This window comes from Acinetobacter sp. ANC_7503 (assembly GCF_056780035.1).
Genome location: NZ_JBWYJA010000009.1, coordinates 115,344 through 161,526, shown reverse-complemented (window position 1 = coordinate 161,526; position 46,183 = coordinate 115,344). Strand labels below are relative to the sequence as shown.

The following is a 46,183-nucleotide window of genomic DNA, read 5'->3' as shown; positions in this document are numbered from 1 at the left end:
TTGCTGCGAAAACAGAAGCACAAACAAAAGTGACAGCGTTACCTGAGGCAGTACAAGCAGAAAAAGATGCGCTACAAGGTCGTTTAAATGATCTGGTTGATATCACTTTACCAACAGTAAATGATCAAAATGAAAATGATATTTCTGATGATATTGATACTTTACTAGCGGGGGTCGAAGCTTTAATAGAAAGTGCTGAAGAAGCTTATACAACGGCTGAAGAGGATTTAGCTGACGCCTTGCAAGACGGTACTGTAACACAGGCAGAGGCTGATAAATTGCAAGAGTCCCTAGAAGCTGCTCAGGCAGCAAAAACTCTTGCACAACAAGCATTAGACAATATTGATCAAACTTCAGACGCGATTGAAGCTGCAAAAGCTCTATTGCAAGAAAGAATAGATGATCTCGTAGATATTGAGGTACCTGAGCCATTTGCAACAGCGAATAATGATGTGCAATTGGTATTGGATATCACACCGACTGTAGATGTTAATGAAACACCAACAGAGCTTAACTCAACAGGATTTACAGTGGGTTCTGTTGGCTTAGGTCCAGTGTTAAATGCAAGTGTGCTTGAAAGCGTATTTAGCTCTTCAGTTTCCCTTTCAGTCGAAGAAGGCACCGAAAGAGATATTAGTTTCTATGCTGATGCTGGTGGTCTTACAGCAGGGACGATGAACTTATTTATGTATAAGTTAAATGAGTCAACTGGTGAATATGAATTAAAAGAAAAAATTGATAATTGGTATCTCGTTGTATTAGGTGGTGTGTCAGAAACGATAAGTCGTTCTTTAGATGAAGGAGAGTGGCTCATTGTATTAGGTAACGGCCAAGGGTTGTCAGCTGCTACGGGGTATACATTAAGATTTGAATCAGATGCTGTACGTGATTTTAATAATCCAGAAGCTGTGACAGGAACAATAAATGGTAATGTGATTACGGATCAGGATTATCAAAATGGTACAGATGTCGTCCCAGAGGGTAGTAAAATCAGCGGAGTTATTCATGGTGAAGATACCATTAATCAATTTACAGATGGTATTGCAACAATTAAAGGGGAGTATGGCACTTTAACTATCTCTGAAAATGGACAATATACATATACAGTAGATCCATTATTTAGAGATTACGGTGAAGTTGATCGTTTTGTATATGAGGTAACGGCACCAAATGGTGAAAAACGCACAGCTGAATTAAATATTGAATTAGTGCGTGTTGCCACAGATGAAAATGCCATCATTGATAATACAGTATTACTTGATGTTACTCCTGATTTAACTGAAACCACAGGCGAAGAATTAGGTATTTCAAATGCAGTCGCATTGAATTTACTTGATCTAGGTATTGCTGGTGATGTGTTGTCTGCAAGTGTAATTGGTACGGAAGGTGTCATGGACTTCACTGTTGAAGACGGTACTTTCCAAGAAATGACCTTTACCGGTTCCGCGGGCGGGGTAACGATACTTTCAACATTTAATTTTGTTATCTATCGTTTAGATGAGAATACTCAACAGTTGGTTCAAGTACACGAAATTCCAAATTTTGTTCAAGTGCTCATTGGCGGTGGTGTTTCAACCCCGGTAACATTGAGTTTTGGTGAGGGTACTTACGTTGGTATTATCAAGCAAACTAGTGGTGTAAACGTAATTGGAGGAGCTTCAGCTCAAGTTACAGATGTCAATATTTACGATTATGCAAACCCAGAAACGATAACTGGATCAGTTCAAGGTGATGCGACTCAGATTACGACAGATAAATTAATATTGGTAAATAACACTGATGTGGTTGAAGGTGAAGCTTTAGTTGTACAGGGTCAATATGGCTCACTCAATATTAATACTGACGGTACTTATACCTACAATGTTACAGTTCCACAAAGCACAGTGGGTTGGACTCCACCATATGGTGAGATTGATCGTTTTGAGGTTGTAGTGGAACGAGCAGATGGTACAACTTACATTGAAGTTCTCAATATTAAGATTGATACCAATACAGTAGCTAACGATGCAGAAGTTGTAGACGTTCAAGCTGCAAACTATTCAACGCTCAATGAATCTGTAGAGTCTGGAATTATTGGATCTGCAAGTCGTACATTAGAATTTAAAGTTGAAGAAGGATCTTATATTAGTAGCTTAGATCTCCAAGGGAATATCACTCGTACTTTAACTAATGATAATCCTTCAATGAGTGTTGTGATTAATAAGGTGACTACTCAGCTTGTCAACGGCGTTGAACAACAAGTGCTTGAACAAGTTTATACCGGAAATGTTAGTATTACATGGCCAGCTGGAACAACATTTAATCCTTCGACATCAACGACTTATGCTTCAGAAATTATTTTAGATGATGGCAAAGTGCTCGATGCAGGTGATTATGTTATTTCAATTAACACAACGAGTGGTACATTTAATTCAGTGAATGTATCTAGTGCATCAATTACTGGAATAATGATCAATAATATTACTCCAACTGATACACCATTGCTTGAGGGTGATTTATTTGAAAATGATACAGCTATCGACCAAATTGATATTCTGAAAATTGGATCTAAAGAGCTTTATGTAAATGATCCAGCTAAAGGTGGTCAAGAGTTCACAGTTCAAGGTAAGCACGGTGTCCTTACTGTGTTCAAAGATGGCACCTATGAGTATCAACCATCAGGTTTAAGTGGAGGTCTTGAAACATTCACCTATACAACAGTTTCTAAAGCGGGAACATCACAATCTGCAACACTTGAAATTAATGTTTCGATGACGCTAACTGGAAGTGAGGAGGCAGATACCGTACAAGCATCTGCTTCAATCGATACTTTTACTCTTGGTGAAGGCGCAGATACAGTCCTTTATGATGTGCTCAATCAAGCTCAACATAACGAAAGTCCAGATATTTGGACTGACTTTAATCAAGCTGAAGGTGATCGAGTTGATATTTCTGCTTTATTAAAAGATCAGAATGTTACATCGTCTAACATTGGTGAATTTGTAACGATCAAACAAGATGGTGCAAATACGGTGATTAGTGTTGATACTGATGGGGCTAAAACGAAATATAACCCAACTGAGCTCATTGTTCTGCAAAATACAGATAGCAGTCTTTATGCGATCGATGATCTGTTAAAATATAATCAAATTTAATTAAACAAATGAAAAGAGGTCTTTCGAGACCTCTTTTTATTTTTAAAAAATGTGAAATCAAAAGTAATTGGTATGAAAAAAATAAAATACTAATAATTTGAATAAATTAATTTTTGAAGAACAAAAAATTGTATTTGTTATTTCGTCATTTGAAAAATATTCTAATAAAAAAATTCATTATGGAGACGAGATTGCAACAAAAAAATCATATCTAAGCACCATTTTATAGAGCTTTATGTGTTAGTCATCAGGGGTAGACTTAATCATAAAAAATGTTGTTTAGGATTTATTGATAATAAAAAATGGTAATGATTCAAAAAATTAAATTCCTACTCCAAAGAGATTTTCATCTCTATATTTAGACCTGTTTTTGAACGTTATTAAATAGAATATAGAAACAAACACTCGCTCCGTTAAAAAAAGTTAACCTTGCTCATTTTTATTTGTGTTTTCAGGTGGCTAGTATGGGGGGAGTAGTAATGTCTAATTTTATAACTCGATATGTGTTGCAGAATTAGGTTATAGAGATCATTTTGCCTGAGTTTGAAGAATAATCCGCTCATTACTCATTATTCACATTGGATTTAAAGGAATGCTTGCATAATTCGATATTCTTAAATTGGTTGAAAACTCAGTGCTTTAACTTTGATTGATTTTGATGCTTAAATAAACATGTGAATATGAAAATTTTAATCTGAAAATTTAACACTGCTATTTGTTTTTATTCTTGAACCATACTAAACCTGCTTGAGTATAAAAAATAAAAGAGCCATATAAGGCTCTTTTATTTTTAGATACAATAGCTTGATCGTCACGCGACACATAAGTTGTCATTTCTCTTTTAATAAATTCAAAAGCTTCGTAATATTTGCGACACATAATGACAATTTTAGCGACACAACCTATGTCATTTTTTGGGATATAGCGACACAACCTGTGTCATTTTACGAAAATAGTTCTTAGACTAAGAAAACTATAACAATTACTTTAATCTATTCATATATCAGGCATTAAGTTAACTACAAAGCTTCCTATAAATATTTTTTATTTCTCGATCATCTATAAAATATGAATTCGAGCATTAAGGAGATACATCTCGTGCATTATTCTCATGGTCAGCTTAGTTATCCAGTCTATGCTTATGCACAGTCGTATGCTCATGGTTATGTAGAAGGGACTCATCAACATGACAGAATCCAGTTACTACATACTCTTTCTGGAGTCATTCATGTACGAACGTCAGAAGGAATATGGGTCATCCCTCCATCTAAAGGTATTTGGATACCTGAAAACAAAAAACATTCAATCAAGATATTTGGTAATGTGGAAGCCCGAGGAATATTTGTTGATCCCTTTGCCCGTGCTGATTTCAATACGCAATGTAGTGTTGTTGCTATTCCAAAACTTCTGTCAGAACTTATTAATCAGGCTGTACAGATAAAAGAAGAAATCTTACCTCATACTAGAAACGAACGGCTTTTGGAACTCATATTAGATGAGTTACGCTTTTTAGAAGAAATTCCATTTCAGTTGCCAGAAGCAAAGTCAGAGATACTCAAAGAAATTTGTGAAAATATCAAAGCAGATCTCTCTGGAACCAACCATTTAGAGATGGTTGCCGAACAGCATGCTTTTAGCTCTAAAACACTTTCAAGACTTTTCCAGAAAGAACTCAATATGAATTTTAGTGTATGGCTGAAGCAAGCAAAATTGCTGCAAGCCTTGACTGATTTGGAAATGAGAAAGCCAATACTCAATATCGCTTTAGATTTAGGCTATGAGAGTCCTAGTGCTTTCTCCTATATGTTTAAAAGACAAATGGGAATGACGCCTACAGAATATATAAAGAAAAAATCAGATTAGATTTTGTCTTTTTCTAGATGGTATTTGTCTTTAAATCGAAAGAAAGACAAAAAATGATGATTCATGATGATGTGATTAAAGTCATAGGATCACATCATGTTAACTCATCCTCAAAATAAATATCGTCCATTCGATTTTTCCGATTTTACTGATAGAACATGGCCAAGTAAAAAAATTACTCACCCTCCTGTTTGGTGTTCAACCGATTTAAGAGACGGTAATCAGGCATTGGCCAATCCTATGGATCACGATAGGAAACTTAAATTTTTCCAAATGCTTGTTGAATGTGGATTCAAGCAAATTGAGGTTGCGTTCCCTGCGGCATCAGAAACTGATTTTAATTTTGTTCGTTACCTCATCGAACATGATCAGATTCCAAATGATGTTTGTATCCAGGTTATGACTCAAGCCCGACCAGACCTAATTGAAAGAACCTTTGAGTCTCTGATGGGAGCAAAGCAAGCGATTGTTCATGTTTACAATGCCACGGCAGAAGTATTCCGCAGAATTGTCTTTCAAAAGTCTAAACAGGAAATTATTGAACTAGCCGTTGCTTCAACACAACAGGTGAAATCTCTATGTAAGCAATATCCAGCAACTAAATGGACTTATGAATATTCTCCGGAGACTTTTTGCTTTACCGAAATTGAGTTTGCGCTAGAAATTTGTGAAGCCGTAGCTGAAGTTTGGGCTCCAAGTCCTAAAAATCCAATGATTATTAATTTGCCCACTACCGTTGAAGTCAGTACACCTAATATTTTCGCCGATCAGATTGAATTTTTTTGTAAAAATTTTACTAAACGAGAACAGGTTTGTATCAGTGTGCACCCTCATAATGATAGGGGAACAGGCGTTGCAACTGCTGAATTAGCATTACTTGCAGGTGCAGACCGTGTTGAGGGCTGTCTATTTGGTAATGGTGAACGTACAGGGAACGTTGATCTTGTGAATATTGCTTTGAATATGTACACACAAGGCATTTATCCTGAACTTGATTTTTCTGACATCAAGAAAGTGGCAGAGATCGTGAAAGAATGTAATGAACTTCCGATTCACCCAAGGCATCCTTATGTAGGTGAATTAGTATTTACAGCTTTTTCAGGTAGTCATCAGGATGCAATTAAAAAGGGTTTTAAAGCGAGAAATGTTCAAGATCATTCATTTTGGGAAGTTCCATATCTGCCTATAGATCCAGCTGATTTAGGGTGCAGTTATGAGGCTGTAATTCGTGTAAATAGTCAATCTGGTAAAAGTGGTGCCGCTTGGATATTGCAGCAAAATCATGGCATAGATTTACCACTAAAGTTACAAAAAGATTTTAGCCAAATCGTGCAAAAGATGACGGATAACAATAAGAAAGAGTTATCTCATGCTGAAATTTGGACAGTATTTAGAACGGAATATGGTATAAACGCTAATGAAGATAATTTTGAACTTGTAAGTTATCAATCGGATAAAAAAGATGATGTTTATGAAGTCAAACTATCTATTGAGTTACATGGTGAGATTATCAATCTAGTAGGTTGTGGAAATGGATTATTATCTGCCTCAGTCAATGCTTTAAATAAGAAATGGCCTTGTAAAATAACGATTGCTGAGTATTCAGAACATACTTTAGGGAAGCAGAGTAGTAGCCGGTCTATTAGTTATATTCGTTGTATAGACTACAGTGGAAATACGTATTGGGGAATTGCAATTGATACTGATATTGCTTCCGCATCTATCCAAGCACTATTGAATGCATTTTCTAGGTCGTATAAGTTGAATTATTTAGAAAAATTACAATTAATATGACTACAGTGATTAGGCAGGTGACTATATAGTGTTATTTTTTAAAGCAGAGATTTATATTTCTAATCGGTATGTGGTACTAAGGAAAAAAAACATTCACAATAAAATTTTTGAATGATTAAGTTATTGGAAGGAAGTAAGATGATTTAGCATTTTGCTTCCGACCATCCAAAGTCAAAATTGCTTCATGAACTATACTCATCTTACCTAAGAAGAAAGATATCAGATTTATATATTATTACGTGAAGGTTTTTTTAAACATTATATCGCTTGGAGACTCAATCGGTCACCTTCAACTATTTCTAGAGAAATTAAACGTAATCGAGCGAGAAATGGTTACTTCCCTACACATGCTAATACACTCGCTCGAAGACGCCATTGTTCCAATTCTAAAATAATCCCTTGTGAAATATAGGCACAAGTTATCTCTTATCTTCTATGGAGTCCTGAACAGATCGCTTCTCGTGTTTCAGTCAGTTTGCATTCAATTTATCGCTTCATTCGGCAGGATAGAAATAAGGGTGGCACACTCTTTCACAACCTACGTTTCAGAAATCAAAGGAAACGAAAGTACGGCTTTCATGAAACCCGTAGATGCATTCATAATAGACCTATTGAGATTGAGCATCGGACTCGCTTTGGTGATCTGGAAATAAACACGATTGTAGGTAAGAACTATCAGCAATCCTTGGTCTCGATTGTAGATCGCAAGACAGGTTATCTATGGCTCAAAAAGTGTAGCTCACGAAAGGCAGAAGAAGTTTGCCAAACAACTATCCGTCTATTTGAGCCGATCAAAGATCATCTCAAAACAATCAACGCAAATAATGGTAAGGAGTTCAGCCTGCATGAGTATACTGCTCAAGAATTAGACATAGACTGGTGTTTTGCTGATCTTTATAATGCTTGGCAACGAGGCACAAATGAAAATACCAATGGTCTAATCAGGCAATACATTAAAAAAGGGAGTGATTTAAATATCTATACGGATGAATACATCTCAGAAATCACTCAACGTTTGAATCATCGGCTAAGAAAAGACTCGGCTTTAAAAGTCCGAGTCAAGTATCATGGCAACAACATGGTGTTGCCCTTCAAATGTTAATCTAAGAATCTTAAAACTTAACCCTGCTATTTATTTTTTTTATTCTTGAACATACTAAACCTGCTTGAGTATAAAGAATAAAAGAGCCATATAAGGCTCTTTTATTTTTAGATACAATAGCGTGATGCATTACCAGCTTAACGCACCACCAGTTTGATAGTCTGTTACGCGAGTTTCGAAGAAATTCTTCTCTTTACGTAAGTCCATCATTTCTGACATCCACTGGAATGGATTGTTCACACCAGCAAATTGCTCAGGTAAACCTAATTGAGCTAAACGACGGTTTGCGATGAACTTCAAGTATTCTTCCATCATTGCAGCATTCATACCCAATACACCGCGTGGCATTGTGTCACGTGCATATTCGATTTCAAGCATCGTACCTTCAAGAATCATTTGAATGATTTCTTCTTGGAACTCAGCAGTCCACAAATGTGGGTTCTCAATCTTGATTTGGTTAATCATATCGATACCAAAGTTCAAGTGCATTGACTCATCACGTAAGATGTACTGGAATTGCTCAGCAACACCATTCATCTTGTTACGACGACCCATTGACAAGATTTGAGAGAAACCACAGTAGAAGAAAATACCTTCAAGAACACAGTAGAATGCGATCAAGTTGCGAAGCAAGATTTGATCTGTTTCAGGTGTGCCTGTTTTGAATGTTGGATCACTTAATTCTTGAGTGTACTTCAAGCCCCATGCCGCTTTACGCGCAACTGATGGAACTTCGCGGTACATGTTGAAGACTTCGCCTTCATCCATACCTAAAGATTCGATGCAGTATTGGTAAGCATGCGTGTGAATCGCTTCTTCAAATGATTGACGCAAGATGTACTGACGGCATTCTGGGTTAGTAATGTGTCGGTAAATCGCAAGAACCAAATTATTCGCAACCAACGAATCGGCAGTAGAGAAGAAGCCTAAAGAACGCATCACGATGGTACGCTCATCTTCAGTTAAGCCATCTTCTGACTTCCAAAGTGCGATATCGTGGTTCATGTTAACTTCTTGTGGCATCCAGTGGTTTGCACAACCATCTAGATATTTTTGCCAAGCCCATTCATATTTGAATGGAACAAGTTGGTTCAAGTCAGCGCGACAGTTGATCATTGCTTTATCATCAACTTGAACACGTTGAGCGCCCATTTCTAACTCTTCAAGACCTGGAGCAACGTCCAAATGTTCTAAGGCGTTAGATGCTCTTGCCAACGGATCGGCTGAATTTGTTGTTCCGTTTGAACTGGTTCGAGCGGGTTGTGCAGCTGCCACACGCGTCGGTTCGTTGCGTGCATCAGATACCACTTGTGGATTAGGCGCTTTTTGCGGTTCGATGGGCGCAGACTGCTGTGCTTGTGCAGTTTGTTTCGGTTCATCATCTTCGAAATCGTCCCAACTGAGGATAGACATATCAATTCTCTCTACGTTGCTTATATCTTTTTATTCAGACATCTCAACGTGAGACATCCTACTATACGCTTATATTGTGTAAGCAAAATTAAGTTTTGCCGATGAATGTACTCAATTTGTTCATTTGAGTAGATTGAGTTTCCGCACTACTTATTTTGCTTACGCTTCTGTTGTTTGCGAATGGCTAAAAATGCGTAGACCATCGGCGTGTAAAAGAAAATAAAGGCAAAGACCAATACCGCAAGTCCTAACATATAGTTATGAGTCATATGGTGCATGGTGGTTTCCTTTATTTTTAAATCTGAGAGACACAAGGTCTCTCAAAATTTCCTAATTACTTAGGATAGCTTCGAGTATGTGCAGACACTCGTTCAAAGCGATTAAATCGACGTCGAACGTATGAACGAACAGGGACTCTAGGACAAGTATTTTTCCTCATCTTCTTGCTCCTTGTAAAAAAAGGTGCTTTCAGAGGAGTGACTCACACTCTAAAGTTTGCTAAAGTATTCTTTGTTAAGTCCGTAAAAATTTAACGCTGAATACCTAGGTACTTTCTAGAGTTTTTATCAAATCTCTGAAAGCTTAGGTTTCTAATGGCTTGTTTATAGTTTCTATAGACAGGCCATTTTTATTTCCGTCTATAAAACTCATATTTAATTTCCTCCTGTTTTGTTCATCAAGTTTAAGAAATCCCCCTAAGTCCCCCTTTTGCAAAGGGGGACTTGCATCCCGCCATTTGCTTCGAGGAATCCCCCTCCTTTATTAACGGTGAGAAGCAAAGCTTCACAAGGGGGAGGATTTAAAACCTGTCAGATTATTGACAAGCCTCGCAATCAGGATTGTCAATTGAACATGCCATTGGCACTGGCGCTGCTTGTTCGAAGCCTTCTTCTGACGCTGCTGCTTCAGGTTTAGCTTCTTGAGCAACCGCTGCCACTGGCGCTGCAACTGTCGCAGGTTTAACTGCGTTTAATGCACCTGTGTTAATCGTAGATTTCTCAGCAGATGTCGCACCTAATGCACGAAGGTAATAAGTCGTCTTAAGACCACGTAACCATGCCATCTTATACGTGATGTCCAATTTCTTACCGTTTGCACCAGAGATGTAAAGGTTAAGAGATTGTGCTTGGTCGATCCATTTTTGACGACGTGATGCAGCATCAACAATCCAACGTGCTTCAACTTCAAATGCTGTCGCGAAAATTGCTTTTAACTCTTCAGGAATACGCGCAATTTTTTGTACTGAACCTTCGAAATGTTTCAGGTCATTGACCATCACAGAATCCCAAAGACCACGTTCTTTTAATGCACGAACGAGGTAAGGGTTGATGACAGTGAACTCGCCAGACAAGTTCGATTTCACATACAAGTTTTGGAATGTTGGCTCAATAGATTGAGATACACCACAAATATTTGAAATGGTTGCAGTCGGTGCAATTGCCATCACGTTCGAGTTACGCATACCATCTTTTTGGACTTTGGCACGTAACGTGTCCCAATCCAAACGTTGTGTGCGATCGACTTCAAACATGCGTTCTGGGCGAGATTTCGCAACCAGCTCAAGAGAGTCAATTGGTAAAATACCTTGATCCCACAATGAGCCTTTAAATGTTTCATACGTACCACGTTCAACCGCCAAATCGCTTGAAGTTTGAATCGCGTAGTAAGAAATCACTTCCATAGACTCATCTGCAAACTCAACCGCTGCATCAGAACCGTAAGCAATCTTCATTTCGTATAGTGCATCTTGGAAGCCCATGATACCCATACCCACTGGACGGTGTTTCAAGTTTGAATTACGCGCTTGTGGTACTGCATAGTAGTTAATGTCGATGACGTTATCGAGCATACGAACCGCAGTTTTAATCGTGCGAGCAAGTTTCTCACGGTCTAATTGACCACCTTGAACGTGTTGAACAAGGTTGATTGAACCCAAGTTACATACCGCAATTTCATCTTTGCTTGTGTTCAATGTAATTTCAGTACACAAGTTAGAAGAGTGCACCACACCTACGTGTTGTTGCGGTGAACGTAAGTTACATACGTCTTTGAATGTGATCCACGGGTGACCTGTTTCAAATAACATTGATAACATTTTGCGCCATAAGTCTTTCGCACGGACTTTCTTATGAAGCATGTCTGTTTCTTTCGCAATGCTTTCGTAGTAAGCATAACGTTCTGCGAATTCAGCACCCGTTAAATCGTGAAGATCTGGTGTTTCAGACGGGGTGAAGAGTGTCCATTCAGCATCTTCAAATACACGTTGCATGAACAAATCTGGAACCCAGTTTGCAGTGTTCATATCGTGTGTACGACGGCGGTCATCACCCGTGTTTTTACGAAGCTCTAGGAATTCTTCGATATCCAAGTGCCAAGTTTCAAGATATGCACATACCGCACCTTTACGCTTACCACCTTGGTTAACTGCAACGGCTGTATCGTTCGCTACTTTAAGGAATGGAACAACACCTTGCGATTTTCCGTTAGTACCTTTGATGTATGAGTTCAAGGCACGAACTGGTGTCCAGTCATTACCTAAACCGCCTGCCCATTTAGACAACATTGCGTTATCACGCATAGCGCCATAAATATCGAACAAGTCATCATCAATCGTTGTTAAATAACAGCTTGATAACTGAGGACGTAATGTACCTGAGTTAAATAGAGTCGGCGTAGATGCCATGTAATCGAAGCTAGAAAGTAAGTTATAGAATTCGATTGCACGATCTTCACGGTTGTCTTCATTGAGCGACAAGCCCATAGAAACACGCATGAAGAATAATTGTGGTAATTCGAAACGTACGCCATCAGAGTGGATGAAGTAACGATCAAATAATGTTTGAAGACCTAAATATGTAAATTGATTAGAGCGTTCTGGTTTAATCGCAGCCGCTAATTTTACAAGATCAAAATTTAATAATTCTGGAGAAAGAAGCTCTAGCTCAACACCTTTTTTCAAGAAGGTTTCAAGCGCATCATTTTCAAGCGTGTCTTTAGATAGGCCAAGAAACTCAAGACCGGTTGCAACTAAGTTGTCACGCAACAAACGTGCAGTGACATACGTATAGTTTGGTTCTTGTTCAATACGTGTACGTGTCGCCATCATCATCGTTGTAGAGATGTCTGATGCTTTAACACCGTTGTATAGGTTTTTTACAGTTTCATCGATGATCGCTTGAACATCAATGCCTTCTAAGCCTTCGCTAGCTTTTTCAATCTTCGCTTGTAAACGACTCAAATCTAATGGTTGGAGCTGACCATTTTGACCTGTGATCTGAAGAGTAGGGTGATGATGAGCACCTAACTCTTTACGCGCTTCAGCACGTTGTTCACGATAGATCACGTATGCACGCGCTACTTTTTGTTCACCTGTGCGCATTAAAGCTAATTCAACTTGATCTTGAATTTCTTCAATATGAATCGTGCCACCAGAAGGTAAACGACGCTTAAATGTATTCATCACCATCTCAGTCAGCTGAGTAATACGATCATGAATTCTGCTCGAATCTGCACTTGGTTGACCTTCAACAGCCAAAAATGCTTTACCAATTGCTACAGAGATTTTATCTGCATCAAAAGTGGCAACATCACCAGTGCGTTTAATCACTTGAAGTTGACCAGGGGTTGTATTAGCGCTCATTTCAGCGTCGCTCCATTCTCATCATTTTTATGCTTATGGACCATTTGAATCGGATAAAAACTCAAAAAATGAGCTATCGCGATATTTGAGGGTAAACACAAGACTTAGTGGTTTAATGTAAATTAAGACACAAGATACGGTAAATTTCAGGGTAGATCAATATTGACATTTTGATAATTTTTTTTCTGAGTTTAACACTCAAATTTCCCTATACTTTTTCCATGTTCCGCCATTTTTGTTATGTAGTCAGCGTCACAGGGTGCTAAGCATAACAGAGACTTTTTAGAGTGCTTATAGATAAGTTTGTGGATAACTCTGAAAGTGCAAATTGCTTCTCGAAAATAATTTTTTTGAAATATTTTGTTTAAAATATCATCAAATTGATTTGTGTTTGAAAGTTTAAAGTTGATTGAAAATATTGATCGACTTGGCAAAACTATCTATTTATCAATAGTTAATAAAAAGATAACAAAAGACTACGCTCGTGTATCAGTTTCGTGAACAGGCTCTTGTTTACAATGTAAACGTGTGTATATTGCAAAACATATCGATGTAAATCTGTGAATTTTAATCAGCAGATATCGTAACAATATAGGGGCATTCTATGAGCCAAGAAGAAAAGTTACCAAAGATTTTGATCGTTGAAGATGACGAGCGTCTTGCGCGTTTAACGCAAGAGTATTTAATTCGTAATGGATTAGAAGTTGGGGTAGAACCAGACGGTAATCGTGCAATCCGTCGTATTATCGCAGAGCAACCAGATATGGTGGTGCTGGATGTTATGCTTCCTGGTGCTGATGGTCTCACCGTATGTCGTGAGGTTCGGCCACATTATCATCAACCAATTTTAATGTTGACTGCACGTACTGAAGACATGGATCAAGTATTGGGTCTTGAAATGGGTGCAGATGATTATGTTGCGAAACCAGTTCAGCCACGTGTTCTATTAGCGCGTATTCGTGCTTTGCTTCGTCGTACAGACAAAACACCAGAGGATGAAGTTGCTCAACGTATCGAATTTGATGATTTAGTGATTGATAATGGTGGTCGTTCTGTAACCTTAAACGGTGAGCTTGTAGATTTCACAAGTGCAGAATATGACTTATTATGGTTGTTGGCATCTAATGCTGGTCGTATCCTTTCACGTGAAGACATTTTTGAGCGTCTACGCGGTATTGAATATGATGGTCAAGACCGCTCAATTGATGTTCGTATTTCTCGTATCCGTCCAAAAATTGGTGATGATCCTGAAAATCCTAAACGTATTAAAACCGTGCGTAGTAAAGGATATTTATTCGTTAAAGAAACCAACGGGATGTAATCACATCCCCGCGGTAATGCCCTCACTCCTCAGAAGGTCATACCTTAGTGTCTAAACACAGTATATTCCTGCGTATCTACGCAGGTCTCGTCATTTTGGTGGTGCTGGTTGCCATATTTGGTTATTTGCTTGTGCAAATCATCAACTATCAACGCGCGCAGGAATACCGTGAGTCATTGACTGATGGGATTTCGTACGTCATTAGCGAGGGTGTTTCAAGACAACAAACCATGCAACAAAGAATGGATTGGATATCAGATGCATCTGATTTGCTCGAACTTCCAATCTATTATCTAGAATCTGATAAAGTCGAACTTTCACGCACCGAAAAATATCGTTTAGAAAAGCGCAAAGCAGTGGTGCGGTATGACGCCAAAGAAAGTATTGCTTATGTCATTATTGGTTTAATAGATGACCCTGAGCATTTACTTTATGTGAAAGTGGATAATATTGGTGAGCGTCAAATGAAGGCCTTGCCAATCTTTGTATGGGAATACTTGGTTTATTATCCAGGGCAGGAAAGGGAATATCTTGCAAAAATTAAGCAACACTTTTCTTATGAGTTAAGCATTCAAAATCTTTCTGATCTCAATTTAGATTCCGAGCAAATTGGTCGTTTACGTGCGGATCAAGGGGTTATCCTGTATCAGGATAGCGCTAGCATTCGTGGTACTACGATTTCTGTCATTTCTCCAATGACGAATTCGTCTGGTGACGTATTGGTGATGGGACCAGTGCCAATGTTCAATTGGATGCCATTCCAATTGGCGGCAGGGATTACTTTGCTGAGTATGTTTATTTTGTCGCTTGGTGTGTATGGTCTGATTGTCCCAATGCAACGCAAGTTGAAGCAAGTTAACTCAGCCTTAAATGTTATGCAAAAAGGGGATATGTCCGTTCGCGTTCCTGTCGAAGGATATGATGAGTTAGCACATTTGGCAGCCAGCTATAACAGTATGTCAGATCATATACAGCGTTTGATCGAAGCTCAGCGAGAGTTAATGAGAGCTGTATCACATGAGCTGCGAACGCCAGTCGCACGTATTCGCTTTGGTATGGAAATGTTGGTTGATGAAGAGGATTATGAGTATCGTCAGCAACAAGTAGAAATGATTGATAAAGACATTGAGGCTTTAAATACCCTCATTGATGAAATCATGACCTATGCTAAGCTTGAGCAAGGCATGCCTTCTATTGATTTTGAGGAAATTCGACTATACGAAGTGCTTGAGCAAGTCGCTATTGAAACTAAAGCATTAAAAACCAATAAAAATATTCAATTACATTTGCCATCACAAGCTTTGGTGGTGGATGCTGAACGCCGTTATTTACATCGTGTAGTACAAAACTTAGTCGGAAATGCGATCCGATACTGCGATGATACAGTGCTGATCACTGGTGGGATTGATGCGCAGGGAATGGCGTATATTTCAGTTGAAGATGATGGTCCGGGGATTCCAGAAGAGGATCGTAAGCGAGTCTTTGAAGCTTTTGCTCGCTTGGATGATAGTCGTACACGTGCCTCAGGCGGATATGGTTTAGGCTTGTCTATTGTAAGTCGAATCGCTTATTGGTTTGGCGGTTCGATTCAAGTGGATCAAAGTCCTAAAATGGGCGGTGCACGATTTACTATGCAATGGCCAGCTAAAAGATTTAAAAAGAAGAAGATTGTTCAAACCAGTCAAACATCAGAATAAAGCAAGAATTAAAAAAGCGCGATTAAGCGCTTTTTTTATATTTTATATTGCTTTTTATTGGTAATTATTGGCATTCGGTTCAATGATGCGTTTTCCTTGTTTGAGTGCATTTAAGGCATCGGCATTGAAATCGATCAGTAAACTGTTATTGGTTGCATCAATATGATAATTGCTAATCAGTTTTTGATCCCCGTGAATGGTCTCAACTGTATATTCATCTGCGATGTTGAGAATAGCATCAAGATTAGTGGTTGTAGAGGCGAGGTCTTGGCGGAAAATTTGATAAATATCGCGTAAATCAAAAATAGCATTCGTTGCATCAGGATGTTTTTTGATATAGCTGTCTAAATGATGGACGATCAACTGAGCAAATAAAAAATAGTTAGGTTTGTGTGTGAATTCTAGACTCATAGATCTTCTCCTTATTATTTAATTGAGCATATAACGAAAATCAGCACGATTTGTATAAAGTTAATTAAAACATTGTAAGCAATTAAAATTTAAAACTTTTAAAATAGAATAAATCAAAAATAATTGAGCCATATTGGTGCAAAAAAAGCTGACCTAACACGAATGGTAAAACTAAAAAAGTGATAGTGTGTGGATTGACGCCTCTTGAATTTTTTGAATGATTATTCGGAAAAAATAATCAGTTATATCACCTTGATAACTTTCTACGATTAAATAAGGTTTTATTGACTTTAATCACCATGAAATCTGGAAAAAGGGCAAAATTCATCCTAAAGACTTAGAGGGATTGGCTAGCAACAGAAATCATAAATCAGGTACAATTGGCGGGATTAATTTTGTGTTTGGTGTATTTGAAGGCCAATACATACATTCTTTGTTAATAAATAGGCCTGCCAGGAGTTATCCCCGCATGAGTGCCATTACTCCATACGATTGGGCAATAATTGCCTTCGTGATCGGCGTTACATTTTTATGCGTCTTTATGCTCACTGTCCCGCTACTCCTAGGGGGTAAATCGTGGGGACGTGCTAAGCAAGAGCAGTTCGAGTCAGGCGTAGTTAGTGCTGGTGGAGCACGAATTCGTCTATCTGCAAAATTCTATTTGGTTGCAATCTTCTTCGTTGTGTTTGACTTAGAAGCGCTCTATCTCTATGCATGGGCTGCGTCAGTTCGTGAAGTGGGTTGGATCGGTTTTGCAGCAGCAGCTGTATTTATTTTAGTTTTACTCGTTGGCTTGATTTATGAGTTGTCTACTGGTGCATTAAATTGGGCGCCATCTGATAAGCGTAAAGCAGCAGGGATTAAACCTAAAATTGGTTCGCCAAATATGGATCTCGCAGAAATTACTCGCTTCAACTCAATTGAGGAGTTGGTGGTTGACCCTACAGGTCAAATTCCAGCGCAATCATCTGGTCGTGTAAAAGCTTCGCCAACGACTACATCATCTGATAAGGAGTAATACGGGATGAAATATACATTAACCCGTGCGAATCCGGATGCTGATCAGTATCCACTTCAAGAGCGTATCGTTGTAGAGGATCCGCTTCTACAAGAAGAAGTGAATAAGAATGTGTTCATGACTCGTTTAGAGGATTTGGCGCATACAGCAGTAAACTGGGGTCGTAAAAACTCAGTTTGGCCGTTCAACTTTGGTACATCTTGCTGCTACGTAGAGTATGCAACGACTTTAACAGGCGTGCATGACTTGTCACGTTTTGGTGCCGAAGTAATTCGTGCTTCACCACGTCAAGCGGACTTGATGATTGTTGCGGGTACATGCTTCGTCAAGATGGCACCTGTAATTCAACGCCTTTATGAGCAAATGTTAGAACCTAAATGGGTGATCTCAATGGGTGCATGCGCAAACTCTGGCGGTATGTATGACATTTACTCGGTTGTACAAGGTGTCGATAAAATCATTCCAGTGGATGTGTATATTCCAGGTTGCCCACCGCGTCCTGAAGCATTAATCCAAGCGTTGATGTTATTGCAAGACCAAATTCAATTAGAGCGTCGTCCGCTTTCTGCGGTGATCGGTGATGATCTTAAGCCAGTTTATAAGCCAAAGATGCAGCCTGAACGTGACCGTAAGAATGCTGAACGTATTGCAGTAAAACACTTACGCTCTATGGATGAAATTAAATAATCTTAACGGCAAATAATATTGATGCACCCGCTTGGGTGTAATTGTCGTTTTGGTTGAATGAATTTGTATTAAATAGGAAGCCAAGCCAATGGCTGAAACTGACATTGCTATGCCAGAATCAACTCCAGTTGATTCACGCCCAGCATTTGCAATTGTAGAAGAGCTCAAAACCAAGTTTGGTGAGAATTTCTACGTGCAAACGACTTTTGAAGACTTTCCAACAGTCTGGGTTGAGCGCTCACGTGTACAAGACGTATTAATGTTCTTGCGTACAGTGTCACGTCCTTACGTGATGTTGTTTGACTTGTCAGCGGTAGATGAGCGTTTACGTACTCACCGCGATGGGTTACCTGCGTCTGACTTCACTGTGTTCTATCACTTGTTGTCACTAGAGCGTAATACGGATATTCGTATTAAAGTTGCGTTGAATGAGTCTGATCTCAATATTCCAACAGCAACCAACATTTGGCCAAATGCCAACTGGTACGAACGTGAAGCTTACGATATGTTCGGCATTAACTTCGAAGGGCATCCAATGCTCCGTCGTATTTTATTGCCAACGTATTGGGAAGGTCATCCGTTGCGTAAAGAATATTCTGCACGTGCGACTGAATACACACCTTATCGTCAGAACCAAGCGAAACAAGATTTCGAACAAGAGCATTTACGTTTTGTACCTGAAGATTGGGGTCTAAAACGCGGTAATGCTGATGAAGACTTCATGTTCTTGAACTTGGGTCCTAACCATCCATCTGCGCATGGTGCATTCCGTGTGATCTTGCAGTTAGATGGCGAAGAAGTGAAAGACTGTGTGCCTGATATCGGTTATCACCACCGTGGTGTGGAAAAGATGGCTGAACGTCAAACTTGGCATTCATTCATTCCGTATACTGACCGTGTTGACTACTTAGGTGGTTGTGCGCAAAACATGCCTTATGTGATGGGTGTGGAGCAGATGGCAGGGATCACTGTGCCAGAACGTGCGCAATGTATTCGTGTCATGATGTCGGAACTGTTCCGTATTAATAACCACTTGCTTTATATCGGTACAGCGATTCAGGATGCCGGCGGTATGACCCCAGTATTCTATATGTTCGCCGATCGTCAAAAGATCTATGACGCGATTGAAGCAATCACGGGTTACCGTATGCACCCAGCATGGTTCCGTATCGGTGGTACTGCACACGATCTTCCAAACAACTGGCAACATTTGATCCGTGAAATTTTGGATTGGATGCCTAAACGTTTGAAGGAATATCATACTGCAGCACTTAAAAACTCGGTATTTGAAGGTCGTACCCGTAATGTTGCGCAATACGATGCAAAATCTGCATTGGCATGGGGTGTAACAGGTACAGGTTTACGTGCAACAGGTATTGATTTTGACGTACGTAAATATCGTCCATATAGCGGTTATGAAAATTACGACTTCGAAGTGCCTGTAGAATACGAAGGCGATGCATATGCACGTGTGATCGTTCACTACCGTGAAATCGAACAATCTTTAAAAATCATCAAGCAGTGCTTGGATAACATGCCATCTGGTCCTTATAAAGCGGATCACCCATTGGCTGTTCCACCACCGAAAGATAAGACACTACAAGACATTGAAACTTTGATTACGCACTTCTTAAGCGTGTCATGGGGTCCTGTCATGCCAGCAGGTGAAGCATCTGTTATGGCGGAAGTGGTAAAAGGTGCATCGAACTACTACTTGACTTCAGACAAGTCAACGATGAGTTACCGTACCCGTATTCGTACACCAACCTTCACGCACTTACAGCAAATTCCTTCTGTAATTAACGGCAGTCTTGTATCTGACTTAATCATTTATTTAGCGACGATTGATGTCGTAATGGCTGACGTGGATCGCTAAGGGGTACGCATTATGATGATTTTGACTGATAAAAAGCCACGTGTGAATGTCGAAGGGATTTTAACTGCGGAAGAAATCCACGAAATCGAGCATCACATTGGTCATTACCCATACCCACGTGCGGCATGTTTAGATGCACTTAAATGTGTTCAACGTCGTAATGGTTGGGTGGATGATGCGCAAATGAATGCGATTGCGCAGATGTTGTCAATGAGCCTTGCTGATTTGGAAGGTGTGGCAACATTCTATAACCGTATTTACCGCCAGCCAGTAGGTCGCAACGTAATTTTGCTTTGTGATTCTATTGCTTGCTTCTTGATGGGTGCGGAAACTTTAGCAGAAGCATTCCAACGCGAACTCGGGATTTCATTTGGTCAAACGACAGCTGATGGTCGTTTTACTTTGCTCCCGATTTGCTGTTTAGGAAACTGTGATAAGGGTCCAACCTTGATGATTAATGAAGATACTCACGGTCTAGTAGAAGTTTCTTCAGTGAAACAGTTATTGGAGAAGTATGTATGAATACTGAACCAAAACCGATTTATGGCGACGGTAACCCAGAAACTCACCCATTAACATGGCGTTTGAGCAAGCAAGAATTTGTTCATAGTGTAGAAGACTATGAGTCTCTTGAAGGGTATGAAGGCTTTAAAAAAGCACTCACAATGCCGCCTAAAGATGTATTGGAAATCATTAAAGCAGCGACTGTGAAAGGTCGTGGTGGTGCTGGTTTCCCTGCAGGGATTAAATGGTCACTCATGGCGCCAAATGACAATTCAGGTCCTCGTTACTTGATTTGTAATGCCGATGAGATGGAACCAGGTACATTCAAAGACCGTTTGTTGATGGAAAAACTTCCTCATCAATTGATCGAAGGGATGTTAATTGCAGGTTATACACTTGAAGCAACCCATGGTTATATTTTTATCCGTGGTGAATACATCGAAGCTGCGAAATATTTGAACCAAGCTTTAGAGCAAATTCGTGCCAAAGGTTACTTGGGTGAAAACATCCTTGGTTCTGGCTGGAACTTTGAACTACATGTGCACACTGGTGCGGGTCGTTATATCTGTGGTGAAGAAACTGCATTGATCAACTCGCTTGAAGGTCGCCGTGCAAATCCACGTACAAAACCACCATTCCCACAAGTTGCAGGTGCTTGGGGTCGTCCTACGATTGTTAACAACGTAGAGACCTACAATAACTTACCTGCAATTATGCTGCGTGGTCCTGAGTGGTATATCAATTTATCTGCAGGTAAGTCGAAAGATCCAGGCACTAAAATTTATGGTGCATCAGGTAAAGTGAAATTCCCTGGTCTTTGGGAGCTTCCATTCGGTACAACTGCACGTGAAGTGATTGAAGAACATGCGGGTGGTATGCGAGATGGCTTAAAGCTTAAAGCATGGTTACCAGGTGGTGCATCAACTGACTTTTTGGCAGCTGAACACATCGATCTTCCAATGGATGCGGAAAGCATCATGAAAGCAGGTTCGCGTTTAGGTACGTGTTTGCTCATGGTGGTTGATGAAACTCAATGTATGGTTTCAGCAACACGTAACTTAGAAGAATTCTTTGCGCGTGAATCATGTGGTTTCTGTACACCATGTCGTGATGGTTTACCTTGGGCAGTGAAAGCGCTTAAAGCACTTGAAGATGGTACAGGCAAGAAAGAAGACATCGATCATTTGCAAGAGCTTACACGTAAGCTTTGGATTGGTAAGACTTTCTGTGCTCACGCTCCTGGTGCTATGGAACCACTCATGGGTGCACTCAAATATTTCCGTGGCGAATTTGAAGCAAAAGTGGTGAATGCCGCTGCTCAAGTTAGCAACGTAGAACAAGCTTAAGGAATTCGACTATGGCTACAATTCATGTCGATGGCAAATCGTATGAAGTCAATGGCTCAGAGAACTTGCTACAAGCATGCTTGTCTTTGGGTATTGATATCCCGTACTTTTGTTGGCATCCATCCTTAGGTTCTGTCGGTTCTTGCCGTCAATGTGCTGTAACTCAATACGCGAATCCAGAAGATACTCGCGGTCGTTTAGTTATGTCATGTATGACACCTGCAGCTGACAATACCTACATCTCGATTGAAGACAAAGAAGCAAAAGATTTCCGTGCGTCTATTGTTGAATTCTTGATGACGAACCACCCACATGACTGTCCAGTCTGTGAGGAAGGTGGTCACTGTCACCTCCAAGATATGACTGTGATGACACAACATGACCGTCGTCGTTACCGTTTCACGAAACGTACGCATTACAACCAAGAACTTGGTTCGTTCATTGCACACGAGATGAACCGTTGTATCGCATGTTACCGTTGTGTTCGTTACTATAAAGACTACGCAGGTGGTACAGACTTCGGTGTGTATGCAAACGCTTCACGTGTTTATTTTGGTCGTCCAGAATCAGGTACTTTAGAGTCTGAGTTCTCGGGTAACTTAACTGAAGTATGTCCGACGGGCGTATTCACAGACAAAACACACTCTGCACGTTATAACCGTAAATGGGACATGCAGTATGCGCCAAGCGTCTGCCAAGGCTGTTCTTCAGGTTGTAACATCTCTCCGGGTGAGCGTTATGGTGAATTACGCCGTGTAGAAAACCGTTTTAACGGTGAAGTCAACCAATACTTCCTGTGCGATAAAGGCCGTTTCGGTACGGGTTATGTGAACCGTGAAGACCGTCCACGTCAACCGCAATTCCGTTCAGGTAGCAATGTAGAGACTGTTTCAGTTGATACAGCGTTAGACACCGTGATTGAGAAAATCCAAGGCAAAAAAGTATTGGGTATTGGTTCTCCACGTGCATCTCTTGAGTCTAACTTTGCGCTTCGTGAATTGGTTGGACAAGCAAACTATTCAACAGGTATGTCTCAAAAAGAGCAAAACTTGGTTGAACTTGCTGCATCAATCATGCAAACCGAGGGTGTATATAACCCAGGTATGCGTGAAATTGAAAGCTACGATGCTGTCTTAATTCTCGGTGAAGATTTAACACAAACTGCACCACGTATGGCATTGTCAGTACGTCAAGCTGCGAAGAACAAAGCCAAAGAAATGGCTGCAGAACGCCGTACACAAGAATGGTTGGCTGAGCCAGTACAACGTATTGCTCAAGACGAAAAATCACCAATTTATATCTTGGCTGCGACTCAAACACGTTTATCTGACGTAGCTACTGGTGAAGTCGTTGCTTCTCCAAATGATATCGCACGTTTAGGTTTTGCTGTTGCTGCGGCGGTGAAAGGTGAAAGTATTACCGGTTTAGAAGAAGATGCAAAAGCATTTGCTCAAACCATTGCTGACACTTTAAAAGCTGCAAAAAAACCATTGATTATCTCTGGTACAAGCTTGCAAGAAGCTGCAATTATGGAAGCTGCTGCACAAGTTGCACAGAATCTGGGTAATGCGGGTCTAACTTTGACTGTTCCTGAAGTGAACTCAATGGGCTTAGCAATCTTTGGCGGTAACAGCCTTGAGCAAGCATTTGCACAAGACTATGACACTGTCGTGATTGTAGAAAACGACCTTTATCGTCGTTTACCTGCAGTGCAAGTAGATGCTGCTTTGTCTGGTAAAGACGTGATCGTGCTTGACCATTCAGAAACTGAAACGGTGAAAAGAGCGAATATCGTTCTTTCTGCAGCGAGCTTTGCTGAAGGTGACGGTACTGTGGTATCTCAAGAAGGCCGTGCACAACGTTTCTATCAAGTATATGACCCAAGTTACTACAAACCAGAACTTGCGATCAAAGAATCTTGGCGTTGGTTACATGCCATTGAAACTGGCGTGAAAGGCAAAGCAATTTCTTGGACTGTGCTTGATGATGTCATCGAATCAGTTGCCAAGAATGTACCTGCGCTTGAAGCGATTCAAGATGTAGCACCAGATGCAGGATTCCGTGTCCATGGTCTTAAAGTGGCACGTGAACCACGTCGTTACTCTGGTCGTACTTCACTTCGTGCGCCGTTATCTGTCCATGAGCCTAAACAACCAACTGATCAAGACTCTGCATTAACATTCTCTATGGAAGGTTATGTCGGGAACCAAACGCCGTCAGCGTTAGTTCCATTTGCATGGTCAGCAGGTTGGAACTCACCACAAGCTTGGAATAAGTTCCAAGAATCAGTGGGCGGTTCTTTAAAAGGTGGTGATTCAGGTATTCGTTTATTTGATCGCCTTGCGAAATTACCAGCACGCACATACGTTGCACCAGCACCAGTTCTTGTAAATGCTGAGAGTTTCCGCCTTGTTCCAATGCATCATATTTTTGGATCTGGTGAATTCACAGTGAAAACACCTGCAATGGAGTCTCGTATTCCAGAAGCGGTATTTGCAGTGGGTGAGCAAGATGCAGCGCGCTTGAATGTGAAAGATGGCCAAAACATTACTGTGAAAGCAGGTGAGGCTTCGATCGTTCTTCCTGTTCAAGTCATTGAATATTTACCTACAGGTTATATTGGTTACCCAATTGGTCTCGCGCCAACGGTATCGTTAGCTGAGCCTGTATCAGTCGCGGTAGGAGCATAATTCATGGAACAAGAATTAATCCGTCAAACGCCGCTTTGGGCTGAGAACTGGCCAATTGCCTACTCTGTAGTTCAAGCGATTGTGATCTTGCTCGTTGTAGTTTTGATTGCTGCGTTGATGTCTTTCATTGAGCGTCGTTTACTTGGCTTATGGCAAGACCGTTACGGTCCAAACCGTGTAGGTCCTGGGGGGATGTTCCAGATTGTTGCCGACATGCTGAAAATCATGTTCAAAGAAGACTGGACACCAAAGTTTGCAGATAAATTGACTTTCCGTTTAGCTCCAGCAGTTGCAATGGCAACTGCGGTGTTATCGTTCATGGTTATCCCTGTATCACCTTATTTAGGTGTTGCAGACATGAGTATCGGTCTATTGTTCTTTATGGCAATGGCGGGTATTGCAGTGTATGCAGTTTTATTTGGTGGTTGGTCATCAAACAATAAATATGCATTACTCGGTGGTCTTCGTTCAGCAGCGCAAACGATTTCTTATGAGGTCTTCTTAGGTATTTCCTTGATGGGTGTGGTTGCAATTGCAGGCTCATTCAACATGCGTGAAATCGTAGAAGCTCAAAAAGATGTATGGTTTGTCATTCCACAATTCTTAGGTTTCCTCATCTTCGTGGTTGCAGGTGTTGCGGTAACGCATCGTCACCCATTTGACCAACCAGAAGCGGAACAAGAATTGGCGGAAGGTTACCATGTCGAATATGGTGGTATGAAATGGGGGATGTTCTTCGTTGCGGAATACGTCAATGTTGTCCTGATCTCAGCTTTGATCGTAACCTTATTCTTCGGTGGTTGGTTAGCACCATTTGGTCTAGATTTCCTACCTCCAGCATTCTGGTTCATGATTAAAACAGCATTCTTTGTGATGATGTTTGTCTTGGCACGTGGTTCATTAATGCGTCCACGTTATGACCAAGTGATGAACTTTGGTTGGAAGATTTGTTTGCCTTTAGCGTTGGTCAACTTGTTGGTGACTGGTGCTGTGATTTTGATGAATCAGGCCTAGGACAGCAGGGAGAACATTATGTATAAAATTCTAGCTGGGTTTGGGTCAATTGTACGTTCGTTGTGGATGGTATTTAGCCACGCAACACGTAAACGTGACACTATTTTATACCCTGAAGTTAAAGCTGAAGAAATCGTTCCACCACGATTCCGTGGCCGTATCGTATTGACACGTGACCCAGATGGTGAAGAGCGTTGTGTAGCTTGTAACTTGTGTGCTGTAGCTTGCCCTGTTGGCTGTATTTCATTACAGAAAGCTGAAAAAGAAGATGGTCGTTGGTATCCGGAATTTTTCCGTATCAACTTCTCTCGTTGTATTTTCTGCGGTATGTGTGAAGAAGCATGTCCTACAACTGCTATTCAGATGACACCTGATTTCGAACTCAGTGAATACGTTCGTCAAGACTTAGTTTATGAGAAAGAAAACTTGCTCATTTCTGGTCCTGGTAAATATCCAGACTATAACTTCTACCGTGTAACTGGTATGGCTGTAGCTGGTAAAGACAAAGGTCAGGCTCAGCGTGAAAGCGCACCTGTCGATGTACGGAGCTTATTACCATGATGTGGCCATTTTATTTGATGGCACTTGTGGCCATCGTTTCTACGGTTCGTGTTGTGACTAATGCGAATCCAGTACACGCACTTTTAAGCTTAATCGTTTCGTTACTTGCAGTTGCTGGTATGTTCATGATAGTTGGTGCACCATTTGCAGGTGCACTTGAGATTATTGTTTACGCTGGTGCCATTATGGTTCTTTTCGTCTTCGTTGTGATGATGTTGAACCTTGGTTCTCAAACTGTTGAACAAGAACGTAAATGGTTAACATCTGATGCTTGGGCTTACCCTGCATTGATGAGCTTTTTAATGGGTCTAGTTTTAGTTTGGACAATGACTTCAGAGCACAGCATTTCTGGTCCTTTAATGGGTACAGAAGTTGTAGGCCCTAAAGAAGTTGGTCAAGCACTCTTTACACAATATTTATTATTGGTTGAAGTTGCCGCAATGTTATTGCTTGCTGCGTTAGTTGCTGCATTCCACTTAGGCAAACGTGAACCAAGTGCAGAAGAGGAAAAAGAATAATGGGTAATATCCCTTTAGAGCATGGTTTGATTGTTGCAACCATTCTTTTTGCACTCGGTTTCTACGGTGTAATGGTGCGACGCAACCTTCTATTTATGTTAATGAGCCTTGAGATCATGATGAATGCAGCTGCGCTTGCATTTGTCCTTGCTGGTAGTGCATGGGTGCAACCAGATGGTCAGATCATGTTTATCTTGATCTTAACGCTTGCTGCGGCAGAAGCGTGTATCGGGCTTGCGATCGTCCTTCAGTTCTATCATCGCTTCCATCATTTGGATGTAGATGCTGCTAGTGAGATGCGCGGATGAGTTTATTAGCATTAACCATATTATTTCCGCTCATTGGTTTTATCCTTTTAGCGGCAGGGCGTAATAAGCTTCCTGAAATTGTAGCTGCCATTATTGGTGTGGGTTCAGTTGGTCTTTCAGCACTATGTGCATTATTGGCTGGTATGAATTTCATCAACAGCGGTGAAACATCTCAAGTGACTCACCTTTGGACTTGGTTCAGTGTGGGTGGTTTTGAGCCAGGTATTAGCTTGCACTTAGATGGTTTATCTTTACTTATGCTTGGCATGATTACGGGTGTGGGTTTCTTAATTCATATCTTTGCATCATGGTATATGCGTGGTGAAGAAGACTTTGCACGTTTCTTCTCTTACTTCAACTTATTCGTAGCAAGCATGTTATTGCTTGTGTTGGGTGACAACCTTGCGTTGTTATTCTTAGGTTGGGAAGGTGTTGGTCTGTGCTCATACTTGCTGATTGGTTATTACTACCAAAATCCAGCAAATGGTGCTGCTGCAATTAAAGCATTCACCGTGACACGTATTGGTGACGTTTTCTTACTCATCGCATTATTCTTAATTTTCCAACAATTTGGAACATTGAATATTGCTGAAATCGTTGCTGCTGCGCCTGTGGTAATGACACAAAGCTCATCGTTAACCATTTGGACTGCATTAATGTTGTTCTTGGGTGCTGCAGGTAAATCTGCGCAGATCCCATTACAAACATGGTTAGCAGACGCGATGGCGGGTCCTACACCAGTATCTGCATTAATCCATGCTGCAACAATGGTAACAGCAGGTGTTTACCTATGCTGCCGTATGTTCTCTGTATTTGAAATGGCACCAGAAGTCATGGTGTTTATCTCAATCACAGGTGCGGTAACATTATTAGTTGCAGGTTTTGCTGCACTGGTTCAAACAGACATCAAACGTATTCTTGCTTACTCTACAATGAGTCAGCTCGGTTATATGTTTATGGCTGTAGGTGCTGAAGCATACCAAGCAGGCTTGTTCCACATGCTCACTCACGCATTCTTCAAAGCGTTGTTGTTCTTGTCATCAGGTGCGGTGATTCTTGCATACCATCACGAACAAAACATTTTCAAAATGGGTGGTTTGTTCAAGCGTAATAAATTCTTATTTGCTTGTTTCGCGATCGGTGGCGGTGCCTTAGCAGCGATTCCATTCTTAACGATTGGTTTCTTCTCAAAAGATGCAATCTTGGCGGCTGTGTGGACACAAAGTCATATCGCAGGCTTACCTGTATTCAATACATTGTATTGGGTCGGTGTTGCTGGTGCATTCTTAACGTCAATCTACACGTTCCGTTTAATTTGGATTGTGTTCTTTGGCGAAGAGAAAACGCCATATCACGAAATCAAAGGTGCAACTTACTGGGCTCCTTTAGCGATTCTTGCTGTCCTTTCTACAGGTTTGGCAATCGTACTTAAAGCGCCAGTCATGAGTATTCTTGATGCAGCACAAATCCCTGCATTTGTTATTCCTGAAGCGCTAGAAGCTGGTGCGCATGGTGCAGAATATGTCGCTATTGCAATCGCACTTGCTGGTTTAGCGGTTGGTGTTGTCTTATTTGCTTTTGCTTATAAAGCAGTTCAAGGTTTTGCTCGCACTTCATTGGGTGCTGGACTTGCAAATATCTGTCGTAATGCGCTTGGTTTCGATGCGTTATATGACCTCGTGTTTGTAAAACCTTACTTATTTATTGCAAAAATGATTGGTCGTGACCCGATTGATGGCGTATGGCTTGTATTGCCAGCGATTGTTAAAGGTGGTCATAGCTTCACTAGTTCACGTCAAACAGGTTCTTTGCGTGAGTACGCATCGAGCATGGCGTTCGGTATCGTGGTGATTATCATGATTCTGATCGTGACTCAGATCGTGGGGAAATAAGATGGAAAACATCAATAACTGGTATTTACCCGCGCTGATCCTCATTCCGTTCATTGCTGGTTTTATTTGTTGGGTCGTTGATAAATTAGATCAACACCTACCACGTTATATCGCACTTGTGGGTATGCTCATTACTTTGGGCATGACCGTTGCTTTATGGCAATCAGGTACCTACAGCTACCAAATTGGTGAAACTGTACCGACTTGGTCTGCAGAGTTCTATGTACCTTGGATTCAAACCCTTGGCATTAACATCCACTTAGCGGTGGATGGTCTTTCACTTCTAATGGTCGGTTTAACTGCTTTACTAGGTGTATTGGCGGTTGGCTGTTCTTGGGGTGAAATTCAGAAGAACGTTGGTTTCTTCCACTTAAACCTTTTATGGTCTTTAGGTGGCGTGATCGGTGTATTCTTGGCTGTTGATTTGTTCTTGTTCTTCTTCTTCTGGGAGATGATGCTCGTTCCAATCTACTTCTTGATTGCACTCTGGGGCCACAAAGGTGCTTCTGGTAAATCTCGTGTTTACGCTGCGACTAAATTCTTTATTTACACGCAGGTGGCTGGTCTGATCATGTTGATTGGTATCTTAGGTCTTGTGATCTACGGTTTCATGATGACAGATACAATCAGCTTCAGTTATAACCATTTACTCGCTGTTGCGAATACATTGGATGCTAACCCACAAACGTCATCAATTGCCTTTGCATTTATGATTTGTTTGTTTATTGGTTTTGCAGTCAAACTTCCTGTTTTCCCATTGCATGGTTGGTTACCAGACGCGCACGCACAAGCACCTACAGCAGGTTCTGTAGACCTTGCGGGTATCTTAATTAAGACAGCGGCTTACGGTTTACTTCGTTTCGTCATTCCATTCTTCCCAGTTGCTTCAGCGCAGTTTGCTGATGTAGCAATCATTTTCGGTTTAATCGGTATCTTCTACGGTGCTTGGTGTGCTTTCCAGCAAACCGATATGAAACGTTTGTTGGCATATACGTCGATTTCACACATGGGCTTTGTTTTACTTGCAATCTACGCAGGTAACATCCTGACCTTCCAAGGTCTGATGGTCATGATGTTGGCTCACGGTTTATCGTCAGCAGCATTATTCATTATGTGTGGTCAAGTGTATGAGCGTCTTCACACACGTGATTTACGCTTGATGGGTGGTATTCGTGGTCAATTCCAGTATTTACCATTCTTCTTGATGTTCTTTATTGCTGCGCTTGTAGGTATCCCTGGTTTAGGTAACTTCATTGGTGAGTTCCTCATCTTGATGGGTGCATTTGCTCAATTCCCTACATTCACGATTATTGCTGCGATCAGCTTAGTATTTGCGGGTCTATATGGTTTAATCCTGATTCATAAAGCGTTATTTGGTGTGCCAAACGAAGAGCAAAAACAACACTATGCGAACCCATTAAAAGATCTTAATGCGCGTGAGCTTGGTATTTTGTTAATTTGTGCGTTCGGTCTGTTATGGCTTGGTTTGTATCCACAAAGCTTCCTTGATATTTCAGAATCAAGTTTGGCTTGGATTGCGAATAGCTACATTCCAGTACAAGAAGTAGTTGAAGTGGTTGAACAAGCCACAACTCAACTCGAAAATGTGGAGATGCAATAAGTCATGAACTTCACACTATCATTTTCTGAGCTAATGCCATTAGCTCCTGTGATGATTGTTGCTTTAACAGCAATCATCGTAATGATTTTGACTGCAATCAAACGTAATCATAATTTGATTGCGACAGTATCTGTTATCGGTCTTAACCTTGCATTGTTGAATATTCTATTCACGTTGTTTACAGGTTCTCAGATCTCACCAAATGTCATGAACCTATTTATGGTTGATGCTTTTGGTCTGTTCTATCAAGTGATTATTTTGATTGCTGCATTGGCTTGTTGCACACTGTCACATGCATATATCGAAACCTATAAAGATAATCGTGAAGAACTTTATCTATTAATGTTGATCTCTGTTTCAGGGGCAATGTTAATGGTAACAAGTTCACACTTTGCATCATTCTTCATTAGCTTAGAGTTAATGTCGATTCCAGTGTACGGTCTGATTGCTTATACCTACCAACGCGGTAAGTCACTCGAAGCGGGTATTAAATATCTTGTACTTTCTGCAACTGCTTCTGCAATGTTGTTGATGGGTATGGCTTATGTTTACTCAGTTCTAGGTTCATTATCATTTGCGGGGCAAGTGGATGATATGTTCTGGGCGTTAACTAAGTCTCAAGATCCTCAATTGATGATGGCGCTGCAATCTTATATTCCTCAATTTGGTGAGAAACTTACCACTGTATTTGGAATCTTAGGTCTTGGTTTAATCATCGCAGCTGTTGCATTTAAATTGTCTTTAGCGCCATTCCATAAATGGACGCCAGATGTGTATGCAGGTGCTCCAGCACCAATTGCAACATTCCTTGCTACTGTAGCTAAAGTTGCAATGATTGGTTTATTCGTACGTTACTTACTGTCTTCAGGTGTAATTGGTATCGAATCGATCAAAACGATTTTGATCGTCATTGCAGTGTTATCAATCTTGATTGGTAACATGCTTGCAGTGAAACAAGTGAACTTAAAACGTATTTTGGCATACTCGTCAATTGCGCATTTTGGTTACTTATTCCTTGCTGTTGTTACGACATCTTTCTTAAGCTTAACGTCAGTAAGTTTATATGTATTAACGTATGTATTAACGACGATTGGTGCGTTTGGTGCTGTAGCGTTGATGTCTAGCCCATACAACAACAATGACGAAGCAGAATCACTTGCAGACTACCGTGGTCTATTCTGGCGTCGTCCAGTATTGACGGCAACACTGACTGTGATGATGCTATCTCTTGCAGGTATTCCGTTAACTGCAGGCTTCATCGGTAAATTCATGCTGATCATGACAGTTGTGTCTGAAGCACATTGGTTCTTCGCTGCGATGATCATTGTGGGTTCTGGTATTGGTCTATACTATTACCTACGTGTCATGATCGTCATGTATATGACGCCACCAGACACTCCACGTATTGATGCTGATAAACATTGGGGTCAAAAAGTGGGTGGTATTATGGTATTGCTTGCTGCGCTTGCAGTGCTTGTAATCGGTGTATATCCAGATCCAGTCATTGCGATGGCAAATCAAGCACAATTGATCGCGCCATTACATATCGTTCTTCAATAGTTGATCGATTAATCTAAAAAAACTATTGTTGTTAACAAAAAAAGCCCTCATTCATTGAGGGCTTTTCTTATTTCTTATATTAAAAACATTTATAATAGACAGAATTTACATTTATGCTTCAGGTGTTCTCCCGTGCCAATCCAAGAAATTCGTCATCCGCTCATTCGTCATAAATTAGGTTTATTACGCCGTGCAGATATCAGCACGAAGAACTTCCGTGAGTTAGCGCAAGAAGTCACAATGTTACTGACTTACGAAGCAACCAAAGATTTACCTGTTGTAGATCACGAAATTAATGGCTGGAATGGCCCGGTGACAACACAGCGTATTGCAGGTAAAAAAATTACTGTTGTACCAATTTTACGTGCTGGCATTGGTATGCTTGATGGTTTCTTAAATCTTATTCCAAGTGCAAAAGTTTCTGTTCTTGGTTTAGAGCGTGATGAGGAAACATTAGAAGCACGTACATACTATAAGAAATTGGTACCTGACGTACAAAACCGTATAGCGATGATTATTGATCCAATGCTTGCGACTGGATCATCATTGGTTGCTGCTATTGATGTCCTTAAAGCGAGTGGTTGTAAAGATATCCGAGTGATGGTTTTGGTTGCAGCACCAGAAGGCATTAAACGTGTGGAAGAAGCACATCCTGATGTTGTCATTTTTACCGCAGCTGTAGACAACGGTTTAAACGAGAATGGTTATATCGTTCCGGGTCTTGGGGATGCTGGCGATAAAATTTTTGGTTCTGTACAAAAAGATTAAAATTTGATTAAATTATAGAGGAGGCTAAGGCCTCCTTTTTTATTAAGATTTTGATTCAACGATAAATTTAAAAAACTAATTACTAAGAATCAATCTTTTTTATGCTGGGGAAATAACATGTTTTACAGGGGTGTTTTACATTCGTACGACCCTGCATTGAAAGCAGGAATTATCAAAATCAATGATCATGATTTTGATGTACATTTCGTATTGAATGACATGGCAAATTCCAGTATCGCGCCTCAAATTGGTGAGCGTGTGAAATGTATCGTGGTCGATAAAGACGACCAACGTCATGCAAAATTTATCGTGCGGTTAGACAATAAACATGCACGCGTCGAACAACCCTTGAATCAACTTTTTTATCGTGCGCACGAAGATTTAGAAGGTGAGTCTAAGAAGTTTGAACAAGAGCTAGATGAGCTGATCGAAAAGCGTCTTGCAGATCAGGAAAGTACGCTTGACTCACAAACACAAATCCAAGATTTTGAACTAAATTTTAATACACTGAGTAAAGAATCAATCGTGTTGGATGGTTCTGGTGCTGAACATCATGCAGATCAAGTTTCAGATCCAGTATCTAAAATTTCCTTAGGTGAACCTCTTGAGGAAGAGCAAATTAAAGAAATGCTCGAATCAAAGCCAAGTCGCCGTGTGCCAGTCTTAGATGAGTCAGCTGTCGTACCACTTACGAAAGTTCAACCTTTGAATGAGAGTGCGCCTGAAGAGAACGTAGATGATCATCTACCCGAGCCAACCCATGCAAAAGGGCGCCCACCAAAAGTTGTACGTAAAGAACTCCCTGATGTTAAAACGCATTTTCAATTAAAATTTAATGCGCAAAAATTCATTACGAGTTCGCGTGTTGATGAATTCGGAGCTGATAAAAAATCAAAGAAAAAAGCCAAGAAGATAAAAGATCCAAACAAGCAATTTAATCCATGGATATTTGCAAGTATTGTCCCTATTTTAGTGTTCATTAATCTGGGTGTTTGGGGATTTCAAAAATATGAGCAATACAGAGAAGAGCAAGACGCAAAAGCAAAAATTTATGCGGTAGAACAAGAACACATTATCAAAGAACAAAAGAAAGAAGCTGAGAAATAAAAAAAGCTCCAATGAGGAGCTTGTTTTATTAAGCATCACAGAATTTCATAAAGGCTTTTAAACCAGGTCCCTGATATTTTTGACGGTGTACTAACATAAATAAAGGACGTGTGAGTTGCCAGAACGGCGTTTCTAAAATCACCAGTTGCTCTTTTTCTCTTAATGGTTCAATGGCTAATTTTGAAATACATGACATGCCTAAACCACCAGCAACAATTTTCAAAATAGCTTCATTATGACCCAAAGTTAAACGAATATTGGCATTCGGTAAGTCTTGCAGGATTGCGTTGTCAAAGACTTCACGAGTCCCTGAACCTTCTTCACGTAAAATCCATTCAGCCTGTTTAAAGTCTTCAATGGTCAGAGGGCGGTCTAATTTCGCCAAAGGATGGTCTGGTGAGCAACACACAGCAAGCTCATCATCACGCCAGTGGATCGATTGTAATTGAGGTAAGTGACATGAACCTTCAATAAGGGCTAAATCAAGTTGGAATTGATTAACAGCTTCAATCATTTGACGCGTATTGCCCACTTGAAGTTGCAAATGTGCTTGTGGTTGTAATTGAAGAAAATCAGCCATTAAATCAGGCATCAAATAATCACTAATGGTCAAAGTCGCCCCAATACGGAGATCAATACTTTGAAGCTCGCCTTTTGCCGCTTGTTCAAATGATTCACATCGACCTAAAATTTCAAGCGCCTGTGGAAGTAAAAAACGACCCAAGTCATTCAGTTGTAATCGTTTTCCTAAGCGATCAAATAATGGTGCACCGAGACCATCTTCAAGATCTGCTAACGCCATACTTGCAGCACTTTGTGTGAGTCGTACAGCATCACTTGCTTTAGTTACCGTACCCTCTTGAGCGACAGCTACGAAAACAGCCAGTTGGCGTAATGTCATGCGCATGAATGAAGCCTTAATGTGAAAAAATATTAATAAATTATATTGTCATGCTACCATGAGCGCAGTCTGTCATGCCACGTAGAAATTATGTCAATTGAAAAATTTAGCGTAGAAAAAGTCCTTTCTGTACATCGTTGGACCAACACTTTATTTAGCTTTACCATGACGCGTCCCGCACATTTTAAATTTACCGCAGGGCAGTTCGCGCGTATTGGTTTGAAAGTTGGCGATGATTTGGTGGTACGTGCGTATTCTGTCGTTTCATCGCCTTTTGATGAAACCTTAGAATTCTTTTCAATTGTTGTACCAGATGGTGCTTTTACATCAAATTTACAACATCTCAAAGTTGGTGATGAACTTTATTTGGAAAAGATTCCTTATGGATTTTTGACGTTAGCACGTTACCAGTTACCTATGCCAAATGACCTGTGGTTATTGGCGACAGGCACGGGGCTCGCACCATTTATTTCTATGTTGCAAGACTTTGAAGTATGGCAAAAATATAAAAATATTCATTTGGTTTACAGTGTGAGAACAGCAAGTGAATTGGCTTACGTAGACCGAATTCAGGAAGTCGCGGATACCTTTGGTGAAGGTCATACAGGATTTAAATTTGTGCCAATTATTACACGTGATCCAAATGCACCATTGCATGATCGATTGCCAGTATTGATCGAAAATAGAGCGTTAGAGAAAACCGTTGGTCTCGATTTTAATCCGCAAACGTCACATATCATGCTGTGTGGGAATCCCCAAATGGTTGAAGATACAAAAGAGGCACTGAAAGCCCGTGGCCTGACCATGAATCGCCGTGGTGAAGGAAATATTGCAGTAGAGAACTATTGGTAAGTCCTAATCACCCTCTCTCTTTGGGTGAGGGAATTATGGCAAAAAACCTCCATCTCGGAGGTTTTTTTTCTAAATTACATAGGAATACTATGCGACATACTTAATGGACAAACATATCCATAAATTCACGAATCTCTTGAATCGCAGTATCTACATCACTCGTGAGCCAAGTCGGTTCAAATAAACCTGCATAATGCTCCAAACGATCGTGTGGAACCACTAAACGAATTGGGCATTCTTCTTCGAGTAAACGCCAAGGAATAATGGGTACTTCATTATCTAAGAAGCAAGCGATGTTACGAATGTCGATGATCATGCCGTTGACACATTCAGGAAAGGGCATCACCGAAAACTCTTCAGTGCGACGGCGGAAATACTCTAAGTCACCCCACTTCAGCACATAGCTTGGTTTCGTAAACTCAATAATTCCAATCAAATGCCCATCACGGGTATGATGCAAAGAACAGGCATGAGTGACATCTGTGTCTAAATCTAAAGAGACACTTTGTCGGCGATAGGTCATACAGATCGACAATAAAAATGAGGAGGGTGCATATTATACTCTATTTTGCATCACAGCTCATGTGCTTTGATCAGTACGAATTGATAATGTTTTTTCACACAAAACAACATGATAGATTGCTAGTATAAAAAATCATCAAAATACATAAGAGGGGCATCATGGTAGATCAATCCAATCATCCGACCCATAATGATCAAAAGAAGAAAAGTAAGATCCCAGTGTATATTCTGATTATCGTTGGTATTTTTTTAGCAGCCTTCATTTTCTATATGCTCGCTGATCGTGAACCAACACCAGGTCAAATTCCTGCTGATACGAGTATTCCTGCAACTCAAGATAATGCAGATACAGCAACGGCAACAGATTCAGCAGTGGATAATACCGTTACTGCGGTCGCAAACGATCAATAAACCACTACACTTTTCATGTTTAAACCCAGCTTAGGCTGGGTTTTTTCTTGATTTGCAACAATGTGTTGTATTTATGATGCTTTGAGTTGATTAAAAAATATTCGAAATTTATGGTGTGATGACGCGATCGAAAAATGATCTAGGGAAAAGAATTAAATCAATCGTAATTCAGAACACTTAACATAAGAAGAGGCGTAACCAATGAATGATGAATATAACGGCTTCACTCGAAATGGGGGCTTTGATGCAATGTATTATTGGGAGCAATTCCAACCAATTATTGCTGCAGTGGCCATTTTACTCATAGGATGGATCATCGCTTTAATCGTTGCCGCAGGGGTTAAGAAGGTACTTGCAAAATTAAATACCAATCAAAAATTGAGTAACGCGACAGGACATCGCTCAAATATAGAAAATATCATCTCCAGAGTCGTTTTCTGGCTGATCCTCATTATTGCTGTTATCGGTTCACTCAACGTTTTAAACCTGACCAGTGTGAGTGGTCCGTTTAGTAATATGGTTCAACAATTCTTACTATTTATCCCACAATTATTGGCTGCAGTAGCAGTTGGTTTTATTGGGTGGATCGTAGCAAATTTGGTCAAAGTTGGATTAACTCGACTACTCAGTCGTACACAATTGGATGAAAAGCTCAGTCAAGACGTTGGTGTGAGCTCATTTAGCCAAAATATCAGTGAAATTGTTTACTGGCTCATTTTATTGCTGTTCTTACCGATCGTGCTGTCTATTTTGGGCTTAAATGGTTTGTTATATCCAGTTCAGAATATGGTGACTGAAGCCGTTGCATACTTGCCGAATATCTTTATGGCAGGTGTGATTTTATTTGTTGGTTACATTTTGGCAAAAATTGTACGCGGTATTGTCGAAGGACTACTTTCAAGTTTGAATGTTCAACAGCAAGCTGAAAAAATCGGAATTTTTAAAAATTCCAATCTGCCTAAGCTATTAGGATCATTTGTATTTGCCTTAGTAATCATTACTTCACTGATTATTGCGTTTGAGGCTTTGGGTGTAGACGCGATTTCACAACCAGCAACAGCAATGTTGTATGAAATTATGAATGCAATTCCGCATATCATCGCAGCAGGTTTAATCCTGATCATTGCTTATGTGGTCTCACGTTTCGTATCTAATCTTGTGGTTGAAGTAATCGCTGGGACAGGTATTGATAACATTCCTCAAAAGCTCGATATGCAACGCTTTTTGGGTCAAACCAAAATATCAAAAGTTGTCGGTCATTTGATTGTATTCTTCACCATGCTCTTTGCGGTGTCTGAAGCTGCGAATCGTTTGGGCTTCGATCAAATTAGTGATTTGATTGCGATGTTCATTTATTTCGGAGCGAATGTACTTTTAGGTGCAGTTATCCTCGTCATTGGTTTCTGGTTAGCAAATCTTGTTGCCAATGTGGTGAAGCGTGGTGAGACCAATAGCGCACATTGGTTAGCGAATCTTGTCCGAGTACTGATCATTGGTTTAGTCGTGGCAATGGGCTTGCGTGCAATGGGAATCGCTGACTCAATCGTAAACTTAGCCTTTGGATTAACACTTGGAGCGGTTGCTGTCGCTTTTGCGCTTGCTTTTGGTCTAGGTGGTCGCCAACCTGCAGAGCGATTGTTGACTGACTTAATCGATAAAGCGAAATCTGACGCGAATAAGCCAAGACCAAATCAGCCTGAACAAGTCACTCCACCACTTACTGAGCAAATGGATGCTTCAACTGTTGCGGAAGAATATCAAGACGAAGACATTCCACCCACGCAAATTGATGTAGAGGCACCAACTCAAACATTGAATAATCCTTATGGATCTACAGGAGAGTCGGATCAAAATATACCATCAAAAAATGACCCTAAATAACATGTAAATTTGTGTCGGGATCAGTCAGCATGGTTTGGCTGATCCTCATGAAAAAGAGTAAAAATTATGAGTAAGAAATTTAATAAATTATTCGCCCCAATAGTGATTGCGGGTATCACCGTGGGTTTTTTAGCAAGCGCTTACCGCTTTGTTTTTGCAAATTCAAAAGCTACTGAAAACAACAGACTCAATACACCATCTATTGATGATGCAGTAACAGATCCAACCACACAAATGCTTGATTCAACTGATACCAACGCCCAAAGACCCTCATAAATTGCTGCATTTAGAAAAGATAAATGAATAATGAAGCATTCAATTGATCAATAGGGATGATAGTCAAAGAGGGCAAAGGATGCCCCCTTTAATGAAAAAATGAACAATACTCGTTGTTAATTAGACATACTCAGATGCAGCATGTGCAGATGACCAAGCCCATTGAAAGTTAAATCCACCTAAATGGCCAGTTACATCGAGTATTTCTCCGACGAAGAAAAGCCCTTTTTGCTTTTTACTTTCCATTGTTTTTGAGGAAACTTCAGCGGTATCAACTCCACCTAAAGTCACCTCAGCCGTACGGTAACCTTCAGTACCAGAAGGCTTAACTTCAAATGCATGAAGACGCTGGGCAATCGCCTCTAGCTTCTCATCACTGATATTCCCGATTGATATTTCAGCTTGATCCATCCAAATCAACTGTTGCAATTCAACTACGACACTCTTGGGTAAGTGTTCAGCGAGTAAGGTGCGGAGTAACACTTTAGGTTGATTTTGTTTTCTAGTTTTAAAAAAATCCAAGAGATCAAGACTCGGTAAAAAGTCGACTTTAAAACTTTGACCCACATCCCAATAGTTTGAGAGCTGTAAAGAACTTGGACCACTTAAACCACGGTGCGTAAACAAGAGTGCTTCAGTAAAGCTATTGAGATGATTGCTTAATGTCGCTTCAACAGCATTGCCACTGAGTCGTGTCGTCACTTCTTTGAAACCATCAGAAAAAGTAAAGGGGACTAGACCTGCACGAGTCGGATAAACATAGTGTCCAAATTGTTTAGCAATCTCATAGCCAATGCCTGAGCCTCCAAGCGTCGGAATTGAGAGACCACCAGATGCGACCACGACAGATTCAACTTCAAAATAACCTAAATTGGTTGCTACTTGAAAACCGTGCTCCTCAAGGGCATTGACGGCTTTCACCTCGCAACTGGTTTTGATGTCGACTAGACCAGTTTTGTCACATTCAGCAAGTAACATGGCTAAGATTTCTTTCGCGCCGTTGAGGGTAAAGAGCTGACCGTGTTTACGTTCTTCGTATTCAATGCCATATTCGCAGACCAAGCCAATGAAATCCCAATTGGTATAACGAGTGAGTGCTGAGATAACAAAATGCGGGTTATGTGAAATATAGTTGTCAGGCTCAACATACAGATTGGTAAAGTTACATTTACCGCCACCTGACATGAGAATTTTTTTCCCTACTTTATTGGCTTTTTCAACCACCACGACACGACGCCCACGTTGAGCAGCCATATATGCGGTCATTAAACCAGATGCACCCGCACCTATTACTAAAACATCGTATTGCTTGGAAGACATGAAAATAATCAAAAAACGAAACAGCGCAATTATAACGGTAAATTAAGATGAACTGAGCATTATCGGATTAATTCAAGCGAACAGAAGCAGAAGCAAGATCAACTAAATCGTTCGACCTTGAAGCCCGCCCGAATGAATGACTAAAACTTTAGCGTTTTTGGGGAAATAGTTTTGTTGTATAAGATCATGAATGCCAAACATCATTTTTCCTGTATAGACTTGTTCAAGTGGAATACGGTATTCATATTCAAACTTTTCAATAAATTGAATCAGTTCAGGTCGAGTTTTGGCATAGCCTCCGAAGCAATAATCATCAGTGATATGCCAGTTGTTTTTACCCGTCAGTAGTTTTACTTCATCATTCAGAAAATTGCCTTTTAATGCAGAAAATCCAATAATTCTTTGACGGTTTAAACTGCGCTCAATCAATCCTGAAATCGTACCGCCTGTTCCGACAGCACAACAAATGAAGTCAAAGGTCTGATCAGCATCTTTTAAAATTTGTTGAGTGCCCTGAATGGCAAGCGAGTTGGTGCCACCTTCTGGAATTAAATAACTTTCAGGAAAGCGTTGCGCTAAGTGAGCTAAAAACTCAGGATCATTTTTGTGTCGATATGCTTCTCGTGAGATAAAATGCAGCGCCATACCAAAACGTTCTGCGGTGGCGAGGGTGTGATTGCGGGCTGAGTTTTTGAGTTCTTCACCACGAATGATCCCAATAGACTGAAAGCCAAATTGATGCGCAGCAAACGCTGTGGCGGCAATATGATTTGAATAAGCCCCACCAAAGGTCATTACATTTTGAAAGCCTTGACGTTTTGCCTCAATAAAATTGTATTTCAGTTTATAAAACTTATTTCCAGAGATATGTGGATGAATTTGGTCTAAACGGCGAACTGTGATGTTTAAACCATTTAAAGAAATTTCCTGATCTTGAACCTGTTGGGCAATCGTATCAAACATAGTGCGAGCATTTGGTTTTTTAACAGTATAGCGGATTTCGAATCTTAGCTCTTACTCGGAGAAATTGAAAAACAGTGAAAAAAATATGTTTAAAAAATAATCAGAAGTGCTAATCTGAAAGAAAACGGAATTTTGGGAGGGTGGCATGAAGCAATCTCTATCCATTTTATTATTGGGTTTGTTTGTTTTAACGGCCTTAGGCTGTGAGCAGGATTTTCTAAACAAACCAAAAACTGAAGCACGAAGTATGATTATTGCTGGCGTACCTGTACAAGAATGGGACTATCGTCTGTCTCCGCACGAAACTGCATATAATGAAGCACTGTCAGATGATGATTAGCATGACTTGGCTATTTTTATAAAATCAATTGTATTTAATTTATACAGTAAACTAATTCGCTAAAAATAATGAAATAAATAGTGAATAATTTTAATATTTAAAAAAATCACTCAAATAATTAGGGAAATATTCATAAGGCTTCCAAGTAGAATAACGCGATAAATCAATCATCTACTATGGAATTAATGTGGAATCAATTTGGATTTTAGGTTCGATTGCAGCAGCACTTTTACTGGGCGCAATGAGTCCGGGGCCGACTTCAATCTATGTCGCTAAAAATTCAATCGCTATTTCGCGTAAACATGGTTTATTTACTGCACTGGGAACTGGTCTCGGTGCTGCAATTTTTGGTTTATTGGCAGTATTAGGTTTACAGGCATTCTTACTTGCAGTGCCTTCAGCATATTTGGCTTTGAAAATCTGCGGTGGATTATATTTATTGTTTTTGGCTTATAAAATCATTAAACATGCCAAAGATCCAATCGAAGCTGATCATTCTGCATCGCATCCGATGAGTTTACGACGTGCATTTACCACAGGCTTAATTACTCAATTGTCGAATCCTAAAATTGCCATTGTACTTGCCAGTATTTTCACAGCTTTATTACCCAAAGAGATTCCGTTGTATTTTTACTTTGTGTTACCAATGCTGTGCTTTTTTATCGATGCTGGTTGGTGCTCGTTGGTGGCGGTTGCTTTATCAGCAGAAAAGCCACGTGCGGTGTATTTAAAATTTAAGAAAGTATTTGATCGTGGTGCGGGCATTGTGATGTCTGTACTCGGATTGAAGTTGATTTTTGGTGTGAGGTAGATCACATTTTTAATATTGTCTAACAATTTTTATGATCTGACCTGAATTCACATTTGCCAGTCCTGATCAGCTATAAAGAACTGAGGAGAGGTTGTTTAGGGTGTAAACATCTCTCATTGTTTGTGAGTTTGTTATGTATTCTCTCCTCAGTAGTCATTCAAAAAATAAAAGTCTACAACAAAAGTTCTACTATCAATTGGGTCAAATGGCCAAAAACCTTTTGGGTGCAGTAGAGCCAGAAGAACAAGCACTGTTACCACGCGAATATAATTTAGACGCCCATGTTTTTCATCGTCAATTCGCGAGTACGCATTATGGAATTATGATTCCAGATTTGCCTGAGCCTTTTCGATATCTGTCCTATGCTTCTGTCATTGGTGATGTCGGTGCAAAGATAACGCATTTACCCAAGTCGATATCGGGTCTGAGTCCTGAAAATACCGCTACTTTGGTCCATGGAACAGCCTTATCGACAGATGAAGAAGCCTTTCGCATTTATAATATTCAAGACGAAATTGTATTCCATCAAAAGCCATTTAAGGTTGAGTTTGGTCGAGAATCTTTCCTTGCTGAAATTGAAGGGAGTTATCATCTAGTATCTGAACGTGATGATCTGCAAGTTGATCTTTGGTTAACCCCAACGCCTGCCATTACGTGGTTTGCACATAGCATGTTATATCAGCACTTTAGTGTATTGATGCAATATGACGGTCATTTGACCCAACATGGAAAACGTGTTGAAGTTAAAGGACTATGTACACTGGAACATTGGAAAGCAGTCTCAAGCTCAATGTTGCCGAGTCCCATTAAACCGACCACAGGATTGGTGCCGTTAGACAGTTTTAGTTATCAAGTCATCAACATAGATGATGAGTCACAATTGGTCTTGGCCTATATCGGTTTTGCAGGTGAACCGACTTATACCGCCGTGTCTTATCGCCATATTGATGGTACCTCTATCCAATATGATGGTGAGGTTGCTTTTCAAGTGATTGCATTAAAGCCTGATCCGAAAATAACACCTGACGGTTTTGAAATGGAGGTGCCTCAGTCTTTTAGATGGATTGCACATCATCAAGGTGAGAAAGTGTTAGATATTCTTGCGGTGGCAGATACGGAATATTGTTATGGTTTAGCCGCAGGTTATGTAAGTTCTTATCAGTGGAGTGGTTTGCTGAATGGAACTGAACGTAAGGGGCGAGGTTATGTTGAATATATCGACCGAAGACAGAACGTAAATTTAGACACCTAATTTTTGATTTAAATACGCCCTTAAAAAAAGCCTCTAAACGTATTAGAGGCTTTTTAAAATCTTATTTCTTACATTCAGGCTGTGAACGGTCAATTACTTGTGTACCTTCTACACGATAACCAATTTGACCAACAATGAATGCTTGATTCAATTGAGTGATCACCACATCAGAAAGAGCCACAGCGCAACGGTTTTTTTCAATAGCACGATCTACAGCAGTTTTAAAGTTTGGAACCCCTAAAGGGAACAAGACAACTGGGACCTTATCTTCACCTGTTACACGTTCACCTTTCACAAACTGATTTGAGTTAAGATTGTAGTTTTTAGTTGAAGCAACTGTCATATCAGCCATACGAACTGAACAGCCTGTCGCCAATACTGAAGTTGCTGCGATAATTGAAATTAATAATTTTTTCATTAGTTTACCCCCGTTTTTAAGCGAGGGAACTTTAAATAAAAATACTTGAAATTTCAACCATTACGTGACCTTAGTTTAATCTTTAAAGTGAACCGGTATCCATTGGTAGCTTTGTCCATCTTTGGAATAAATGTGCCCAAGCCCCGGGAAGGGTAAATGCGGTGCTGCAATCAACTGTCCATCTTTGGCATATTCAGCAAAATGTTTTAAGCGAGTTTGTATTGCCGTTTGTGGGTCTAGATCAAACTCAATTGCTGTTTCAGGTTTGTCGAACTGCAAGGTATGTGAATGTACGATGTCACCAATAAATACCACGTCCTGACCATCAGTTTTCAGTTTAAAACTGTAATGTCCCGGTGTATGTCCAAAAGAAGGTTTAAATTCGACATCGCCAAAGCGTAAAGATTTATCTGAAAAGACTTTAATCTTTTTGGCTTTTTCATACGGTGTAAGAGCTGCTTTGATTTTTTCGACTGTACCTAGGAAACCAGCTTGTTTCTCTTTTGGTAGTTTTTTAACGGTATTTGGACTCATCCAGTAATCGTATTCAGTTTTGGCAATATGCAGGGTGGCGTTTGGATAATTCGCTACGCCGTTGTTTGAGATACCGCAAACATGGTCAGGGTGTAAGTGAGTGAGGAAAATACCATTCACTTGCGTAGGCTGATAGCCCGATGCTTTGAGGTTGTTATAGATTGAACCTAAGTGTGTGCCAAAGCAGCTAGCAGCACCGCTGTCGACCATCAGCAGTTGGTTGCCTGTATTGATGAGAAAGGCGTTGACTGAGGTTTGGATGCCTTTGTCATTGACCGCAGCATATTTCTTTAAAATCGCAGTTTTTTCACTGTCGCTTAAGCCTTTAAACATGGATGGATTAAGGTAGTTTGTACCATCGAGTAGGGCTGTGATTTGGGTATTGCCGATTTGGTGATGGTAGTAGCCCGCAACTTGTTTTTGAGGTTGTACTGTTGATTCAGTAGCCTGAATACCAAAAGAAATGGTGGATAGAGATAGTGCTAGACAAGTGTATTTTATAAGTTTCATCGCTATTTATAGTCATCAGGTCGATATTTTATTTTTAGCACAATTTTTTATTGTTTTCATTGCAGCTTTTACAGCAATAAATCGCATAGGTGAATTATAAAAAGACTAATCAATGAAACATGATTAGCACACAAGCGGGACGAACTCATGGCTAGATAGAAACACAATTGGTGAAATGAAAATAAGGAAATAAAAATGTCGACGATGCGTGCAGTTGTCTATTATGGTGAAAATGATATTCGTTTTGAAGAGCGTCCAAAACCACAAGTGATTGATCCCACAGATGCTGTAATTAAAATTGTGAAAACCACGATTTGTGGGACAGATCTAGGGATTTGGAAAGGTAAAAACCCTGAAATTGAAGAAACTGCAAAACAAAAAACAGGCAGTTTTAATGGTCGTATTTTAGGGCACGAAGGCATTGGTATTGTTGAAGAGGTAGGCAGTGCTGTAAAAAACTTTAAAAAAGGTGACCGTGTCATTATCTCTTGTGTCAGCCGTTGTGGTACCTGTGAAAACTGCCAAAAGCAGTTATATGCTCATTGCCGTAATGAAGGCGGTTGGATTATGGGTTATATGATTGATGGTACACATGCCGAATATGTACGTACCCCATTTGCAGATACCTCACTGTATCCACTGCCTGAAAGCTTAAATGAAGAAGTTGCTGTTTTCCTTTCTGATGTATTGCCAACAGCACATGAAATTGGTGTGCAATATGGTGATGTAAAACCAGGTGATGTGATTGCAATTGTCGGTACAGGTCCAATTGGTATGGGTTGCTTGTTAACCTCACAGTTCTATTCACCTTCGCAAATTATTGCAGTCGATATGGACGATAATCGCCTTGCCTTAGCCAAAGAGCTAGGTGCAACCCACACCATTAACTCAGGTAAAGAAGATGCGGTAAAACGCATTTTAGAGTTAACTGATGGTCGTGGTGTGGACTGTGCCATGGAAGCCGTAGGGATTGAAGCTACATGGAATATTTGTCAAAACGTGGTTAAAGAGGGTGGACATATTGCCAACGTAGGCGTGCATGGTAAATCGGTGAATTTTGAGCTAAACAAGCTTTGGATTAAAAACCTGACCATTACCACAGGGCTTGTGAACGCTAATACTACAGGTATGCTGCTTAAAACCTGTTGTTCAGGTAAGTTACCGTTAGAAAAACTAGCAACGCATCATTTTAAATTTGATGAGTTTGAAAAGGCATATGACGTGTTTAAACATGCTGCTGATGAAAATGCCATGAAAGTGATGATTGAAGTGGATTGAGCCTTTTTGAACTTTAATAAGAAGCCTCTATTAATTAGAGGCTTTTTGACTTTTACAGGAATGGGGGGA

Annotated in this window: 40 protein-coding genes; 30 read left to right on the top strand and 10 right to left on the bottom strand. The window is 40.2% G+C overall.

The genetic code is table 11. The annotated features are described in order from the left end of the window. The 5 genes from AC1M9M_RS11095 to AC1M9M_RS11075 all read left to right on the top strand — a co-directional run. The coding region (locus tag AC1M9M_RS11095; RefSeq protein WP_481596347.1) for a BapA/Bap/LapF family large adhesin at positions 1 to 3,134 on the top strand (3,134 nt) is incomplete at its 5' end. 1,098 nt (positions 3,135 to 4,232) lie between these two features. Next, a complete protein-coding gene (locus AC1M9M_RS11090; protein WP_481596346.1) occupies positions 4,233 to 4,997 on the top strand; it encodes an AraC family transcriptional regulator in 765 nt (254 codons plus the stop codon). A 96-nt stretch (positions 4,998 to 5,093) separates the two neighbouring features. Continuing rightward, positions 5,094 to 6,791 (top strand): 2-isopropylmalate synthase, encoded by a 1,698-nt coding sequence (leuA, locus tag AC1M9M_RS11085; RefSeq protein ID WP_481596345.1) that lies wholly within the window; start codon positions 5,094 to 5,096, stop codon positions 6,789 to 6,791. Positions 6,792 to 7,014: 223 nt separating this feature from the next. Beyond that, a complete protein-coding gene (locus AC1M9M_RS11080; RefSeq protein WP_481596350.1) occupies positions 7,015 to 7,203 on the top strand; it encodes a helix-turn-helix domain-containing protein in 189 nt (62 codons plus the stop codon). Positions 7,204 to 7,266: 63 nt separating this feature from the next. Beyond that, a complete protein-coding gene (locus AC1M9M_RS11075; protein WP_481596344.1) occupies positions 7,267 to 7,893 on the top strand; it encodes an IS30 family transposase in 627 nt (208 codons plus the stop codon). 129 nt (positions 7,894 to 8,022) lie between these two features. Here the strand turns inward: AC1M9M_RS11075 and AC1M9M_RS11070 are convergent, their stop codons facing one another. The 3 genes from AC1M9M_RS11070 to AC1M9M_RS11060 form a co-directional block, all read right to left on the bottom strand. Further along, positions 8,023 to 9,306, bottom strand: a complete 1,284-nt coding sequence (locus AC1M9M_RS11070) for a ribonucleotide-diphosphate reductase subunit beta (RefSeq protein WP_035267248.1) — start codon at positions 9,304 to 9,306, stop codon at positions 8,023 to 8,025. 146 nt (positions 9,307 to 9,452) lie between these two features. Then, a complete protein-coding gene (locus tag AC1M9M_RS11065; protein ID WP_481587302.1) occupies positions 9,453 to 9,584 on the bottom strand; it encodes a preprotein translocase subunit YajC in 132 nt (43 codons plus the stop codon). A gap of 536 nt (positions 9,585 to 10,120) precedes the next feature. Continuing rightward, positions 10,121 to 12,946: a ribonucleoside-diphosphate reductase subunit alpha gene (locus AC1M9M_RS11060; protein ID WP_481589064.1), complete on the bottom strand. Its 2,826-nt coding sequence runs from the start codon at positions 12,944 to 12,946 to the stop codon at positions 10,121 to 10,123. A 604-nt stretch (positions 12,947 to 13,550) separates the two neighbouring features. On the opposite strand from AC1M9M_RS11060, the gene bfmR reads away from it, so the two are divergent. Then, a complete protein-coding gene (gene bfmR / locus AC1M9M_RS11055; protein ID WP_035267251.1) occupies positions 13,551 to 14,267 on the top strand; it encodes a response regulator transcription factor BfmR in 717 nt (238 codons plus the stop codon). Positions 14,268 to 14,314: 47 nt separating this feature from the next. Beyond that, a complete protein-coding gene (gene bfmS / locus AC1M9M_RS11050; protein WP_481596343.1) occupies positions 14,315 to 15,964 on the top strand; it encodes a sensor histidine kinase BfmS in 1,650 nt (549 codons plus the stop codon). Positions 15,965 to 16,018: 54 nt separating this feature from the next. On the opposite strand, the gene AC1M9M_RS11045 is transcribed toward bfmS, so the two are convergent. After that, a complete protein-coding gene (locus tag AC1M9M_RS11045; protein ID WP_092766947.1) occupies positions 16,019 to 16,375 on the bottom strand; it encodes a hypothetical protein in 357 nt (118 codons plus the stop codon). Positions 16,376 to 16,844: 469 nt separating this feature from the next. Here AC1M9M_RS11045 and ndhC point away from each other — a divergent pair, with 469 nt between their 5' ends. The 15 genes from ndhC to AC1M9M_RS10970 all read left to right on the top strand — a co-directional run bounded on the left by ndhC (position 16,845) and on the right by AC1M9M_RS10970 (position 33,845). Beyond that, complete coding sequence (gene ndhC, locus AC1M9M_RS11040; protein WP_035267255.1) at positions 16,845 to 17,393, top strand: NADH-quinone oxidoreductase subunit A; 549 nt, start codon at positions 16,845 to 16,847, stop codon at positions 17,391 to 17,393. Positions 17,394 to 17,399: 6 nt separating this feature from the next. Beyond that, positions 17,400 to 18,080 carry a NuoB/complex I 20 kDa subunit family protein gene (locus tag AC1M9M_RS11035; protein ID WP_035267257.1) on the top strand — a complete coding sequence of 227 codons (681 nt, stop codon included), beginning with the start codon at positions 17,400 to 17,402 and terminating at the stop codon, positions 18,078 to 18,080. Positions 18,081 to 18,168: 88 nt separating this feature from the next. Continuing rightward, complete coding sequence (nuoC, locus tag AC1M9M_RS11030; RefSeq protein ID WP_035267259.1) at positions 18,169 to 19,956, top strand: NADH-quinone oxidoreductase subunit C/D; 1,788 nt, start codon at positions 18,169 to 18,171, stop codon at positions 19,954 to 19,956. A 12-nt stretch (positions 19,957 to 19,968) separates the two neighbouring features. Next, a complete protein-coding gene (nuoE, locus tag AC1M9M_RS11025; protein WP_035267260.1) occupies positions 19,969 to 20,478 on the top strand; it encodes an NADH-quinone oxidoreductase subunit NuoE in 510 nt (169 codons plus the stop codon). Then, positions 20,475 to 21,806 carry an NADH-quinone oxidoreductase subunit NuoF gene (nuoF, locus tag AC1M9M_RS11020; RefSeq protein ID WP_035267262.1) on the top strand — a complete coding sequence of 444 codons (1,332 nt, stop codon included), beginning with the start codon at positions 20,475 to 20,477 and terminating at the stop codon, positions 21,804 to 21,806. The genes nuoE and nuoF overlap by 4 nt, the downstream gene beginning before the upstream one ends. A gap of 11 nt (positions 21,807 to 21,817) precedes the next feature. Next, entirely contained in the window at positions 21,818 to 24,496 is a 2,679-nt protein-coding gene (gene nuoG / locus AC1M9M_RS11015; RefSeq protein ID WP_035267264.1) for an NADH-quinone oxidoreductase subunit NuoG, read from the top strand. Positions 24,497 to 24,499: 3 nt separating this feature from the next. Continuing rightward, positions 24,500 to 25,510: an NADH-quinone oxidoreductase subunit NuoH gene (gene nuoH / locus AC1M9M_RS11010; RefSeq protein WP_035267266.1), complete on the top strand. Its 1,011-nt coding sequence runs from the start codon at positions 24,500 to 24,502 to the stop codon at positions 25,508 to 25,510. 18 nt (positions 25,511 to 25,528) lie between these two features. Beyond that, positions 25,529 to 26,071 (top strand): NADH-quinone oxidoreductase subunit NuoI, encoded by a 543-nt coding sequence (gene nuoI / locus AC1M9M_RS11005; RefSeq protein ID WP_035267267.1) that lies wholly within the window; start codon positions 25,529 to 25,531, stop codon positions 26,069 to 26,071. After that, positions 26,071 to 26,589, top strand: coding sequence for an NADH-quinone oxidoreductase subunit J (gene nuoJ / locus AC1M9M_RS11000; RefSeq protein WP_171076777.1), 519 nt, complete (start codon positions 26,071 to 26,073; stop codon positions 26,587 to 26,589). The genes nuoI and nuoJ overlap by 1 nt, the downstream gene beginning before the upstream one ends. Further along, the gene (gene nuoK, locus AC1M9M_RS10995; RefSeq protein ID WP_004695395.1) at positions 26,589 to 26,897 is read left to right on the top strand and encodes an NADH-quinone oxidoreductase subunit NuoK; all 309 of its coding nucleotides are present in this window, start codon (positions 26,589 to 26,591) and stop codon (positions 26,895 to 26,897) included. Before nuoJ ends, nuoK begins: the two co-directional genes overlap by 1 nt. After that, positions 26,894 to 28,789: an NADH-quinone oxidoreductase subunit L gene (gene nuoL, locus AC1M9M_RS10990; protein WP_092766949.1), complete on the top strand. Its 1,896-nt coding sequence runs from the start codon at positions 26,894 to 26,896 to the stop codon at positions 28,787 to 28,789. Before nuoK ends, nuoL begins: the two co-directional genes overlap by 4 nt. A gap of 1 nt (position 28,790) precedes the next feature. Continuing rightward, positions 28,791 to 30,410, top strand: a complete 1,620-nt coding sequence (gene nuoM / locus AC1M9M_RS10985; protein WP_092766950.1) for an NADH-quinone oxidoreductase subunit M — start codon at positions 28,791 to 28,793, stop codon at positions 30,408 to 30,410. A 3-nt stretch (positions 30,411 to 30,413) separates the two neighbouring features. Further along, positions 30,414 to 31,970 carry an NADH-quinone oxidoreductase subunit NuoN gene (gene nuoN / locus AC1M9M_RS10980; protein ID WP_481589068.1) on the top strand — a complete coding sequence of 519 codons (1,557 nt, stop codon included), beginning with the start codon at positions 30,414 to 30,416 and terminating at the stop codon, positions 31,968 to 31,970. 132 nt (positions 31,971 to 32,102) lie between these two features. Further along, positions 32,103 to 32,738 carry a uracil phosphoribosyltransferase gene (gene upp, locus AC1M9M_RS10975; protein WP_035267277.1) on the top strand — a complete coding sequence of 212 codons (636 nt, stop codon included), beginning with the start codon at positions 32,103 to 32,105 and terminating at the stop codon, positions 32,736 to 32,738. Between the two features lie 117 nt (positions 32,739 to 32,855). After that, the gene (locus tag AC1M9M_RS10970; RefSeq protein WP_481591595.1) at positions 32,856 to 33,845 is read left to right on the top strand and encodes a hypothetical protein; all 990 of its coding nucleotides are present in this window, start codon (positions 32,856 to 32,858) and stop codon (positions 33,843 to 33,845) included. A 28-nt stretch (positions 33,846 to 33,873) separates the two neighbouring features. On the opposite strand, the gene gigC is transcribed toward AC1M9M_RS10970, so the two are convergent. Continuing rightward, the gene (gigC, locus tag AC1M9M_RS10965) at positions 33,874 to 34,752 is read right to left on the bottom strand and encodes a LysR family transcriptional regulator GigC (RefSeq protein ID WP_180028048.1); all 879 of its coding nucleotides are present in this window, start codon (positions 34,750 to 34,752) and stop codon (positions 33,874 to 33,876) included. A gap of 84 nt (positions 34,753 to 34,836) precedes the next feature. On the opposite strand from gigC, the gene AC1M9M_RS10960 reads away from it, so the two are divergent. After that, positions 34,837 to 35,598: a ferredoxin--NADP reductase gene (locus AC1M9M_RS10960; RefSeq protein ID WP_481596342.1), complete on the top strand. Its 762-nt coding sequence runs from the start codon at positions 34,837 to 34,839 to the stop codon at positions 35,596 to 35,598. 100 nt (positions 35,599 to 35,698) lie between these two features. Here AC1M9M_RS10960 and AC1M9M_RS10955 read toward each other — a convergent pair whose 3' ends face one another. Continuing rightward, positions 35,699 to 36,121, bottom strand: coding sequence for a hypothetical protein (locus tag AC1M9M_RS10955; RefSeq protein WP_481591597.1), 423 nt, complete (start codon positions 36,119 to 36,121; stop codon positions 35,699 to 35,701). A 158-nt stretch (positions 36,122 to 36,279) separates the two neighbouring features. Between AC1M9M_RS10955 and AC1M9M_RS10950 the strand changes: the two genes are divergently transcribed. From AC1M9M_RS10950 to AC1M9M_RS10940, 3 genes are all read left to right on the top strand, one after another. Then, the gene (locus tag AC1M9M_RS10950) at positions 36,280 to 36,531 is read left to right on the top strand and encodes a hypothetical protein (protein WP_481596341.1); all 252 of its coding nucleotides are present in this window, start codon (positions 36,280 to 36,282) and stop codon (positions 36,529 to 36,531) included. Between the two features lie 201 nt (positions 36,532 to 36,732). Beyond that, positions 36,733 to 38,412, top strand: coding sequence for a mechanosensitive ion channel (locus AC1M9M_RS10945; protein WP_481596340.1), 1,680 nt, complete (start codon positions 36,733 to 36,735; stop codon positions 38,410 to 38,412). A 66-nt stretch (positions 38,413 to 38,478) separates the two neighbouring features. Further along, positions 38,479 to 38,688, top strand: coding sequence for a hypothetical protein (locus tag AC1M9M_RS10940; protein ID WP_092766956.1), 210 nt, complete (start codon positions 38,479 to 38,481; stop codon positions 38,686 to 38,688). Between the two features lie 120 nt (positions 38,689 to 38,808). Here AC1M9M_RS10940 and AC1M9M_RS10935 read toward each other — a convergent pair whose 3' ends face one another. Both AC1M9M_RS10935 and AC1M9M_RS10930 read right to left on the bottom strand, forming a co-directional pair. Then, positions 38,809 to 40,008 carry a BaiN/RdsA family NAD(P)/FAD-dependent oxidoreductase gene (locus AC1M9M_RS10935; RefSeq protein ID WP_481596339.1) on the bottom strand — a complete coding sequence of 400 codons (1,200 nt, stop codon included), beginning with the start codon at positions 40,006 to 40,008 and terminating at the stop codon, positions 38,809 to 38,811. Between the two features lie 102 nt (positions 40,009 to 40,110). Then, the gene (locus tag AC1M9M_RS10930) at positions 40,111 to 40,971 is read right to left on the bottom strand and encodes a 1-aminocyclopropane-1-carboxylate deaminase/D-cysteine desulfhydrase (protein WP_481596338.1); all 861 of its coding nucleotides are present in this window, start codon (positions 40,969 to 40,971) and stop codon (positions 40,111 to 40,113) included. Between the two features lie 145 nt (positions 40,972 to 41,116). Here AC1M9M_RS10930 and AC1M9M_RS10925 point away from each other — a divergent pair, with 145 nt between their 5' ends. The 3 genes from AC1M9M_RS10925 to AC1M9M_RS10915 all read left to right on the top strand — a co-directional run bounded on the left by AC1M9M_RS10925 (position 41,117) and on the right by AC1M9M_RS10915 (position 43,374). Beyond that, positions 41,117 to 41,311 carry an NF038215 family lipoprotein gene (locus tag AC1M9M_RS10925; protein ID WP_481596337.1) on the top strand — a complete coding sequence of 65 codons (195 nt, stop codon included), beginning with the start codon at positions 41,117 to 41,119 and terminating at the stop codon, positions 41,309 to 41,311. Positions 41,312 to 41,498: 187 nt separating this feature from the next. After that, entirely contained in the window at positions 41,499 to 42,122 is a 624-nt protein-coding gene (locus tag AC1M9M_RS10920; RefSeq protein WP_481596336.1) for a LysE family translocator, read from the top strand. A 133-nt stretch (positions 42,123 to 42,255) separates the two neighbouring features. Beyond that, on the top strand, positions 42,256 to 43,374 hold the full coding sequence (locus AC1M9M_RS10915; RefSeq protein WP_481596335.1) for a DUF6670 family protein: 1,119 nt from the start codon (positions 42,256 to 42,258) through the stop codon (positions 43,372 to 43,374). Positions 43,375 to 43,435: 61 nt separating this feature from the next. Here the strand turns inward: AC1M9M_RS10915 and AC1M9M_RS10910 are convergent, their stop codons facing one another. Beyond that, positions 43,436 to 43,792 carry a hypothetical protein gene (locus tag AC1M9M_RS10910; RefSeq protein WP_035267298.1) on the bottom strand — a complete coding sequence of 119 codons (357 nt, stop codon included), beginning with the start codon at positions 43,790 to 43,792 and terminating at the stop codon, positions 43,436 to 43,438. A gap of 75 nt (positions 43,793 to 43,867) precedes the next feature. After that, a complete protein-coding gene (locus AC1M9M_RS10905; protein ID WP_481596334.1) occupies positions 43,868 to 44,836 on the bottom strand; it encodes an MBL fold metallo-hydrolase in 969 nt (322 codons plus the stop codon). Between the two features lie 195 nt (positions 44,837 to 45,031). Between AC1M9M_RS10905 and AC1M9M_RS10900 the strand changes: the two genes are divergently transcribed. Further along, complete coding sequence (locus tag AC1M9M_RS10900; protein ID WP_481596333.1) at positions 45,032 to 46,114, top strand: zinc-dependent alcohol dehydrogenase family protein; 1,083 nt, start codon at positions 45,032 to 45,034, stop codon at positions 46,112 to 46,114. Positions 46,115 to 46,183 lie beyond the last annotated feature (69 nt).

Coding starts and splice junctions, on each gene's coding strand:
- nuoI (WP_035267267.1), top strand. CDS start 25,529: ATGTATAAAATTCTAGCTGGGTTTGGGTCAATTGTACGTTCGTTGTGG.
- nuoF (WP_035267262.1), top strand. CDS start 20,475: ATGAATACTGAACCAAAACCGATTTATGGCGACGGTAACCCAGAAACT.
- AC1M9M_RS10925 (WP_481596337.1), top strand. CDS start 41,117: ATGAAGCAATCTCTATCCATTTTATTATTGGGTTTGTTTGTTTTAACG.
- AC1M9M_RS11060 (WP_481589064.1), bottom strand. CDS start 12,946: ATGAGCGCTAATACAACCCCTGGTCAACTTCAAGTGATTAAACGCACT.
- AC1M9M_RS11070 (WP_035267248.1), bottom strand. CDS start 9,306: ATGTCTATCCTCAGTTGGGACGATTTCGAAGATGATGAACCGAAACAA.
- nuoH (WP_035267266.1), top strand. CDS start 24,500: ATGGAACAAGAATTAATCCGTCAAACGCCGCTTTGGGCTGAGAACTGG.
- nuoN (WP_481589068.1), top strand. CDS start 30,414: ATGAACTTCACACTATCATTTTCTGAGCTAATGCCATTAGCTCCTGTG.
- AC1M9M_RS10955 (WP_481591597.1), bottom strand. CDS start 36,121: ATGACCTATCGCCGACAAAGTGTCTCTTTAGATTTAGACACAGATGTC.
- nuoE (WP_035267260.1), top strand. CDS start 19,969: ATGATGATTTTGACTGATAAAAAGCCACGTGTGAATGTCGAAGGGATT.
- AC1M9M_RS10970 (WP_481591595.1), top strand. CDS start 32,856: ATGTTTTACAGGGGTGTTTTACATTCGTACGACCCTGCATTGAAAGCA.
- AC1M9M_RS10915 (WP_481596335.1), top strand. CDS start 42,256: ATGTATTCTCTCCTCAGTAGTCATTCAAAAAATAAAAGTCTACAACAA.
- AC1M9M_RS10900 (WP_481596333.1), top strand. CDS start 45,032: ATGTCGACGATGCGTGCAGTTGTCTATTATGGTGAAAATGATATTCGT.
- bfmR (WP_035267251.1), top strand. CDS start 13,551: ATGAGCCAAGAAGAAAAGTTACCAAAGATTTTGATCGTTGAAGATGAC.
- AC1M9M_RS10940 (WP_092766956.1), top strand. CDS start 38,479: ATGAGTAAGAAATTTAATAAATTATTCGCCCCAATAGTGATTGCGGGT.
- nuoC (WP_035267259.1), top strand. CDS start 18,169: ATGGCTGAAACTGACATTGCTATGCCAGAATCAACTCCAGTTGATTCA.
- AC1M9M_RS10945 (WP_481596340.1), top strand. CDS start 36,733: ATGAATGATGAATATAACGGCTTCACTCGAAATGGGGGCTTTGATGCA.
- AC1M9M_RS10935 (WP_481596339.1), bottom strand. CDS start 40,008: ATGTCTTCCAAGCAATACGATGTTTTAGTAATAGGTGCGGGTGCATCT.
- nuoM (WP_092766950.1), top strand. CDS start 28,791: ATGGAAAACATCAATAACTGGTATTTACCCGCGCTGATCCTCATTCCG.
- AC1M9M_RS11065 (WP_481587302.1), bottom strand. CDS start 9,584: ATGCACCATATGACTCATAACTATATGTTAGGACTTGCGGTATTGGTC.
- AC1M9M_RS10960 (WP_481596342.1), top strand. CDS start 34,837: ATGTCAATTGAAAAATTTAGCGTAGAAAAAGTCCTTTCTGTACATCGT.
- leuA (WP_481596345.1), top strand. CDS start 5,094: ATGTTAACTCATCCTCAAAATAAATATCGTCCATTCGATTTTTCCGAT.
- AC1M9M_RS10910 (WP_035267298.1), bottom strand. CDS start 43,792: ATGAAAAAATTATTAATTTCAATTATCGCAGCAACTTCAGTATTGGCG.
- ndhC (WP_035267255.1), top strand. CDS start 16,845: ATGAGTGCCATTACTCCATACGATTGGGCAATAATTGCCTTCGTGATC.
- AC1M9M_RS11035 (WP_035267257.1), top strand. CDS start 17,400: ATGAAATATACATTAACCCGTGCGAATCCGGATGCTGATCAGTATCCA.
- AC1M9M_RS10905 (WP_481596334.1), bottom strand. CDS start 44,836: ATGAAACTTATAAAATACACTTGTCTAGCACTATCTCTATCCACCATT.
- nuoL (WP_092766949.1), top strand. CDS start 26,894: ATGAGTTTATTAGCATTAACCATATTATTTCCGCTCATTGGTTTTATC.
- AC1M9M_RS10930 (WP_481596338.1), bottom strand. CDS start 40,971: ATGTTTGATACGATTGCCCAACAGGTTCAAGATCAGGAAATTTCTTTA.
- AC1M9M_RS10950 (WP_481596341.1), top strand. CDS start 36,280: ATGGTAGATCAATCCAATCATCCGACCCATAATGATCAAAAGAAGAAA.
- nuoJ (WP_171076777.1), top strand. CDS start 26,071: ATGTGGCCATTTTATTTGATGGCACTTGTGGCCATCGTTTCTACGGTT.
- AC1M9M_RS11045 (WP_092766947.1), bottom strand. CDS start 16,375: ATGAGTCTAGAATTCACACACAAACCTAACTATTTTTTATTTGCTCAG.
- gigC (WP_180028048.1), bottom strand. CDS start 34,752: ATGCGCATGACATTACGCCAACTGGCTGTTTTCGTAGCTGTCGCTCAA.
- nuoK (WP_004695395.1), top strand. CDS start 26,589: ATGGGTAATATCCCTTTAGAGCATGGTTTGATTGTTGCAACCATTCTT.
- nuoG (WP_035267264.1), top strand. CDS start 21,818: ATGGCTACAATTCATGTCGATGGCAAATCGTATGAAGTCAATGGCTCA.